We start from the raw sequence: 57,512 nt of genomic DNA, 5'->3' as shown, positions 1-57,512 counted from the left end.
GAAAAGAAAAAGGAGACGCCTAACAAGTACCCAAGAAAGGCTGGCATGCCCAACAAACGCCCGCTTTAATCCTATCAATAGCGCGCCCTTGTTTAAAGTTGAGTAAAAATGATTTACAAAATCATTCCTCGCTCTTACATTTTTAGGCTCGGGAAAAAATGATTTACAAAATCATTTTTTTCTGCTATACTATCCTAAGCAAAGGTTTTTAATGTCATCCCGTGAGGTGACGAAGACGCAGAAATATATGAAGTTCTTTAAGAATGGAATAATCTTTTTTAAAGAAGTCTTACTCTGAGAGCCTGTTGCTGTAAAATAATGGGCTCTTTTTTGATGCCCAAAAGTGAGGTTTATATGAAACAAGAATCAACTATTGATTTGTTACTAGACGTTGACCAACGTCCTTCAGCTGGTAAAGGCATTCTCCTCAGCTTCCAGCACGTTTTTGCCATGTTTGGTGCAACCATTCTCGTTCCCTTAATTTTGGGAATGCCTGTATCTGTTGCCCTCTTTGCATCAGGTGTTGGGACACTCATCTACATGATTTCGACTGGTTTTAAAGTTCCAGTCTATCTCGGATCATCCTTCGCCTTTATCACGGCCATGTCTCTAGCTATGAAAGAGATGGGTGGCGATGTATCGGCCGCTCAAACAGGGGTTATCCTGACTGGTTTGGTTTATGTCCTTGTGGCTGCAAGTGTTCGTTTTGCAGGTACAAAATGGATCGATAAACTCTTACCACCAATCATTATCGGACCTATGATTATTGTTATTGGTCTTGGACTGGCAAATTCAGCTGTTACGAACGCTGGACTTGTAGCAGATGGAAATTGGAAAAATGCACTTGTAGCTGTCGTAACTTTCTTGATTGCTGCCTTTATCAATACAAAAGGAAAAGGCTTCCTACGCATTATTCCTTTCCTCTTTGCCATCATCGGTGGTTACATCTTCGCAGTAACACTTGGCTTGGTTGACTTTACACCAGTCCTAGAAGCTAACTGGTTTGAAATCCCTGGTTTCTACTTACCATTTAGTACAGGAGGAGCCTTCAAAGAGTATAACCTCTACTTCGGTCCTGAAACAATCGCCATCTTGCCAATCGCTATCGTAACCATTTCAGAACACATCGGTGACCATACCGTCCTAAGCCAAATCTGTGGACGTCAGTTCCTGAAAGAGCCAGGTCTTCACCGTACTCTTCTTGGTGATGGTATTGCAACATCTGTATCTGCTTTCCTCGGTGGACCAGCCAATACGACTTACGGCGAAAATACAGGAGTTATCGGTATGACTCGTATCGCTTCTGTCTCCGTTATCCGTAACGCTGCCTTTATTGCCATCGCTCTTAGTTTCCTTGGTAAATTCACTGCCTTGATCTCAACAATCCCTAGTGCTGTACTTGGTGGGATGTCTATCCTTCTCTACGGAGTTATCGCCAGCAACGGTTTGAAAGTCTTGATCAAGGAGCGCGTTGATTTCAGTCAAATGCGTAACCTCATCATTGCTAGTGCTATGTTGGTTCTTGGGCTTGGTGGAGCCATCCTCAAAGTAGGACCAGTTACCCTTTCAGGTACTGCCCTATCAGCTATGACAGGTATCATCTTAAACTTGATCTTACCATACGAAAACAAAGACTAGTCATCTATATACACAAAATCCACTCAGTTGAGTGGATTTTTCTGATTCTTACCTTCCCCACGCAATCAAGAGATACAGGAGGCTAGAACCAAACATATCTACCAGAGCATGCATAAGGAAAAATGGCAAAAGATTTTTAACCTTATACTTGTATAGAAAATAATAGAATAAACCATAAACTACACCAATAACCAGTGCCCACACCAATCCTTGATAAGTGTGAAAAGAAATCCGAATGAGGGTAGAATAAAACAAAACCCGCCACTTGTGCTTTTCTTTCACTGAGGTCAACAACCCTAGAAAGAAAAACTCTTCATAGAAGCCATTTAGCAAGGCGTAGGCAATTGCCATCGGACTAAGCGCTAGGAATTTCCGTATAACTTCCATGGGATCTATGTGGGCAAAAAGAGCCGGATTTAAGTAATTGTATTCACCAGTTAGTGTCGTCACCAAGTCTCCAAACAAACCCACAATGGCAAATATAAAAGGAACCCAAAAGAGAAGGGACCAGGTCCAACGAATGGGAAGTTGTTTGAAATCATAATTCCGAATCAAAAGGTAAAGCAAGGCTAAGGTAAGAAGTATCACTTGCAGGGTGAAGTTGCTCAAATAGCCTACTCCCTCGCCGACAGTATTACTTACCGTATCCATTGTAGTTGAAAGACCTGTCGGAAACATACTTGCTAAAAAGAGCTCCGTTGACCGAATGATAAACTGGCCAAACATTAAAACTGTAATAATCAGAATGTCAAACCATCTCAAGTAGCGCAGGGGCTTAGTTGGGTGAATGCTTTGTAAAATTTTCATATCTCCTCCTTCTAGCAGTTAAAGATTGGTTTATTGTAAGAAAAGAAACTTAAAATTTTATAAAATTCCACTCCCATTCCTTAGCCGTAATCAAAATTTCGATAGGATATTCAAACCAACCACTTTTTACGAGTAACTAGTTTCTCATTCAACCTTCCGTTTATTTTCTATCAACAAATCTTTCAAAGAAATGATGGCTACCGCAAGTAAAATCATAGCCATACCGACAAAATCAATCGCATAGAATTGCTCCTTCATAATCAGAAAGGCAAAGAAAACAGCTGAGATGGGCTCAATCGAAGCCAGCAAACTAGACTTAACAGGGCCTATCAAACTAGCTCCCTTTAGAAAAGCGGTGTAGGCGAAGACTGTTCCGATGATGATAATGCCAGCAAATGCAAAAAGAAAATCCAAGCTGGTCGGTATGCTGGCTTGCAAAACTCCTGTGAAGGGAATAGCCATAACACCAGAAATAACCATGCCCACACCAATCACCAAAATACTTCCCCACTTCTTAATCAAAGCGATAGGAAGGATGATATAGAGGGCATAGGTCAAGGCAGAAAAGAGGCCCCAGAAAAGACCAACAGGGGTGACAGACAACTGGTCGAGTTTCCCGTGCGTCGCGATAAGAAAAGTCCCTCCGATTGCTAAAACAATCGAAAGAATCTCAGCCAGAGTCGGTGCCACCTTGTCCTTGATACAAGTATAAATCAAGATTCCAACAGGGCATACATACTGGAGAACCGTAGCCGTTCCAGCATTTGTTTCCTGAATGGCAGAAAGATAGGCAAACTGGTTTAAGAAAAGTCCAAACAAGGCAAATAGCAGTAGAGAGAGTAAGCTTTTTCTGTCTTTTAAAAAAGCTAGGAGTTTATCCCTTGCAGTTACATAGGATAAGAAAACCAGTGCCAATCCTGCAATAATGAGCCGCAGATTGGTCAAGACTAGAGTGGAAATTCCGTGTGCCATCAGGTATTGGCCACTGGTTCCAGACAAGCCCCAAGCAATGCCTGCAACTACTGTAAATAGCGTTCCTTTTACGTCTTTTGACATGCTTTCTCCCTACTATTCCCTACGAATCATATCCATGACTTGGTTTCGATCGATTATCCACTGGGCACGCTCATCCTTCTCATACGTTCGATTGGATAAAAAGATAGCGGCTTCCTGTTTCTTTCGATTCCACATGATGAAGGTACCTGTATAGCCCGTATGGTCGAGCCAGGTTCCCTCCAGATTCCAAGCTAGCGAACGCTCTTTATCATCTAAGGGAGAGTAATTTCGGCTCAAGTTTTCAGCAAAATCATCTTTTAAGTAATGTTCCAGAAAGATCTGCAAATCCTTAACAGTCGAAAACAAACCAGCACTTCCAGCATGTTTGCCCAAAAGACGAGCTTTAGGATCGTGAATATTTCCGGCTTCCACTCCTCTCACTGTTGGTACAGCATGCTCTACGGGGCCAAACTTGGTTTCCGTCATTCCCCATGGGTTCAAAACTTGTTCTTCTATAATCTGATCCAAGTCTTGTTCAAAGATTTTTTCCAAAAGAAAGCCCAAGAGTAAAAAGTGAACATCCGAGTATAGAAAAGCAGACTGATTTCGTCTGTTGAGGTGAAACATGGCTTCTTTTAATTCAGGAGCTGTCAAGAGATCCCGATTGGGAATGAAGGGATCTAAGTCTGTAGCATGGGTCAGAAGTTTACGGATAGTGATATCTGGGTAATCACACTCAGGCAGAAAATCTGTCACTGGTCGGTCAATATTTAATTTACCTTGTTGCCACAAGAAGGTGAAGACTGTCCCTACTCCCACAACCTTACTCACACTGGCTAGGTCATAGACTAGCCCTGACTCTGTTTTCAAGCCCCGTTCTGGATCACTCAAGCCCAGATAAGACTCTCTCCATTCACCATCCTTAAAATACGCAAAAGAGGCCCCGGGATAGACCCCTGCCTCGATTTGTTCTTCTATTTTTCTTAGAATTTTTTCCCACTTCATGCTTCTTCAAACCACAATTCGATGTTATTGGTATCTTTACCAAGAAAGAACTTTTCAGACTTGGGAACAAAATAGCCTGTCTTTTCAAATTTATGACGAAGACTGGTTAAATCAAAATTCTTTACTAAAAATTTCAGCATAGACAAGTCCCAGGTAACATTGTTTTCAACAGTCAAATCTGGACCTTCCCCTTTGGTAAAGCTAATTGCCTTAGCTACTACTTCGGAATCAAGTAAACTTTCCATTCCCTCAGGCAGACGCAACTCCATAGAAATCTCAAATTGACTCAAGTATTTTATACTTTTATTTGAAGAAAATTCAGGAACAGTTTCCAGTGGAACCAAATCTCTTATATCATTTTCCGCATGAACAAGAATCACATCCTGTTCAGGAGAAACAATCTCAAAAGCATAACCACGGCTTCCTTTAAATAGGCGAGGAAGAGACTCCATCTGTGAAAGAAGATCCTCAATTTCAGAAGGATTCTTAACTTTTACCAAGAGTCTAGCTAGTTTCTTAAGCCCTTCAACTCTCCGAGTTCGCATACTGGGAGCCTCTTCGAGAATCAACTTCTCAACACCTGATTGGTCACCAAGTGAAAGGAAAGCAGATTCTTCTAATAAGGGCTTCATCCCAAGAGTTTCAATGTAAAATTTTTCGTTTAATTTTCGGTTATTGACCTTCAAAGTCGGAATAATTTGTATCATTTGATTTGCATTCATAGCTTCCTCCAACTCTTTTATTTTAAAGGATTTTAGGATTTTTTACAAGCTATTCCACTTAAATTCTAGAATTTTTTACAAAAATTTCCGATAAAAAAACTGGGGTTCCCCAGTTTCATTTTATTATAGGTAAAGTAGTTTAAAGACTGCTACTGCTGCAATACCAGCTGCGATTGGTGCTACAACTGGAACCCATGCATACCACCATTTTGAATCACCCTTGTGTTGACCAAGAACTGATTTTGGAAGGAGTTCGTGAAGAAGACGTGGTCCGAAGTCACGAGCCGGGTTCAAACCAGGTCCAGTAGGTCCACCAAGTGAAGTTACCAAGGCCATCACTAGGAAACCAAGTGCCAAGTGAGCAACTGAAAGTCCAGCAGCTGTGTGTGGTGCTACTTGAGCTTTTACTGCCAATTCACTTAAATCAACAGTTTGACCAGCTTGAGTAGCCATTTGTTTCATGTATTGAAGAACCTCAGCACCGAAGAAGTTTTTAGTCAAACCAAGCGCTGCAAAGAAAAGAACAAATGAACCTACAAACTCATTGAGGAAACCGTTAACAGTAGCTGCAAAACGTGATTCTTTTGTACCGTGGTCGATGCTTGAAATAGTTGAGAAGGTACCCAAGATATTGTTTGGGTTTTCTGTTTTCAAGTAGTATGGACGGTGAGTCGCTACAACCAAAGCTTGACCAAAAATTGCCCCCAAAACTTGCGCAAGGATGTAAAACGGTACTTGATCCCAAGAGAAAAGTCCGCTAACAGCAAGTCCAAGAGTGAAAGCTGGGTTGATGTGGTTACCAGAAACATTACCGAACATCAAGGCTGGGATCATAACCCCCATACCATAACCAACCGCGATAACGAGCCAGCCACTTTGGTGACCTTTCGTACCTTTAAGTTCAACGTTAGCAACTGCACCATTACCAAGAATGATCAAAATAGCAGTTCCCAAAAATTCAGTGGCATATTTAATAGCCCATGTAAAATCCATTTGATAGATTCTCCTTAATTTTTTTTAGACAATCCTTATTCTATCAATTTTTAGGCCTTTTCGCAACCGATTTTCTAAAAGAATCTCTGGAAAACGCTTTATTTAACTTATCTTTAAGAAAAGGACAAAAGAAGTCTAACTCCCTTCATCCTTTTTGTTACTCTTGACGCTGACCAAAGTCTGCAATCATCTGCTCCATCTCTTGGAGACTCGGAGTTGTCAGCATATAAAGGTAGTCACCTTGTAGCTCTGCAAAGGCTGCTGGCATGATTTTCTTGACCTTGAATTGCTGGCTGTATTTGGCAAGCAAGTCCACTTCTGAATAAACATAGTTGGCATTGGCACGACGTGATGTAGCTAAACAGTATTGAGGTTCAAACTCTGATACTGGGAACTCTTCTCCTGCGACAATAGCTGCATAACCACGATAGAGATCCAAGGAGTGAGCAAAGTTATAAACATCAATGGTAAAGCCACCTGCAGGACGGTTATTGTACTCAATGGCAATGTAGTCGTCCCCGTCACGGAAAAACTCGATATGGAAAAAGCGTTCTCTCATGCCAAATTCTTTGACAATGGCCTCACCATACTTGCGCAGTTTTGGATCCATATCCTTGAGCACATAGTAGGAATTGTCCATCTTGTAAAGCATGAGATCCAGTGGTGTATGGGCGTAGTCAAAAGTCGTTGAAAAAACAATCTTGCCGTCCTTGTCCACTAGTCCGTCAAAGGTACAGATTTCGCTAGAAGTAACAAATTTCTCAAAGAAATAAACGGTTGAATGGTCCCATTCTTCCTTGAAGTGATGGATATCGTCTTCTGTCTCAAGCTTAAAGGTTGCTGCCGCTCCCACTCCATTATCAGGTTTGGCAATCATTGGTAGACCGATTTCTTTCACTGCTTTATCCACATCTGCTTCCGTCTGGATAACAGCTCCAGGTACCACAGGGACACCTGCTTTTTTGAATAGTTTCTTCATCTCAGACTTATATTTCGTCTTTTTGAGATCATCTGGTTTGGCACCAAAGACATTAAATTGCTCACGAAGGGCTGCGTCTAACTCAAGCCAATATTCATTGTGGGACTCGATGCGGTCGATTGGACCATGCTTGTAGAAAAGAAAAGCTACTGCACGTTTGACTTCGTCTATATTCTCAAGATTGTCTACACGGAAATACTCGGTCAAGCTATTGCGCAAAGGTTCATCTAGTTGTTCGTAAGGCTCCTGACCAATTCCCAAGACTGTGATGCCTTTATTAGCTAACTCGATTGTAAACTGTTGAAAGTTTTGCGGATAGTAGGGAGAAATAACAAGGTAATTCATAGGCAACTCCTTTTATAGATACAGGTGTCCAAGAAAATAGGGCATTTGTTTGCGCCACCATTCCCAGTCGTGGGCGACATCGTGTCCCCATTCAGCAAACCAGGCTGGAATTTGTTTCTGGTCAAAGGCTTCTTTGAGCTTGTAGAAAGATGGTAGACCGTCTTGTTCCCAGGCACCAAGACCCGTACAGACGACGATTTCTGCCTGACGGTAACGATCGATAAACCAGCCGTCGTTTTGATTCCAGATATAATCTACTGGCGAATTTTGGTAAATAGCATCATCATTGTAGTAATCGCCGACAAAGAAACGTGCGTCATAAACACCACTGAGAGCAATCACCTTGGTAAAGACATCTGGATGCTGGAGGAAGAAATTAAGTGCATGGTAGGCGCCCATTGAGCAACCTGTCGTCATCATGCCATCAAACCAACCTGTCTTATGCTTGATAAAAGGAATGGCCTCCTCAATTACATAACGTTCGTAGGCACGATGCATCTCTGCTTGGTCGTGACCGTTTTTCCAAGTGGCCAACCAGCTCTCACTGTCCACACTGGATAGAGTGAAGAACTGGACACGCCCTTCCTCGATAAAGGAAGCACAGGCATCAATCATGCCAAAATCATAGTATTCATTGTGACTACCACCAGAAGAAGCAAAAACCACAACAGGAATTCCAGCATGTCCATAACGGTTGAGGTACATTTCACGATTAAGATTGCCACTCCAGTGGCTGAGGTTTTCAATATGCATTGGCTTTCTCCTTTCTTAACTTACCATTTCTCTGCAAAAAATCGGAGACAGTCTGGTAAATTTTCCGACCAAGGTATTTCACTATGGATGGCACCAGACTGAACTTTCAAGACAAGATTATCCAAGTGTACTCCACCTGCAATCAAATCATGGTAATAGCGAAGCGATGAGTCGATATAGGCTTGCTTGATATTGCCAGCCATCAAGGTCTTGTCCGTATCATCCGCTTCTTCTGTTCCTACATAAATGAAAATGCGCTGATCAGGCGACAATTTCTTACGCTCGATGTAGCGGTTAAAGGCTTCTTGGTGGAGCCAGTTGGCAGATGAGAAGACACCTAGACAACCAATTCGGTCTTGGTATTCCAGTCCGATAAACTGAGTAATATTACCTCCTAGTGACGAACCAATCATAGCCGTGTGCTGGCGATCAGCTTTGGTACGGTAGGTCTCATCGATAAAAGGCTTGACCACCTCCATGACAAACTCGGCATACTCCACACCCTTACCACCAAACTGCTGGCCTGGGATAGGAGATTCTTGAAACTTCCAAGCCGCATACTCATTCATCCGTCCCATACCATCATTATCAATAGCAACAACAATCATGCGACTGATATCAGGATTCCGCTTAATGGCTGGAATAATCTTCCAAGAGTGTCCGATATAAGACTCCTTGCTGTAAAAGACATTTTGCCCATCATGAAAGTAAACTACAGGATAAAAACGGTCTGTATCCTTCTCGTAGTCCTTTGGCAGGAGCACACGCACACGACGCTCTTTTCCAGTATAAGGAACCTTGAGTTTATGTTCTTTCATTTTTAAGTAAAAGTAGGAATGATTCATTGTCAGAAAACTCTCTATATTCAAAATTTTATCTCATTATACCATAAAAATAGAAAAAAAGTCAGTAATTGTCCATTTTAAGGATAAATAACTAACTTTTCTCATTTAATATTCTAAATTCTTCTGGATTTTCTGATTAGAGGAGATTATCAATTAACTCATCGACAGCGTCTTTTTCAGCTTGAGGTGTGATCTTAGTGATCATAATCCCTGCCACTGCTCGCTCAACCAAACCTTCAACATCCATCCATTTTTCATACTTCTCAGCATTCTCTATCTTAGGATTGGTCTTAGGACGATCAGGCGCAAAAATAGTACAGCAGTCCTCAAACGGCTGGATTGAAATTTCAAAGGTATCGATTTCCTGAGCGATGTCAATGATTTCCAACTTGTCCATAGTAACCACAGGGCGGATGATGGGAGTGTTAGTCACAGCGTTAATAGCCTGCATACTTTCAAGAGTTTGGCTGGCTACTTGACCAAGACTTTCCCCATTAATGATAACTAAACCATTTCTCACCTCACGAATACGGTCGGTAATGCGCATCATAAAACGACGCGTCAAGGTCATGAGGTAGGCTTCTGGCGCCTTAGCCTTGATTTCCTCTTGAATCTCTGTGAAAGGCACCTCGATAAATTGGATATTGCCACCAAACTTGGTCAATTTACGGGTCAAATCTTGGGCCTTCTTGAGAGCTCCAGGGCTAGTGTATGGTGGGCTGGCAAAGTGAACGGCTTCAATATCCACCCCACGTTTAAGGGCTAGATAACCTGCTACAGGTGAATCAATCCCTCCTGATAACATGAGCATACCCTTACCAGAAGTTCCTACTGGCAAGCCACCTGCTCCACGAATGGTTTCATAGGAAAGATAAGCTGCTTCCTCACGAATCTCCACCTGAAGATTGATATCGGGATTTTTCATCTGGGCTTGAATAGTTGGGATTACGTCGAAAACAGCTCCACCAAGCGTTTGGTTGAGTTCACGACTGTCGAGTTCAAAGTTGTGGTCGCTACGCTTACTAGAAATCTTAAAGGTCATGCCTTCCTTGTAGATGTCCTGCATAATCTCTTGGACAGCAGATTCAAGAAGGTCCACAGACTTTTCAACCTTATATACTGGAGAAAAATTTTGAATTCCGAAGACTTGTTTGAGAGATTCTGCTACTGCTGTGTAGTCAGCTCCATTGAGGTAAACGTGGGCACGGTCGCGATCAGCGGTTACCTTAACTTGGGGATAGATGGACAAAACGTCCGAAATATTATTGCGAAGTTTATTGATGAAACGCATGCGGTTTTTGCCCTTGGTTGACAATTCTCCGTAGCGAATCATTATTTCTGAATACTGCATGAATTCTCCTATCTTACTTTCCTAGTTTGATTGTAAATTAATTTTAGCTTGGTCAAAAACTGCTCGACCTGACTCATATCATTTTCCAAGTCTAGACTTAGGCGAACAGCTGACTGGGCCTTATCTTTGTCCACTCCCATGGCAATCAAGGTTCCCGCAGGTTTTCCAGCCTTGGATGAACAAGCAGAGGTTGTGGAGATGAAAATATCATAGTCTTCAAATGCGTGAACGATGACCTCACCACGAACACCCTTGATTCCAAAAGTCAGGATATGAGGGGCAAAGTCTTCCTCGTCTGAAAAGACTAAAATGTCTGGATAATCTAAAAGAGCTTGGCGAATAACTTCCTTCATCTGCCCTGTCTTACTAGTAAAGATATCCAGCTTTTCTATAGACAAACGGAGAGCCTTGGCAGTCGCTGCAATCCCTGCCACATTTTCAGTTGTCGAGCGATAATCGCGCTCTTGACCACCACCTGTCAACAGAGGCGTAATCTTCTTGCCAGACTTGATATAGACAAAGCCAACTCCTCGAACACCATGAAATTTATGACTCGAAAAGGTCGCAAAATCCACTCGATCTGTCAGATATTTTTCAGTCGGAATTTTAGCAAGTGCCTGAACTGCATCAACGTGGAAGGAAATGGTCGGCTTGTCTGCCAAGAGTTCTGAGATAGCCTCAATAGGCTGGATAGAGCCGATTTCATTGTTCACAGCCATGACTGAAACAAGCGTCGTATCAGGTCGTATCAAATTCGCTAGAGCATCAACATCCACAAACCCTTTCTCATCAACTGGAGCAAAATCCACCTCAAAACCTTGACTTTTCAGCCAGAGGGCTGACTCCTTGACTGCTGGATGCTCAATAGCTGATACGATGATGTGCTTGCCAAACTGAGCTTTTTCAAAGGCCACACCCTTGATGACCCAGTTATCCCCTTCTGTTCCACCGGAGGTAAAGAAGATTTCATCACTCTTCTTGCCAATTAAATCTGCAATTTGCTGACGGGAAGCATCTAAAATTCGTGTTGCCTGGTCTCCCAAACGATGGAGACTAGACGGATTTCCTACAATTTTTGAAGCGACCTGCATATAGGTCTCTAGAGCTTCAGGATAAGGCTTGGTCGTTGCCGAATTATCAAAGTAGATCATGTTTTCTCACGCTTTCTAAAATCACTCCTTCTATTTTATCATGAAACGAAGCTTACGACAAGAAAGGGAAGTTTCTCTTTTTTTAAGATTTTTTTAAAGAAATGAGGTATAATAAATCATAATCAAAGGAGAGTATCATGTCTAACTATCGTAGAACTTCAAAACCAAAAACAGAACACATCAAAAAGGGATTCACTGTCTTTCAAAAAACGATTGCTACCATCGGTAGTATCCTTGGTCTGATCACCGCTAGTATCACCATTATGAACGCTATGGATAATAATAAAAACAATAAAAAAGAGCCGACGACAACTCAAACAACTGTTGTCAAAGAAATCCAAAAGGAATCGCCTCAGGAAAATACTACACCTAACAAGGACAACACTTCTACTAAAGAAAATACCCCGCAAGAAGAAACTTCTCAATCCAACAAGAAAGAGGAGAAAAAAGAAGAGCAGAAAACAACAACTCAGGACTCTTCTACAGCTCCTACAAACAAAGAAACAAGCGATAGCGGTACACAGTCAAATACGACGAATTCTGAAACTAAAACGAACCAGTAATCACAAAAATAACTTCTTTCCAAATTTGGAAAGAAGCTGTTTTTTTATTGTTGCAGTACTTTTCGCGGTTTGGTTCCTTCAGCTGGACCGATAACACCTGCCATCTCAAGTTCTTCCATCAGGCGGGTCGCACGGTTAAATCCAACTGACAAACGACGTTGAATCATGGAAGCACTGGCTTTCTGCGTCTCAATAACCAGAGCCTTGGCTTCCTCAAAGAGCGGATCGCCACCAGCTTCACCATCAGAGAAATCTCCTTCATTTTCAGGAACATCTCCCGGGTCAAAGCTTTCATCGTAGTCCGCATCCGCCTGAGCCTTGATGAAGTTTACGATGCGTTCAACATCATCATCCGAGATAAAGGATCCTTGCAGGCGGACTGGGTGATTTTCATCAATTGGTTTAAAGAGCATATCTCCTCGACCAAGCAGTTTTTCAGCTCCATTTTCGTCTAAGATGGTTCGTGAATCTGTACCTGATGAAACTGCAAAAGCCACACGAGATGGGACATTGGCCTTGATGAGACCAGAGATAACATCGACTGACGGACGTTGCGTTGCGAGAATCATATGAATCCCTGCAGCACGCGCCTTCTGTCCGAGACGAATGATGGCATCTTCCACTTCCTTGCTGGCCACCATCATGAGGTCTGCCAACTCATCTACAATGACAACAATCAAAGGCAGCGGTACTTGTTTGTACTCAGATTGGCTATTAAATCCCTCAACCTTGGCATTGTAACCAGCGATATTTCGCACACCAACCTTAGCGAAGAGTTCATAACGGTTTTCCATCTCATCCACAACCTTTTGCAGAGCCTTGCTGGCCTTGCGTGGATTGGTCACAACTGGAATCAAGAGATGAGGAATGTCATTGTAAACCGATAACTCAACCATCTTTGGATCCACCATCATAAACTTTACTTTGTCTGGTCTTGCTTTCATGAGAATGCTTGCTATAATACCGTTAACTGCGACTGACTTCCCTGAACCCGTCGAACCTGCAACAAGTAGGTGGGGCATCTTGGAAAGATCAAAGGTTCGAGCCGTTCCATTGACCGCCTTACCTAGAGGTATTTCAAGGAGATTTTCTGGTTTTGTTTGAGACTGTTCCCAGAGTTCGCGGAAGGAAACGGTCGCAATCTCAGAGTTAGGCACTTCAATTCCAACTAGGGATTTCCCAGGGATCGGAGCCTCAATCCGAACATCCTTGGCCGCCAGAGCCAGCGCTAAGTCGTCTGCCAGATTGGAAATGCGGTTAACCCGTACCCCAACGGCTGGCTTGACTTCATACTTGGTAACAGATGGACCGATTTCAGCCCGTTCCACCGTCACCTTGATACCAAAGCTGGCAAAGGTTTCTTCTAGGATTTTGATATTTTCTCGAACAATCTTCTTTTCCTTGGACTGATCTTTGGGTTTATCCGGCGCAAAGAGTTGTAAGCTTGGTAGCTTGTATTCAAGGGCTTCTTTGGCAGAAAAATCAACCTGCACCTCTTCATCCTCAAAGTCTTCTTTCTCATCTGGAACTTCAACGTCAGCCTGAGGAAGGATAATCTCCGGTTCCTTCCATTCTTTTTCAGGAATTGGTGGAAGATCATAGTGTGGAGCTTCTGGTAAGACTTCTCCAGTTTCAGGATCTACAGGAGGAAGCGGTAGTGCATCCTGTTCTTCTTGTTCTCTCTTGATTCTAGCTACTTCTTCAGCTTCTTGACGAGCCTTCTCTTCTTCTCTCTTGATGAAGCGTTCCTGTTTTCTCTGTTCCTGTTTTTCCATGAAGGATCTGAACTGGGCTCCAATAAAGGCTGCGACATCATAAATAGACCAAGGACTAACCAAGAGTGCCCCAACTAGAATCAAAAGAACTCCAATAAAGTATGATCCGATATTTGAGAAAAGAAAGGCAATGGGGATATAAAGTCCAACACCAAGCAGGCCTCCACCAGCAAAGCTCGTCACACGCATACCAGTCAGGTCCGTCATAACTTGAGCCAAGGTTCCTTTTAAAACTGACTGCTCCAAGCCATATTTCCATACCAAGTAGGCCTCAAAAATCAAGAGCAAGCCAGCGAAGATACAGAGAAATCCTGACAGAAGTCCCTCTTTCTTGCGTATCCATTTAAAAAGAAAAAGATAGATGAGGAGTGCACCAATAGCCACATAGGCCAAACTTCCAACCACCAATCGAATGAGATTGTAAAGTGTGACACCTGCTGCACCGAGTTTGAGGGCTGCAATAATCAATAACAAGGCGATCCCTAAGGAAATCAACATCCTCTGAATAGCCTGTTTTCTTTCAAGTTCTGCTTTAGACGGTCTCCGTCTTGTTTTTGTAGTATTCTTGTTTACCATTCTTTTATTATACCATATTTCACAGCCATTTCGAACAGAGAAAAAGATTGCACCAAAGGGTACAATCTTTCTATTTTGATACTTTTTTATGCTTGTGGTTTGCGTAGGTAACCATAAACCACACCACTTACGATTGCTCCAATCAAGACAAAGACTAGGTAAAGAAGGGCATTTGAAGTAAGGGCGATGACGAAGATTCCTCCGTGTGGCGCCATGAGTTTGATACCAGCAAGACCAACGAGTCCGCCTGCCACCGCAGAACCAAGGATGAAGCTTGGAATAGCACGAGCTGGGTCGGCTGCACCAAACGGAATCGCTCCCTCAGTGATAAATGACAAGCCCATGATGATGTTTGTCAAACCAGAGTTGCGCTCTTCCTTAGTGAATTTATCTTTGAAAAGAAGAGTTGCGACAAAGATTGCAAGTGGTGGAACCATTCCTCCAGCCATAACTGCTGCCATAGCTACAGAACCACCTGAAGAAACAGTCGCTGCAAGCGTACCTGTACCAAAGACATAGGCTGCTTTATTAACTGGACCACCCATATCAACAGCCATCATTCCACCAAGGACGATACCGAGAAGGACAGCTGAACCACCTCCAAGACCGCCAAGGAAGTCATTCATAGCAGTGTTAATTGCTGCCATTGGGATGTTAACAGCTAGCATGACAAATCCAGTCAAGATTGTTCCAAGAAGTGGCAAGAGAAGGATTGATTTAGCACCTTCAAGTGAACGAGGAACTTTAACGTATTTCTTGATAGCAAGAACCAAGGCTCCTGCGATAAATCCACCAACAAGGGCACCTAGGAAACCAGATGAGACACCTGCAAGAGTTGAAGTTGCTTCTCCGCCTGCAGCATAAGGGATTTTACCAAAGGCAAAACCTTCTTTGGCAATAGCACCAGCCACGAAACCTGCTACCAAACCAGGTTTTTCAGCGATAGAGTAGGCAACATATCCTGCAAAGACTGGGAGCATCAAGCCAAAGGCCGCGCCACCAATTTTCATGAACATAGAAGCTAGCTCATGGTAGGATCCGAGATTGCCAAGACTATCTTGTGGCACACCAAAAGCTCCGTCGATCAAGAAAGCAAGGGCAATCATGATACCACCACCGATAACGAATGGCAACATTTGAGATACACCACTCATCAAGTGTTTGTAGAAGGCACCACCAAGGCTTTGTTTTTCGTTACTTGTTGCTGCGGTTTTTGCTCCATTAGCAGCATGGTAAACTTCAGCATCTCCTGAAAGAGCCAAGTTGATCAATTCTTCTGTTTTACGGATACCGTCTGCAACTGGACGGTTAACCAAAGATTTTCCATCGAAACGATCCATCTCAACAGCCTTGTCTGCTGCGATGATAACAGCTTTAGCCTTGCGGATGTCCTCTGCAGTCAATTGGTTCCCAACACCGCTGGCACCGTTGGTTTCGACCTTGATCCCAACACCCATTTCAGCAGCTACTTTTTGAAGGGCTTCTTGGGCCATGTAAGTGTGGGCAATACCTGTCGTACAAGCTGTAACAGCTACGATAAAGTCGCCAGAGTCATTGGCAGGTGCTTGAACAGGTTCCTCAGCTTTTTCTGAAGCTTGGTCAAAGAGTTCGATAACTTGATCTGCCGATGTTACTTGACGAAGTTTGTCAGCAAAACCGTCTTTCATCAAGTATTGAGACAATTCTGCCAATGCTGCCAAGTGAGTATCATTGGCACCTTCTGGAGCTGCAATCATGAAGAAGAGGTCTGTTGGTTGCCCATCCAAACTCTCATAGTCAACACCCTTGTTTGACTTAGCAAAGAGAACCGTTGCTTCTTTGACAGCAGAGTTTTTGCTGTGCGGCATAGCAATTCCGTCACCCAAACCAGTGGAAGTTAGAGCTTCACGCGCTAAGATTCCTTCTTTAAAGGTTTCAAAATCCGTCACATAACCGTGATCTACCAAACTTTTAATCATCTCTTCAATGACAGCTGTTTTTTCAGTTGCCTGCAAATCCAGCAACATGACATCTTTTCTCAATAGGTCTTGAATTTTCATCGTTTTTCTACCTCAACTTTTTCATATGTTTCTTTAATAAATTCCGCTGTTGCCAAGTCATCAGAGAAGGTAGTTGCCGTTCCGCAAGCCACTCCCCATTTAAAAGCTTCTACTGCGTCTTTTGATTTGACAAATTCACCTGTAAATCCGGCAACCATAGAATCGCCAGCTCCGACTGAATTTTTCACTGTTCCCTTGATAGGTTTAGCGAAGTAAGCTCCCTCAGATGTGACAAGAAGGGCACCGTCGCCAGCCATAGAGATGATAACGTTTTGAGCACCTTTAGTCAGCAATTCTCGAGCATATTTCTCGATTTCATCTAAACTTTCGAGTTTCACTCCAAAGATAGCTCCAAGCTCGTGATTGTTTGGTTTGACCAAAAGTGGCTGGTAATCCAAACTATCAATCAAGGTCTGACCTTCAAAGTCACAAACCACTTGCGCACCAGTCTGGCGTGTCAATGCAATCAAATCCTTATAGATAACATTGCCTAGGTTCTTAGCACTTGAACCCGCAAACACAACCGTATCATCTGCTGTCAGACTAGACAAAATAGCTTTCAATTCTTCTAGCTGAACTGGTTCCACATTTGGACCCCTTCCATTGATTTCTGTTTCTTGGTCTGCTTTAATCTTGACATTGATGCGAGTATCTTCTGCTACTTGAACAAAACGTGTCTCGATTTCCTCTTCTGCCAAAGTATCTGTGATAAATTTACCAGTAAAGCCTCCGATAAATCCAGTCGCTGTATTTGGAATACCCAAGCGTTTCAAAACACGACTGACATTGATTCCTTTTCCACCAGCAAACTTATCATCACTGTCCATACGATTGACACTACCGACTTGGACTTGGTCCAAGCGAACGATATAGTCAATGGATGGATTGAGTGTGACTGTATAAATCATACTTCTATTACCTCCGTTTTCTCCTTAATAGCCTCCAAAAGCTCATGCCCTTGACTTGTGATGACAACAGCGCGTTTAAGTGGTGCTACCTTGGCAAAGCAAGTTTGACCAATCTTTGACGAATCTACCAAGACATAGGTTTGTTTAGCATTCTCTAAAATAGCACGCTTAACGGCTCCCTCCTCCATATCAGGAGTCGTATAATAACCATCGTCGACACCATTCATCCCGATAAAGGCACGATCAAAGTGCAATTGATTGATTTGGTTAAGAGCAACACCACCGATACAAGCATCTGTTGCCATCTTCACACTTCCTCCAACCATGACAGTTGGAATCTGTTTTTCAACCAACTGAACCGCATGATGAATGGAGTTGGTCACAACTGTGATATTCTTATTAACCAATTCCTTGATTAAAAAAGCAGTTGTCGTTCCAGCATCAATAAAGATAACATCTTGTTCCTTAATAAGAGAAACTGCTTTCTGAGCCAGTAGTTTCTTCTCTTGAAGGTTTTTGACAGATTTTTCTTGGATGGTTTCTTCTTCCTGCAAGGAGTGTGGCAACTCTGCTCCTCCATGCACACGGCGAAGCTTGTTTTCCGCCTCCAACTCATCCAAATCTCTTCGTACCGTTGATTCTGATGTTTCTAATAGACTAACCAATTTTTCCAGGGAAACTACATGATGTTGATTTAACTCCTCTAAAATCAGTTGCTTCCGCTCAGTTTTTAACACCAAATCACCTCCTGTTATCGTTTACACTATTCATTCTAGCACATTTTCTACCAAAGTCAAGCATTTTTTATCATTTTCTTTCAAATTCTATCATTTTTCTCATTTCCAAAATTTTTATTGCAAGATAAGAGCCTTTATGGTAGACTATTTGAGTAAGTATTGGAAGATTACTCAAGAGGCTTAAGAGGCCGTGTTGGAAACGCGGTAGGCGTGTAACAGCGTGCGTGGGTTCGAATCCCATGTCTTCCGTAGAAAAACCAAAACAATTTCTAGGATACGGCATCTGTTGTATCCTTTTTTGTATTCTTTTTTTAAAAACAGTGTTCAGAAGATTTTTACCAACTGCAAAGAAAGGACTGTTTTTGAGTCTGTCTTTTTCGCAAAAGAATGCCAAGGAATACCAAAGGCAAAAATAAAAAACGTTGATTTAACAACGTTTTTCCAAGGTTGGTGAAAGAATAATGGAGCCGGTGGGAGTCGAACCCACGTCCAAACACCTGCCAACATATTTGTCTACAACCATAGGTTATGTATTGTTTTAACAGTCCCTCGACACATAACTCAAGCCTAGCAACTGCGAGTCTATTAATCTCTTATCAAACCACTAGACAAGGCTTGATCGTATCTCGCTAATCATAAGACCTGTCATTGAACACGAGCAATCCAAATCGGGTCACGCCTGCTGGTTTTTAGGCAGCTAGAGCGTAAGAAGTGTTATTTTTTGCAGTTATATTTAACTGAGCGTTTACGTCGCCACACGGGTTGCAAAATATGCCTCATAATGCCTGTCGAATCCGTAACGACCCCAAAAGACAGTAAAACCATTATACCTTATCTAACTCAAAAATGCAAAAAGGAAATCAACTAACTAAAAAAGATAGGATTTCAGGGCTTTAGTCAAAATCTGATAACCGGCAATACTGAGGTGCAGTCCGTCAGTAGTATACTCTTTTTTGAGTTGTCCTTCTGAATCTGTCAAACTATCATAAATCGGTACAAAATCTACTTGCATATAGGCTGAGCTTAGAGCCTCATAGGCTTGATTCCATTCTCGAATCTTTTCATTGGTACGAATATATACTGTCTGCTTGTATTCTTTTCCTTCATTGACTGGCAGAATAGAAACAAGCTTTATTTGTGACAGCGGATAATCTCGGGCAATCGATTGAATCACACGCTCAAGATTATCCAAGGCTTCATTCATAAGAACATCTTTTCCGATATCATTTGTTCCAATTAAGAGAACAATTTGATCCACAGCACCACCATAAAGATGGGCATCCAGATTCTCTAATAAAAGTCCCGTCTGGTAACCTCGGATGCCACGATTGACAATCGTCTTTGCAGTCCCAAACAACTCTTGCAAAGGGTAATACTCCACTATCGAATCACCAATAAAGATGATATCTGGCTCTAGAACAGATACTTGATTCAATTCACGATACTTGGTTTGAATTTTTTCCTGCTCCTTTAAGAGCCAATTTTCTAATAACTGTACTGCCACCTTATTCCTCTTTCTCTAACCAATTTTCTAGGACCTGATAAACGCCCCCCTGACTGTTCGCTGGAGCTAGGTCAGTTGCAACTGCCTTGGCTTCATCATCTGCATTTTCCATAGCATAGGCAATCCCAGCCATCTCCAACATCTCAACATCATTTTCGCTATCACCAAAAGCCATGATTTGTTCCGATGTCAAATCCCAGCGCTTGAGTAATTCTTCCAATCCCCAAGCCTTGTGAACTCCATCCTGCAGGATATCAATACAGCCATAACCGCTAGAAACAGCTCTTACACGACCATCAAAGAGGTCATTGATTTCCTGCAAAACTGAACTAGCACGTTCCTCTCCAACGACCATGCTCATCTTTAATACTCCTCCAAAGAGGTCTGAGTGTAGCTCATCCACAAAATTGGTCCTTTGGTAAAGTTTTTCAATCATCTCAGGAGTCATAAATTTTTCTAGGTCTGTAAAAACAGTTCCTTTCTTGACAAAACCACCATTCATACCAGTTACGACGAACTGATCTCGGCACTCTCTCCCCTTAAAATGAACTAAAGCCTTGTCAACCATAGCATCATCCCAGGTCTGAGCTTGAATCAGTTTATTGTTTTCAAAAATTCGCGCCCCATTGGCAACGACTAGGACTACTCGTTCAGCCAAGTGTCCCAATAGTTCTCTCATACGATGGATTTCATTCCCCGTCGCAATGACAAAACGGATATCCCGCTGATACAGCTGATCTAAAATCTTTTCCAAGCGGGGCAGATCCAGCTGACCTCTCGGATCCAGCAAAGTCCCATCCATATCTGTCGCAATAATCTTAATCGTCATTTTACTTCCTCTGGATTCAAGCTAGTCCCACTTCAATCCTACATGTTCATTCATTTCTTTATAGGCTGTATCAATTCGTTCCTTGGTCGCCTCATCCAACTTGTCACGGTGACTGCCCCCCTCAATGAAGTCCTCTAGGATATAGGTTTGATAGAGGAAGAGCGGATAACCCTCTGGAGAGTAAGTCCCTTTGGGTGTTCGATTGACCCAAGTCGGATGTGCTTTGGCAGTTTCAATCCTTGTCTTGCCATCTTTTTTCTTAATGGTCACATCCATGAGAACACCGCGCTCCGTCCACTTGGCATTTTCCTCGTCTTGCATGGTTTCAATGCGCTGGTTTGAGAGGAAATTTCCCATGGAATAGATGATGAGTTTTTTGTCACCAGCTTTTTCAACTGTTTCAGCAGGTTCAACGACGTGAGGGTGCCCTCCAAAGATAATATCAGCTCCCCAGTCAATCATCTTGTGGTACAGTGTTTTCTGTTCTTCCGTTGGTTCTAGCTGGTACTCAATTCCCATCTGAGGCATGATGACAGTAATATCTGCTTCCTTCTCTGCACGCTCGATTTCTGCCTTCATCTTGTCTTCGTTCAAATCAGAAAGATAGCGATTATAGTCATCTTGGGAAATGGATTGTTCAATACCGTTAAAGCCATAGGAATAGGCTAAGAGAGCTACCTTGATACCATTGACTTCCTTGATAACTAGTGGAGCTTGGTCTCGGGATTCATGTGTGTAAACTCCGATGGGTGTCATTCCAACTTTTTCAATAGCTTGAGTCGTTGAAACCACTCCCTCTATCTGAGAATCCAAGATGTGATTATGAGCCAAGTCTAGAACTTGGTAGCCTGCATCCTTGATCGCATCCATGACTTCTCCGGGTGCATTAAACAATGGATAACCTGCCAAATAGTGGTCCTTATTCACCGTTCCTTCAAAGTCACCAAGCACTAAATCCGCTTGCTTGAGCCAGGGTTTTACATATTCAAAATTTTCATGGAAATCATAGGTCCCATCTTCTTTTAGAGCTGTTCGGTAGATGGGAATATGGTAGAGAAGGTCTCCATTTGCCATGATACGGGCTGTCGTTTCGTCAGACTGATTTTCCTTGGACTGACTAGACGTCGTAGTCTGACTGTTAGAACTTGTTACCTTATTGCCTTGTACTGTTCGAACCAGCAAGTTCAATCCCATGGACAAGGCAACTGCAAGCAATAACACAATGATAAACTGGGCATTGGTCCAGGATTTATAATTCCGAAAGAAATCAACACAAGTCTTCCACACCTCATAAAGAGAACCATGAGACCGTCTATCTTGCCGCTTTTCCATCTTTATCCCCCCTTGCTTTTACTGCAAGTCTTTTCTTTTATTATACCACAGACAAAAGGGGAATACCGTTTATTATATTATTTTTTAGGAACTTCTGTGACTTTCTTTCTCGCCTATTTTGTGTTATCATGTAGAGGTAATGAAAGGAGAGAAAATGTCTGCTATAGAACGTATTACAAAAGCTGCTCATTTAATTGATATGAACGATATTATCCGCGAGGGGAATCCAACTCTACGCGCAGTTGCTGAGGAGGTCACTTTCCCACTGTCTGACCAGGAAATCATCCTTGGTGAAAAAATGATGCAATTCCTCAAACATTCTCAGGATCCTGTTATGGCTGAGAAAATGGGGCTCCGCGGTGGTGTTGGACTTGCTGCTCCCCAGCTGGATATCTCAAAACGCATAATTGCCGTCTTGGTCCCAAATATTGTAGAAGAAGGTGAAACTCCACAGGAAGCCTACGATTTACAAGCCATTATGTACAATCCGAAAATCGTATCCCACTCTGTTCAGGACGCTGCTCTTGGCGAAGGAGAAGGTTGCCTATCTGTTGACCGTAACGTGCCAGGCTATGTTGTCCGTCATGCCCGTGTCACTGTTGATTACTTTGACAAGGACGGCGAAAAGCACCGTATCAAGCTCAAAGGTTACAACTCTATCGTTGTCCAACATGAAATTGATCACCTAAACGGAATCATGTTTTACGATCGTATCAACGAAAAAGATCCATTTGCCGTTAAAGAAGGACTCCTCATCCTTGAATAAATAAAATCCCGTTACAAGACGGGGTTTTGTGTTATAATAGAGGCATGAAAACAAATGATATTGTCTATGGCGTCCATGCCGTTACTGAAGCCCTCCTTGCAAACACTGGAAACAAACTCTACCTCCAAGAAGATCTCAGAGGTAAGAATGTTGAAAAAGTCAAGGAACTGGCTACTGAAAAGAAGGTGTCCATCTCTTGGACTTCAAAAAAATCCCTGTCTGAAATGACCGAAGGTGCTGTTCACCAAGGCTTTGTCCTAAGAGTATCTGAATTTGCCTATAGCGAGCTAGATCACATCCTTGCAAAAACACGCCAAGAAGAAAATCCACTTCTATTGATTCTAGATGGTCTAACCGATCCCCATAATCTAGGTTCTATCTTAAGAACTGCGGATGCAACCAATGTTTCAGGAGTCATCATTCCCAAGCACCGTGCTGTCGGAGTGACTCCTGTCGTTGCCAAAACGGCCACAGGTGCTATTGAGCATGTACCGATTGCGCGAGTGACCAACCTCAGTCAAACTCTAGACAAACTCAAGGATGAAGGCTTCTGGACCTTTGGAACGGATATGAACGGTACCCCTTGCCACAAGTGGAATACAAAAGGGAAAATCGCCCTCATCATCGGAAATGAAGGAAAAGGTATCTCTAGCTACATCAAAAAACAGGTTGATGAGATGATTACCATTCCGATGAATGGGCATGTTCAAAGTCTCAATGCCAGTGTTGCCGCAGCCATTCTCATGTACGAAGTTTTCCGAAACCGACTATAAAAAAGTTTCCAGTCATCTGATTGGAAACTTTTTTGCTTAACTATGTTCTGTGATAAATTTATAGGCTTCTTGACCAGCGATAGCCCCATCTCCAACTGCTGTTGTTACTTGGCGAAGATCTTTTTGGCGAACATCCCCAACCGCAAAGATACCGTCAACAGCAGTTTTCATGTGATTGTCTGTCACAATCCAGCCTGCCTGGTCTTGAATATTCAAATCCTTAACAAAATCGCTAACAGGATCCAAACCAACATAGATAAAGACACCTCCGAAGGCTTGCTCTGTTACTTGACCTGTTTTCACATTTTCAAATACGACAGATTCCACTCGGTTTTCACCTTTGATTTCCTTGACGACAGAGTCCCAGATAAAGTTGACTTTCTCATTAGCAAAGGCACGGTCTTGCAAAACCTTTTGGGCACGAAGTTGGTCACGGCGGTGAACAATAGTGACAGTCTTAGCAAAGCGAGTCAAGAAGAGAGCTTCTTCTACCGCTGAATCTCCACCACCGACTACGAGCAAGTCTTGGTCACGGAAGAAAGCTCCATCACAAACTGCACAGTAAGAAACACCACGACTGTTCAGTTCTTCTTCTCCGGGAACTCCTAAGAGACGGTGTTTTGACCCAGTTGCCACGATGACAGTACGGGTTTCGTAAACTTGATCATCAGTGATTACCTTCTTATAGTCACCCTGGTCTTCAATATTTTCAACGTAGCCATAAAGATGCTCCACTCCAAGGTTTTCAAGTGGTTCAAACATCTTTTCAGCCAATTCAGGTCCACTAATGTTGGCATAACCTGGATAGTTTTCAATATCAGATGTGTTATTCATTTGCCCGCCTGGCAGACCACCTTCAATCAAAGCCACTTTCAGATTGCTTCGAGCAGCATATAAGGCAGCGGTCATTCCCGCAGGTCCAGCACCGACAATAATCGTATCGTACATTTCGATTCCTTCTTTCTTGTTGTAACCGTCTTTATTCTAACTCATTCTTGCTAGTCACGCAAGGATTATGCCTTGAAAACCAAGAGCAAACTCATGACGGCAAAGGATAACACCGGAACGACCAAAACTCCAATCATAATCATATCATAGAGATGAGCTTGGCGAGCTTTGGCTGTCTTGTCCACACCAGACATGGCTCTCAATCCGATCCAAATCCCCAGAAAAATCACGACAAGGATGGTCGTTAAGATCAAACTCTCGAAATACAAAGAAAATAGATGCAGTAGCATGATCTCTCTCGTTTCTATCTTTTTTAAAGAGTAAACTCAGCTAGTCCAACTAACTGAGTTTTCCTTTTTCTATTATATCAAATATAAGTTCGTTTGTAACTAGCGAAGAATTCTTTTGTTCGTTCTTCTTTCGGATGATTGATGATTTCATCTGGTGTGCCAGACTCGATGATTTTCCCTTTATCTAGGAATAAAACCTTGTCTGCCACTTGGGCTACAAAAGACATATCGTGACTGACCAAAATCATGGTCTGACCTGACTTGGCAGCATCTGCAATAGATTTTTCTACCTCACCGACCAACTCTGGGTCGAGGGCTGAAGTGGGTTCGTCCAAGAGCAAGACATCTGGTTTCATAGCAAGCGCACGCGCAAGGGCAACCCGTTGCTTCTGTCCACCTGATAAATGGCGAGGATAATGGTTTTCACGGTCAGAAAGACCAACCTTGGCCAACTCTTCCTTAGCGATTTTTGTTGCTTCCTCGTCCGATAATTTTTTAACGACAACCAAACCTTCCTTGACATTGTCAAGAGCTGTTCGGCGTTCAAACAAATTAAACTGTTGGAAAACCATGGACAACTTGCGACGAAGGGTTAGGATCTCCTCTTGGCTAATCTGAGAAAAATCAACTTTAAAATTGTCAATCTGAATCGTTCCACTATCTGGAGTTTCAAGATAGTTTAAACTTCGAAGAAAGGTTGATTTCCCAGCTCCAGATGAACCAATCAAAGCCACTACCTCACCTTTTTGGATATTCAAGTTCAGATGATTCAAGACTGTCTGTCCTGAAAAGGATTTGCTTAAATTCGAAATCTTAATCATTAACGAAGGTCTCCTTTCACATCTGTAGATACTGTATCCGGCGCTGAAATTGCCATTTTTCTCTCGATGAAACGGCCGAGGCTTTCAATTCCGATATTGACTATCCAATAAACAAGGGCAACGGAGATGAAGCGCTCAAAATAGCGGTAATCTGCTCCACCTAAAATCTGAGCTTGGGCAAAGACTTCCACAACACCTGCACTAAAGGCTAGAGAAGTTCCCTTGGTCAAACCGATAAGGGAGTTAATCAAAGTCGGTGTCGCTACCACCGCCGCATTTGGAATAATCACGCGACGATAAACTTGCGCTCGTGTCATACCCAAACTACGCGCCGCCTCAATTTCACCTGGGTTAACAGAAAGGATGGCTGCACGAATCGTTTCACTTGCATAAGCCGCCTCATTAAAAGCAAAGGCCACAATCGCAAAAAGTGCTGCTGGAATCGCATTGATATTGAAACCAGTGCCCCATTGCTGATTAATAGCTTTCAGCGCCAAAGGGATTCCGTAGTAGGTCAACATAAGTTGGACTAGGATTGGGGTACCTTTTAAGAAGCTGACGAAAAAGGCCTGCAAGGGATATAGAATCTTAACACGATTGATTTTAACAATGGCGAAAACCAAGGCCAGCACCAAGCCAAAAATCGCACCTCCAAGCGTCAACATCAAGGTTGTAGGCAGTTGTTGGACAATCCTTGGAATTCCATCAAAAACCGAACGCAAGCTAAAGAGCTTACCATCCGGAATGAGCTGCATCAAACTTTGGTACCAATCTGATGCTAAAAATGTTGTAACAGTCATAAAAACATCCTCTCCTGATAATGATTCATTCTATCATACTTCTGCTCGCAAGCAAATTATTTGCTACGGGCTGCTCAGACTTTGTCTATCTTCTAGTTTATCACACTTTAAAACAGGAAGGCTATATATTTTACCTATCAAGGAGATAAATAAAAACTATCTCAAACCTAAGTCCTCATAGGGTTTTCTATAGCCGATTTGTTTAACAGCACCATTCTCCACCAAAATTGGACGTTTCAATAACATACCATCACTCGCTAGAAGCTTGGCTGCTTCTTGTGTTGACAAGCTTCCCACCTTATCTTTTAGGCCCAGTTCACGGTATTTGATCCCGCTGGTATTGAAAAATTGTTTCACTTCAAAACCGGAAGTTTCCAACCAGTTCAAAATCACGTCTTCACTTGGTGTTTCTTCTACGATGTGGACATCTTGGTATTCCAGTCCAAGTTTATCCAATTCATTTTTTGCTTTCTTACAAGTTGAACATTTTGGGTATTCGATAAATTCTAACATGTGTTTCACTTTCTATTTTATATCTTTAAAATCTGCCCCTTCATGTTGCAAGAGCCAGGCTTTCTTTTCGACTCCCGATGCATAGCCTGTCAAGCGATTGCCTGACCCTAGCACACGATGACAGGGTACGAGGATGGACCAAGGATTGCGCCCCACTGCTCCGCCAATCGCTTGGGCAGAAGCCACTTGCAGGTCCTGCGCTATTTGTCCGTAAGTTACTGTTTGACCATAAGGAATGGCCTGTAAGTAAGCCCAGACCCGCTTTTCAAAATCCGTCCCAATGGGAGCCAAGGGCAAGAGAGACAAGTCTTGAACTCTTGCATCGAAATAAGCATCTAAATAGGAAATAACTTGATCAAGGACAGGATGTTCTGTAACTACTTCCATGTCAGCATCTATCCCCCTCTCAAAATGAGTTTGGTCCTGCACCCAAATTCCATACAGATATTGCTCGTCAGCAACTAAGGATAAGGTTCCAATTGGCGACGGGTAGAACATTTTTGCGTACTTTTTCTGCTTCATTTTTTTAATTTCTGATAGGCCAAACGTTCCCTGTCAACTGGAACCTTACCGACCTGCTGGAATCCTAGCTTTTCAAAAATATGCTGCATGGCCTTGTTTTCTGCATGCGTATCTGAACGAAAATCTAGATAATCAAAACCTTCAATCAAGCCTTCTAGGAAAGTCTGAGCAACACCTTGTCCTTGGACATCTGCTGCCACAGCGATACGGTGAAAGACCAGATATTCTGACTCTCCCCCCTGCCAACTTCCTTCATAAATGGCTTCATAGGATTTCTCTGGGCTCTTGGTCACAGCAGCATAGGCTAGCAGTTCTCCTTCTTCCAAGGCCACATAAGCTTGGCCTGAGATGATATCAGCAATAATAATGTCAGCATTTGGATAGCCATTTTGCCACTGGTCGCTACCAGACTTGGCTAAGCACTTTTTGGCATCCTCTATCACCTGCATAATCGCATCTACTTCGTTTGGAAAAGCTAAACGAATCTCCATATCTTCTCCTCATTTCTAACTATTTTCTCTCATCATAGCATAATTTAAAGCTTTCTACAAGCAGTTGAAACTTGACTTTTGTTTTTTATTATTTTATAATCTAGTTATTGAAACTAGATAAAAAGGAGTTGGAAATGAATTCTAACTTTTCCTACCCAAAATGGGAAGACATTCCAAACATTGATCTCTATCTGGATCAGGTTTTACTTTATGTCAATCAAGTTTGTGCCCCTATCTCTCCAGATAAGGACAAGGGGCTAACAGCATCCATGGTCAATAACTATGTCAAACATGGTTACCTGACAAAGCCAGACAAGAAAAAATACCAACGCAAACAGATTGCCCGTTTGATTGCCATCACCACTCTCAAGTCTGTCTTTTCAATCCAAGAAATCGCTCACACACTCAATACTCTACAAAGCCAGGCAAGTTCAGACCAGCTCTACGACGCTTTTGTGGACTATATGAACCATGGGATTGATCCAGAAAATCCTATTATCCAAACCAGCTGTCAAACGGTTAAACTCTATCATCAAACTCTAGACTTAATCCTTATCAAAGAAGAGGAGGAAATCCAATGAATACCAGTCTAAAACTCAGTAAAAAACTCAGTTTTGGAGAGGAAATTGCCAACAGCGTGACCCATGCTGTCGGCGCCGTTATCATGCTCATCCTACTCCCCATTTCATCCACTTATAGTTATGAAGTACATGGGTTTTTATCATCTTTTGGTGTTTCTATCTTTGTTATCAGTCTCTTTCTCATGTTTCTCTCGTCGACCATTTACCACTCTATGGCCTATGGTTCGACCCACAAATACGTATTGCGAATCATTGACCATTCTATGATTTATGTGGCTATCGCAGGCTCTTATACGCCGGTCGTATTGACTTTGATGAATAACTGGTTTGGCTATCTGATCATTGCCATTCAGTGGGGAACGACCATCTTTGGCATCCTCTATAAAATCTTTGCTAAAAAGGTCAATGAGAAATTCAGCCTTGCTCTTTACCTGATTATGGGCTGGTTGGTTCTAGCTATCATTCCTGCAATCATCAGTCAAACGACACCAATTTTCTGGAGCCTCATGGTAACTGGCGGACTCTCTTATACAGTTGGAGCTGGATTTTACGCTAAGAAAAAACCTTATTTCCACATGATTTGGCATCTCTTTATCCTAGCGGCGTCTGCACTCCAATATATCGCGATTGTTTATTACATGTAAAAAAGTTGAGAATCTTTTCTCAACTTTTTTCTTTACACATATTGATAAAATACTGGTGCAAGCGAACATCATCTGTTAACTCAGGATGAAAAGAGGTCACCAGCATATTCTGTTCTTGAGCTGCAACAATTTGATTATCAATTCTTGCTAGGATTTCCACACCCTCTCCAAGACTACTGATAATCGGACCGCGAATAAAGGTCATGGGAATCTGACCAACTCCCTTACATTCTGCTTCTGTATAAAAACTTCCTAGTTGACGCCCATAGGCATTGCGCTCTACTACTATATCCATAGTTCCAAGATGACTTTCTTCCTGAGAAGTAATTTCCTTAGCTAGCAAGATTAAGCCCGCACAAGTTCCAAAGACTGGTAAGCCATTGAAAATAGCTTCTCTTAGAGGAATCAACATCTGCTGGTCACGCAAGAGCTTGCCCATGGTTGTAGACTCACCTCCAGGTAATATCAAGCCGGACAAGTCACTCTGATGTTTCTGAAAATCATCTAAATTTCTGATTTCGACACTAACAACACCTAACTTCTCTAGCACTTTTGCATGTTCTGCAAAGGCACCCTGCAAGGCTAATATTCCGATTTTCATCTATTTTCCTCGCTCTGCCATAAGAATTTGGATTTCATTCTCATTGATACCAACCATGGCTTCCCCTAGGTCTTCAGAGATTTGTGCTAGAATTTGAGGATTTTGGTAGTTGGTTACGGCTTTGACAATCGCACTTGCTCGTTTAACAGGATCTCCTGATTTGAAAATACCTGAACCGACAAAGACACCCTCTGCACCCAATTGCATCATCAGCGCAGCATCTGCTGGTGTTGCCACACCTCCGGCTGCAAAGTTGACAACTGGCAATCTTCCATGTTCATGGACGTATTGAACCAATTCAACAGGGACTTGCAAGTCCTTAGCAGCTACGTAGAGCTCATCTTCACGTAGATTTTGAATACGACGAATTTCCTGATTCATCATGCGCATATGACGAACGGCTTGAACAATGTCTCCTGTACCCGGTTCTCCTTTTGTCCGAATCATGGAGGCTCCCTCAGCGATACGACGCAAGGCTTCACCCAAGTCCTTAGCTCCACAGACAAAAGGAACTTGGAATTCTTTCTTATCCACATGGAAACGGTCGTCAGCTGGAGAAAGCACTTCACTCTCATCGATATAGTCAATCTCAATAGCCTCTAAAATCTGAGCTTCTACAAAATGCCCGATTCTGACCTTTGCCATCACTGGTATGCTAACCGCTTCTTGGATTTCCTTAATCATCTTTGGATCGCTCATACGGGAAACCCCACCAGCTGCACGAATATCAGCTGGAATTCGCTCCAAGGCCATAACAGCTGCCGCACCAGCAGCCTCTGCGATACGAGCCTGTTCAGGGTTCTGAACGTCCATGATAACCCCACCTTTGAGCATCTGTGCCAAGTTTTTATTTAGTTCATAACGATTTTCAGTCATTTCTTTTTCCTCATCATTTGTATTGGTAGCTACCATTTCATTTTAAGTCAGAACAGAGTGAAGTACAAGATAGAAAAATAATATTTGTCTGGGTACAGATTGACAAAAAAACTACCTGACCTTCAATTAAGGCCAGATAGTTCATCCATTTCTATTTTTCAGCTGTAAGTGCAGCCATTGTAATGTAGTTGTATGGCTTGTTGAAGTGTGGCAAGAAGAATAAGTCTGTCAAAGCCAACTTGTCAATTGTCACATGCTCTTGGATAGCAAGTGAGAACATATGGATTCCCATGCTGATAGCTGCGTCATGAGATACCATTTGCGCACCTAGAATTTCGCGGCTGTCTTTGTCAAAGACAATCTTGATGGCAACTTCATGGTTGTCATGTTTGATAAATTCTGGTTTTTGAAGATCGTTAAAGCCTGTTTCAGTTGCGTTGTAACCAGCAGCTTTAGCTTTTTCAAGAGTCAAACCAGTCGAAACCATGTGAAGACCGTAGATAGAGATACCGTTTGATCCTTGAACTCCGATTCCTTCCAATTCATGACCACAAGCGTTATAAGCACCAACAATACCAGTACGTACAGCGTTAGATGCAAGCGCGATGTAGCTAGTGTCTTTACGAGCGTTGTCATAAACAGTCGCACAGTCACCTACTGCATAAACACCTGGGATTGAAGTTTCTTGTTTCTTGTCTACAAGGAAGGCACCGTTGCGGAAGAGTTCAATCTTACCATCAGCAAGAGCTGTGTTAGGACGGAAACCAACTGCAAGAACAACCATATCCACATCAAATGTTTCTTTGTCTGTCACCAAGCGTTCTACTTTGCCGTCACCCTGGATAGCTTTAACTGTTTGACCAAGAGCCAAGCGGATGTTGTGGTCTTCCAAGTTTTTCGCCATCATTTGAGTGAAGTCTTTGTCATAGTAGCCGTTCAAAACAGTGTCTACGATGTCAACAAGCACCACTTCTTTTCCAAGACGCTCGAAAGCTTCGGCAAGTTCTACACCAATGTAACCACCACCAACAACGGCAATGCGCTCAAGGTGTTTGCTCTTGTCTTCAAGTTTTTCAATAACTTCCTCAGCGTTTTGGTACAATTTAACAAATTGTACATTTTCAAGAGTTGCTTTGAATTCGCGGTTGCCCTTAACGATTTCAACACCTTCGATTGGAGGCAAGATTGGAGTTGAACCAGTAGCAAAGATCAATTTATCATAAGACTCTTTGTGTTCTTTACCTTCAACTTCTGCTGTCACAACTTTGTTATCGTAGTCAATTGAAAGAACTGGTGAGTTCATGTAAACTTTAGCACCTTTTGCTTCCAATTTTTCTTTATCAGAGTAGAAGAGACCTTCTGGGCCATCAATTTGTTCCCCAATCCAAAGCGCCATTCCACAACCAAGGAATGAAATATTTGAGTTTTGGTCAAATACAACGATTTCATTTTCATGTCCAAAGTTGTCCAACATCGTATTAATACAAGCTGTACCAGCGTGGTTAGCACCAACTACAACGATTTTACTCATAGAATAATTCCACCTTTAAAATTTAATTTACCCTCCTAGTATATCATTTACTGTTAGCGTTTACAAGGTATTTGCTTGGAATTCTCTTTTTTTCAGAAAAAATTATTCTTTACTATATTGTTTGTTTCATTTCCTTCCAATTTTTAAGCATATTTCTTGACTTTTGTTAAAATTTATTTGTGAAAACGCTGACTTTATGGTATGCTAGATACATGGAAAGAAAATGTAAGGGGTTAAATTTTCTATTAATCTAACTTATCTTGAATGATTTCCTACAAGAAGAAAGGAGTTGGTAGCTTGCCTCTTCGTTCTCGTTCTGAACGGCTAATGGGAACAACTATCACTATTTCATTAGTAGATGAGCAGGCAGAAACCCTGCTTCAAGGTGCTTTTGACTTGCTCAAAGAACTCGAATACCGCTTCAACGCCAACAGTCAAGAATCCGAACTGATGGAAATCAACTACCAGGCTGGAATCGCGCCTGTTAAGGTTCATCCTGATCTATTTGAACTGATTGCTCTTGGACTAGAGCATAGCCTAGCTCCCTCTAGCCATCTCAATATCAGTATTGGTCCCTTGATTCAAACCTGGCGAATCGGTTTTGCAGATGCTCGGCTTCCAAAGCCAAACGAAATCGAAGCCGTCTTGCCACTAGTTGACCCGCATTTTATCAAGTTAGATCCGACTAGCTCTACTGTCTTTTTAGAGAAGAAAGGAATGAAGCTCGATCTAGGTTGTTTGGCTAAGGGCTATAGTGCAGATAAGGTTGCCCAGTATTTAAAAACACACGGTGTCACCTCTGCCTTGATCAATCTGGGAGGAAATATCCTCACCATCGGGAATAACCAAGCCAAAGAAGGGAAAGCCTGGCAGATTGGTATTCAAGATCCGCGAAATCCGCGTGGCAATCATCTCCTAACCATCCCTGCTTCTAATAAATCCGTTGTCACTTCAGGTATTTATGAACGCCACCTGACAGTAGATGGAAAAGACTATCACCATATCTTTGATAGTGAGACAGGCTTTCCTGTCGAAACCGATCTTGCTAGCCTAACGATTGTCTCTGATAAATCCGTTGATGGTGAGATATGGTCAACACGCCTTTTCGGAGAACGAAGCGCTTCTATCCTCTGGCAAGTCGAAAGTATAGATGGGATTGAAGTCATCCTCATCGACAAAGAGGGACGCCTTGCTTGTTCTTCAGGCCTTCAAAATTGTATTATGTAAAAAGAGAAAGGAAATCTCATGCTAAAACTTATTGCCATTGTTGGAACGAACTCTAAACGTTCTACAAACCGCCAATTGCTCCAATACATGCAAAAACACTTTGCGGATAAAGCTGAAATTGAACTCGTTGAAATCAAGGATATCCCTGTTTTCAACAAACCTGCAGATAAACTTCTTCCCGCTGAAATTCTTGAAATTGCAGCCAAAATCGAAGCATCTGATGGTGTGATTATCGGTACTCCTGAGTACGACCACTCTATCCCTGCAGTTTTGATGAGCGCTCTTGCTTGGCTATCTTACGGTATCTACCCACTTTTGAACAAACCAATCATGATTACTGGTGCTTCATACGGCACACTTGGTTCCTCTCGTGCCCAATTGCAACTTCGTCAAATCTTGAATGCTCCTGAAATCAAGGCAAATGTTCTTCCAGATGAATTCTTGCTCTCACACTCTCTTCAAGCATTTAACCCAAGTGGCGACTTGGTTGACCTTGATGTCATCAAGAAATTGGATGCCATCTTTGATGACTTCCGTATCTTTGTGAAGATTACTGAAAAATTGCGCAATGCACAAGAATTGCTTCGCAAAGACGCTGAAGAATTTGACTGGGAAAATTTGTAAGATAGGAGACCGAAAGAATGAAATTTGTTGGACTTGTTGGATCAAACTACGATCAATCATATAACCGCAAACTCTTGGAATTTATCCGTCGCAATTTCAAATTCAAATTTGAATTAGAAGTTCTTGAAATCGACGAAGTTCCAATGTTTAACCAAGACGAAAAATGGGACGAAAGTTTCCAATTGCGCTTCTTGTATAACAAAATTACACGTGCTGATGGTGTCATTATCGCCACCCCTGAGCACAACCACACTATCTCAGCTTCACTCAAATCTGTGCTTGAATGGCTTTCATACGAAGTTCATCCATTTGAAAACAAACCTGTCATGATTGTGGGAGCATCATACTACGACCAAGGAACATCACGTGCCCAAGTTCACCTTCGTAAAATCCTTGACGCTCCAGGTGTTAATGCCTACACGCTTCCAGGTAATGAATTCCTTCTTGGTAAAGCTAAGGAAGCTTTTGATAACGACGGAAATATCACCAACGAAGGCACTGTTAAATTCCTTGAAACTTGCTTAGATAACTTTGTAAAATACGTAGGAGTCGTTTCGAAATTGAAAAAACCAAAACCAATCGAACCAGAAGACTTGGATTGTGGAAAACCAATTGCTACAACCATTACAGAAGTTGATCCTGACGATCCTGAATGGGTAGAAAAAGTTGCAGCAATCACTGGAGCTGTTTCTGGTGATACCTATGTCAAATTGGACCACGGTATCCTGACAGTTAACCAAATTGATATGTTCTTGAAAGCTATGCCATTTGAATTGACATACGCTGATGACAACAACCAATTCCTCTACTACAACAACGCTCATCAAGATCCAGACACCATGTTTGCCAAACGTGTGCCACCTCAATCAGGTAGCCGTATGTCGACTGTTCATAATTCTCTTCCACCAGCACGTATGAAGAACGTGGAGTGGGTTATCGGAACACTTCGCAACGGAAACCAAGAATACGTCCGTACTATCGTTCCAGGTTCTCCTGCAGGTGTCATCAACACCCACAACTACCAAGCGATGTACTATCCTGACGGATCATACGCTGGTATCAATGAAATCGTCTTTAACTTCCAACCATGGCTTGACTGGTACCTAAAAGAAACTGGTCAACGTTTGGTAGGTGGTAGCGGACCATTTGCTCCTACAGCTGGAGGTCATGGAGACGCCGATGCTACTTCTGGTGCTTCTGATTCAGGTGACGCTGGAGGCCACGGTGGTGACGCAGACGCTACTTCTGGCGCAAGCAACTAAAAAACCAAAAAGGAGCCAAATGGCTCCTTTTTTTATTACAACAGAAAAGGGGAATGTAAATCATCTACAAACCCCTTTCATTTTATGAGTTGGGATCATCTAAACTACGCCCATGCAAACCTTTTTCACGTTGTACCTGACGTAGTTTTTCTGGTGTGACGTCATTTCCTTCCTCATCCACAATTTTAATTCCTTCAATGTGGTGACGAACAGAACGACGATAGCCTTCGATGTACTCCTCACGAAGTTTAGCTTGTTCCACTTTTTCAGCAGAAGTTAAGCCTTCTGTTTTTTTCTTTTTGGCAAGCTCGTTGATACGAGCGATTTTTTTCGGATCCATTTCTTCTCCTTTGTGATAAGGTTTAATCCGTTTAACAGATTTTATTTTTTATTTGGTATTAATTTGATTGAAACGTGCAAGTTTAGCGGCTTTCTTGGTTAATTGCGACAAGATGGCCAATCGATTTTGACGAATATCTTGATCATCGGTCATTACCATAGTATTCTCAAAGAAAGCATCAATAATTGGGCTAAGTGCAAAGAGTTGTTCTAATTGCTGACTTGCAGCCCCTGACAAAACAAGTGATTCTACGGCTTCCGCAAAGGCTTTCTCTTCTTCATTCTCAAAGAGAGCAGGATCAACAGTATCAGTTCCTTCGGCTTTTTCAGCCAAGTTAAAGGCACGTGAGAGGGATTCGACAGACGATTTGAAATCTTCTTTCTTGCTCGCTTCGACAAGAGCACTTGCTGCTTCCAGCATATCCGCCACAACAAAGTTTGAACCTGCGAGAACTGCTTCCTTGATATCTTTTGGAGTAGAACCCATCATCTTATCAACACGAGCCTTGATAAAGTCCATAACCTCTGCTTTATTTTCATAAGTTAAGCTGTCGAATTTCAAAGTATAAAGGCTATCAATCAGCTCATCCATAGCAATGTGCCAACCAAAAGCATCCAAGATACGAACTACACCTTGGGTCGCACGACGAAGGGCATAAGGGTCATTAGAACCTGAAGGAATCAAGCCTACTGAGAAGAAACTCAAAATCGTATCCAATTTGTCTGCAATAGCTAGAACCGCCCCGACCTTGCTCTCTGGAAGCTCTCCTTCGGCTGATGTAGGCATGTAGTGTTCACGAATAGCAGCTGCAACTGCTGGAGTTTCACCAGCGAGAAGGGCATATTTCTCACCCATAATACCTTGGAGCTCATCAAACTCACCAACCATACCCGTCAACAAGTCAAACTTGTAAATGGCTGCTGCACGCGCTAGGTCAACTGTTTCATCCACTGACAAACCAGCTTTTTCTGCCAAGAGAATGGCAATCTGCCCCGTACGAATCATGTGTTCACGAAGGGAACCAATCTTTTCGTGGAAGGTCACATGGTTCAATTTTTCGACAAGGTCAGAAATGACCAATTTTTGGTCTTCACGCCAGAAGAATTCTCCGTCTTCCAAACGGGCAACTAAAACTTTTTCGTTACCCTTGATGACATTTTCCAAATGCTCTGCGTTTCCATTACGAACTGAAATAAAGTTTGGTAAGAGTTTACCGTCTTGATCACGAACAACGAAGTAGCGTTGGTGTTCCTTCATCGAAGTCACCAAGACTTCTTCTGGAACCTCAAGGTATTTAGCATCAAAACTTCCCATAAAGGCAGTTGGGTATTCAACCAAGTTCAAGACTTCATTCAGCAACTCAGCATCAATTTCGATACGTACACCATGTTCAGCTTCGATTGCCTTGATTTGGTCAACAATCATTTGCTCACGTTCACGAGGGTCCGCGATTACAAATTGTTTACGAAGGTCTTCTTCATAGCTCAATGCTGACTGAATCTTAGTTTCTTGTCCCAAGAAACGATGGCCGCGACTCACACGACCGCCCTTGATATCAAGGAAATCCAGATCAAACTCCTGCTCGTCCAAGAGAACTGTCAAAGTGTGTACAGGGCGGATATATTCAAAAGTATTGTTAGCCCAGTGCATGCTGACAGGGAAAGTCAGTGACTTCAAGACGTCTACAACATCTGGAACAATGGCTTCAACTGGTTGCCCCACTTCTTCCTTGGTAACATAGACATATTCTTCACCCTTGATTTCACGGAATTCAATATCTTCAACTGTCAAGCCTTTTCCACGGACAAATCCTTGAGCTGCTTTGGTGAAGTTTCCATCACTATCCAAGGCAATTTTCTTTGCTGGACCCTTGAAATCTTCTGTCAAATCAGACTGTTTGTCTGCCAGACCAGTCACACGAACAGCCAAACGACGTGGTGTTGAGAAGGTTTGAATGGCTTCAAAAGACAGGCGGTTTTCCCTGAGGAAGGCTGCCATTTTTTCACCTAGTTGTTTTTCGCTTGGAGTTACTACGTAGGCTGGTAACTCTTCAAGACCGAGTTCTACTAATAAGTTTTTTGTCATGTTTTTTCCTTTACATTTTCTTCAATCTTTTTTGATATGCACCTTAGGTACTGGGGACGTCGCTAACTAACTTTTGTGAGTCTGTAAGGAAATCTTATACCAAATAAACTAAGATTTCCAACAGTCTCATCAAAGTGGATTTAGCTGACTGATTTTTGAACCCAAGGTTTCAAAAATCCCCACATAACAGTACGGCGTTGTATATCCCTCTAGCAAGTCTTCGACTTGCCTTTAACGATTTTAGATCACAGTATTACTTACTATTCTGCGTCTTCTGCTAAGAGTTTAGCTCGTGTTGCTTCATCCAAAAGTGGGTAGCCTAGGCGTTTGCGTTCTGCGACAAAGGTTTTCGCTACGATACGGGCCAAGTTACGGATACGAGCGATATAGCCAGCGCGCTCCGTTACGGAAACAGCACCACGCGCATCAAGTAAATTAAAAGTATGTGAACATTTGAGAACATAGTCATAGGCAGGGTGAACCAAGCCTTCTTTTAATGCACGACCAGCTTCTTTTTCAAACTTATCAAAGTTTTCAAGCAACATTTCTTGGTCCGAAATTTCAAATGAATATTTTGAATGCTCGTACTCAGGTTGTATAAAGATTTCTCCGTATTTTACACCATCAGCCCACTCAATATCATAGACAGAGTCCACTTCTTGAATGTAAGAAGCCAAACGCTCCAAACCATAAGTAACTTCCGCAGTCACAGGGCCAGTTGCCAATCCACCGACTTGTTGGAAGTAAGTGAACTGAGTGATTTCCATCCCATCAAGCCAAACTTCCCAACCGAGACCTGCAGATCCAGTCGATGGATTTTCCCAGTTATCTTCAACGAAGCGGATATCATGTTCCAATGGATTGATACCCAATTTTTCCAAAGACTCAAGGTAAAGTTCCTGGATATTTGATGGAGACGGCTTCATAACCACTTGGAATTGGTGGTGTTGGTAGAGACGGTTAGGGTTTTCCCCGTAACGACCGTCAGCAGGACGACGTGATGGCTCTACATAAGCTGCATTCCATGGCTCAGGTCCGATAGCACGAAGGAAAGTGTAAGGACTCATTGTTCCCGCACCTTTTTCATTATCATAAGCCTGCATGAGCATACAACCTTGGTCATTCCAAAATTGTTGCAAAGTAAGGATGATTTCCTGGAAAGTCAATTTTTTAGACATTATTTACTCCTTTTTTTATAAATTACTTGCGACACGAGTCTGCCTCGTCGATTATACGAGGCAAGACGAGTTAGTACTGCGTCTAGCTCAGCACCCTAGTGCTGAACGTGGGGCAGCCCGACTGTAAGGAGGTCTCTGCCACTGACGCAGTGAAATGTTAATTTCTTAGACATTGTTTACTCCTTTAGTTTATACTATCTTTTTAAATTTATTTATCAAGCAACCAAGAAAAAGCTGGATCCTGAAAAATATGACGCTTAGGAACAGTTTGTAAATTCTGATTGCATTCATCTACTGTACCCAATTTCAAAGCACAAACTTCTGGTACATCTTCTTGAATAGTGAAAATTTGACTGTGACAGTTCTGGCAGTAATAGCGTTGTTTCCCTGGAGATGAACTATAAGTAACCAAATTCTCTTCTCCATACAATACTAGATTTTTGCTGCTAACTTTGGCATTCACTGTATAGGCAGACGCAGTTGCTTTCCGACAGAATGAGCAATGACAAAAAACTAATTCCGACAATTCCTCATCTAAAGTGTAGGTCACTGCTTTGCATAAACAAGATCCTTTAAGCATTATGCTCCTTTCTACCTAGGTATTAGACGAAATTCAAAAAGAACCGAATTTCAACACCCAAGTCTTGCGACTAGGGGCGTCAGAAACGCGGTTCCACCCTAATTTATTACTTCATTGTTTTTTAAAATACAACAGAAAGCGCCAGTTCCTTACCTTGTCCTACTTGGCTCCCACTATCCCAAGCTCGCTTGAAGAACGCCATAAGACTTTCTTTCTTGTTGACTATTATATCAGAAAGAGAGAAAATTTACAATTCTTTTTCTTACTTTCTAAAAATCCATCTCATCCACACGAGGTGCGCCAGAAATCACTGAGATAGTCTTTAGGACCTCTCGCTCTTCTTTACTGAGTTCAATCCCAAAACAGTCAAGATTGCTCTGGATGCGAGAGGCTGTTACTGACTTGGGTAACGGTAAAAACTCTTCTGCCAAGCTCCAAGCCAAGGCGATTTGGGCGACTGATTTTCCATGCTTATCAGCAATTTCTTGGACTTCTTTCTTATCAAACAACTCTCCTTGACCAAAAGGTCCCCAAGCCTCTAGGAGAATTCCCTTCTCTCTATAGTAGGCAACTACTTCCTCTTGATAAACCCCTGGCGCTAAGCGCACCTGATTAACCGCTGGAATGACTCTTGCTGTCTCAAGCAAAGCATCCAGATGATGAGGGAGAAAATTACTAACGCCGATAGCACGGATTTTGCCTTCTTTGTAAAGATCCTCCATCGCTCTCCAGACTTCAGCATTACGAGTTTTCCATTCGTCATTTTTTCTTAATGGTTTTGGATTTGGCCAATGGATAAGGTACAAATCTAGATAATCCAATCCCAGTTTTTCCATTGATTCTTCAAATGCTTGGCGAGCTTCATCATAGCTGTGATTGGTATTCCAGAGTTTGGTCGTTACAAAGATTTCTTGACGTGGAATACCGCTATCTCGAATAGCACGACCAACACTTTCCTCATTTTTATAGATAGCTGCAGTATCGATATGTCGATAACCAGCCTTTAAGGCTTCTAAAACGGCTTGGTAGGCCACCTCTCCATTTTCAGCCTTCCATGTTCCAAATCCTAGTACAGGAATTGAAACTCCATTATTTAGCGTATATGATTTCATATTTTTTCCTTTCTATGTGAAGAAAATCTAAAGAAACAAAGTCCTGATTATCAGCACACTTGCTCCTTTAGATTTTAAAATCATTGATCACGATCGTAATACATTTCGTGAGCTTTCAAGCGAGAATTAAGCATTTCCGGAATAGTCACAAATGTATAACCTTGCTCTTTCAGATATTCTATAATCTTTGGAAGAGCATTAACTGTAGCGCCGTGAATATCATGCATAAGAACAATCGATCCATTACGAACCTGATGCTGAATCTCTGTTAAAATAGCAGATTCATTCTTGCTCTTCCAGTCCAAACTATCTACATTCCACATGATAAAACTCAAATCCAGACTATTACGAATATCATCTGTAATCGCTCCGTAAGGAGGTCGCATAAGTTTAGAACTCGAACCTAAAACTTTGGTCAAGGCATCTTCCGTATCCGTGATTTGTTTTTTAGCATCTTCCAGAGACAATTTGGAAAGAACGGGATGATCCCAGCTATGGTTTCCCACAACATGTCCTTCTGATTTCATTCGTTTCAGAAGATCTTCATTGCCAGCAATGTTTTTACCAAGTACAAAGAAAGTCGCCTTTACATTATACTTAGCTAATGTATCCAAAGCTTGTGTAGTTGTAGATGGATTTGGGCCATCATCAAAGGTCAAAGCTACAACTTTTTTATTTTTCTGAGCAAAGTAAGCTTGGTAAAGTTCAGCATCCTTTTCTAATAGATAAGAGGACTCCAACACATCAAAGAAACTGGATATTGGTAAAGCAATTTCCTCCAGAGTCTCCCCTGGGTCAGCAGGATAAAGGATGATTTGACTATCTTTATAATCAAAGCTCCATGACGACAAATCTTGGTCTGTAAAGTTTTTTAGGACCTGATCCATTTTTGTCTGGTCAAGTTTCTTATCTTCTATAGTTGATTTGATTTGACTCAGCAAGAGTTCCTTAGCCTTGGTCGCATCTTTGAAAAGTTGACTAAGAGTAAAAATTTTTCCATCTTCTGTCAAGAAAATTTTTCCTAAAGACGTCTTTTCTTTTTCTTCAACCTTTGCTGCAGACAAATCGTAAACTTGCTTACTAATATTACGAGCCACAACTCCCTTTAAAACAGAATCCAATTGCTCGGTATAATAAAAGACCAAATCTTCTTTATCTTCCAGCTTTTCTTTAATATCCTGGTTGATTTTTTCTCTCACAGGCTCAATGACTTCCTCTCCTTGAAGAGGATAGTAGACAATCACTTCAGCTTGACCTTTTCGGAAATGGTCTCTCTGACTGCCTACGTTGAATTGTTGATCTTTTTCATTTTTTAAGGTTTCAATTTTCTGTTCATAGGACTGTTTCTGCAAAATCTTGTAACCAATCACGCCACCTAGGCAGAGCATAGCAAGACTTAAAATACCTACTAAAACCAGTAATACATTTCTCTTTTTATCGTGGGAAACACGCTTCTCTCTATTTTTCTTCATACCTCCATCATATCAAATCAGAACTATAATTTCAATGATAAATCGATATTCTTCTATTTTTGAAATAAATAATAAAAAGCCTAGATGATCTAAGCTTTTCAGGTATTAGAAGCGAATCGCTTCACGTGTTTTTTCATAAGAAGAAACAAAGCGATTTGTGACTCCTGGTTCTGCAACTTCCAAGGCCTGAGAAATTTTCTCAAATGATGCCTTGTAGTCAAATTCTTTTTCAAAAATTTCAAGTGCTTCATTGAAAGCTTGCTGGATACGCTCATCAAATGAACGGTAACGGTTTGAATACTGCAAGAGTTGCTCCGTCAAGGTCGCGTATTGAACAATATTGTAGGTTTCTGTTTCAAGAGCCTCCATGTCATGGGTCGCAATTTCAAGAATTCGTTTAACTGATTCAATATTAACTTGTGCTTGTTCTAACTCTGCCATCAGATCTTCTGTGTTATGGCTTGCAGTGAAGAAAAGTTTCAAGAAACTTTGAGGAATACCCGGCAAGTTTCTCTTCTCCATGTAACGTTTGATAGTATGCAAACGGTTCACATAGACATTTGCTTTTTGACGAGCATTGATGTCATCTTTTTCGATTTGAGCTAGGCGTTCACTAACAGAAACTTGTTCGTCTTCAATGTCTTTTAGATTACTTTGAAGTGAACTAAGCTGCTCCTCTAAAACAGAGTAGGCTTGAGTAGGTTCTGTCTGATCTTCAGTTACCTCTGTGATCGCTGTATCAAGCCCTGACAATTCAGCTTGAAGACGGCGGACATGGTTCCCATCACTTTCTGGGAGAAGATAAGTTTTATTCAAGCGTTCAAGGTCTTGAACCAAAACCTGATTATTTTCTTTCAAGTGATTGAGGTAGGTTGGAAGCGTTGAAAGGAGACTTTCAACGACTTTTTGGGCAGCTATTTCACGCGTGAAGATATCGTAGAGCGCATTAATCTCTTCTTGGATTTGTGTATTTTCATACTCTGCATTATCCAATTCCAACTGGCGGATGTTTTCTTGATTATTTTTCAAGGATTCATGTAAAAGTTGGAAGCGTGACTCGATGTCCGTTTCAGTGAAGTGATAATTAGCATCCAAGAGTTTACGGTAGCCTTCCTCCAAATCTTCCAATTGTTCTGGAAGTTCTGTTGACAAAGTCTTCACGAGAGATGGAACACGATCAACGATATGTGTCAAAGCGAGAATATGATTTTCAGTTGAATCAAGAATTGCTGCAGCTTCAACTGGATCACCTGAAGAGTTCAAGGTTACAAATTGAGAAAACTCTGACTGGATATTTTCCAATTGTTTCTCAATTTCAGGAAGGGCTTTACCATACTGTTCCGAATTTTCTGCTACGGTATGTTGCAGATTTTCAAATAAGTCCAAAGCATGCAGAACACGTCCGCTATTCTTAGACTCTTGTTTTTCAAGCTCTGAAAGCGCATTGCGAATCGCCGCAATGTCTTCTTCAATTAAATCAATTTGACTTTCGATTTGATCGATTTGGTGAGTCGCTTTGAAAAAGCGAAAAGAATTATTATAGCCTTCAGCCTCAAACAGGTTATTTTCAATATCAGCAAATGAGTTAAGGGATAAATCAACCCATTTTTGATTCCATTCACGGAAGGTTACCTGACTTTGACCAATCAAGTGCATGTTTTTAACGGCTTCAACCTCATCATTTACAGGAAGGTTGTAGAGTTCTTCTTTTCTTTCTTCGAGGGCCGTCAATCTGCTTACATTACGCTTACGTAGGAAGATTGCCGCTACATAAGCCAGAATCAAAATGACTGCAATCGCAACCATTAGATAAATTAGTTGTCCATTAGACATATCAAACTCCTTTTATACTAGAAACAATCGTATTGATTATATCATATTTTTTAGGTCATGGGAACTATTTCCCACATTTTTTAGACGTCAAGGGTACTGTAAACGGCATTTTCTTCGATAAATTCACGGCGAGGTTCAACTCGGTCACCCATCAACATATCAAAGATTTTATCTGCTTCGGCAGCATCATCTACCGAAACACGCGCCATCAAGCGATGTTCTGGATCCATGGTTGTTTCCCACAATTGGTGGTCATCCATTTCTCCCAGACCTTTATAACGTTGGATGGTTGGTTTTGAACGCCCTTCACTATGACGTGCTAAAGCTTCTTGGAGTTTAATTTCTTGATCTGCACCTGGCTGGATGTATTCTTTAATCTCACTTCCGACTTTAACCCCATAAATCGGTGGCTGGGCAATATAAACATAACCAGCTTCTAAGATTGGTTTCATGTAGCGGTAAATCAAGGTTAACAAGAGGGTTCGAATGTGGGCTCCATCAACATCGGCATCGGTCATCAAAACGAGTTTTTGGTAACGAGCCTTAGTGACATCAAATTCTGCACCAAATCCTGTTCCCATGGCTGTGAAGAGACTCCGAATTTCTTCGTTGGCAAGGATTTTATCCATGCTAGCTTTTTCAACGTTTAAGATCTTACCACGAATTGGCAAGATAGCTTGGAATTCACGGTTACGACCAGATTTAGCTGACCCACCAGCTGAGTCTCCCTCAACGATAAAGAGTTCGGTTTCCGCAGGGTTGTTCGAAGAACAATCCGCTAGTTTTCCTGGCAGATTGGAAATTTCCAAGCCAGATTTCTTACGAGTGACTTCACGCGCACGCTTGGCAGCTACACGAGCCTTGGCAGCCAAAATCCCTTTTTCCACGATGCGCTTAGCAATCTGTGGATTTTCCATGAGAAAATCAGAAAAGGCATCGCTGAAGAGGCGATTGGTAATCTTAATCACTTCACTGTTCCCCAGTTTGGTCTTGGTTTGTCCTTCAAACTGCGGGTTTGGATGCTTAACAGAGATAACAGCAGTCAAACCTTCACGGACATCTTCCCCTGTCAGGTTATCTTCATTGTCTTTTAGTAGCTTATTTTTGCGGGCATAATCATTGATAACACGTGTCAGCGCTGTACGGAAACCTTGCTCATGCGTACCACCTTCATGGGTGTGAATGTTATTGGCGAAACTCATGACGTTTTCGTGATAACCAGTTGTGTACTGCATGGCTACTTCAACTGTAATATCATCCATCTCACCGTCTGTGTAGATTGGCGTATCAAAGATAACATCCTTGTTCTCGTTGATATATTCAACGTAGCTAGCAATCCCACCCTCATAGTGGTAATGTTTGCTTTGTTCTAGACCTTCGCGCTTATCTGTTATTGAGATTCGAAGGCCTCGGTTCAAAAAGGCTAGCTCTTGAATACGTTTGTTTAATTTGTCAAAATCAAAAGTTGTTGTTTCTGTAAAAATCTCTGGATCTGGTGTGAAGTGAACTGTTGTTCCAGTTTTATCCGTATCTCCAACCACTTCAAGATCAGCGACAACATGACCACGACGGTATTCTTGGTAATGAATCTTACCGTTTTTGTGAACATGAACATCTAGTTGCGTTGAGAGGGCATTTACTACGGAAGAACCTACTCCATGGAGACCACCTGAGACCTTGTATCCGCCACCGCCGAATTTTCCTCCAGCGTGAAGAACCGTAAAAACTGTCTCAACAGCAGGACGTCCTGTCTTTTCCTGAATGTCAACAGGAATTCCACGACCATCATCCACAACAGTGATGGAATTATCTGGCTCAATAAAGACTTGGATATGACTTGCAAATCCAGCTAAGGCTTCGTCAATTGAGTTATCAACGATTTCCCATACTAGGTGGTGAAGACCTTCTTTTGAAGTCGATCCAATATACATACCTGGACGCATACGAACGGCTTCTAGCCCCTCCAAAACTTGAATTTGACTGGCATCATAATCCTGTGCCTGTTGATTTTTGATTTCTTCTGTCATTTTTTCCCTTTTCTTACATGTCTATTGCTTGTCTCAATGTCGCAACGTTATTAAAAAGATAGGCATCTAAGCCCGCAGCTTTACCTGCTTCTACATCAATATTTCTGTCACCAATGACCAAACCGGATGTAATATGATATTTATCACGTAAATAAATCATGGACTCAGGATCTGGTTTTCGTTTAAAACCAGAACTGGCAGTCACTGCTTCTGTGAAGTAGTTCGCTATCTGGGTCTTAGCAAGAAGTTCTAGCACTTGGTCATTTCGATGAGAAACTAAGAAATGACGACCGCCCTTGTCAGAAATGTCTTTGAGTAATTCTGGAACTCCCTCAAACAAGACTGGGTGCTCTAGCTCACGCGCTTCATTTTCTTTGTAGTTTTCTAAAAAATCCTCGATGTTTGGGGCAAACTTCTCGATGGCAAAAGCTGTCGAAACCTTCAAGGCTTCGTAAACACGGTCATGCTCTTGCTCAATTCCGTATTGGGCTAAGGTTTCTACAAAAGCTGCTGTAGAAGTCTCATAATTATCCAATAGGGTACCGCCTAAATCCCATATGTAGTCGTGATATTTCATACTCTTCATTATAGCATTTTTTTATGAAAAAAGCGATGATTTCCTAGATTTTTCCAAGCAAAAACGAGAGTTTAACCCTCGTTTTACTGTTGATTTTCAAAGACATCTCGATAGAGCATACCGACTCGTAAACTTTCGGCATCTCCTCCCAATTGCTCTACCAACTCATAGGCAAAGGCAAGGGCAGTTGACGGTCCTCGGCTGGTTGTTAGATTGCCATCTACAACCACTGTTTCCTTTTGGTAAATTCCGTCACTGATGTTCTCCTGAACACCGTCATAACAGGTGAAGTGCTTGTCTTTCAGGACACCTGCTTGATGGAGGGCGATTGGAGCTGCACAGATGGCAGCAATTTTCTTTCCTGCTTGGCAAAACGCTTTAATCTGTGAAATGAGGGCTTGATTATCTCGTAGATTTGCCGATCCAGGCATGCCGCCTGGAAGAACTACCAAATCATAGTCGGACAAATCACCATCAAAGACACGATCGGCTTTTACCTGAATGCCATGGGATCCTGTCACCTGCTCTTCAAATCCTACCATATCACAGGAAATGTTTGCTCGACGCAAAACATCGACTACTGTCAAGGCTTCGATTTCTTCAAAGCCATTTGCTAAGATAACTGCAACTTTTGCCATAGTGGCCTCCTTATTTGATTTGTTTTAGGACGACTTTCTTTCGTTTGAATGGAACTTTTCCACTTTTCTCTTCTGCTAGATTGGTCTGGTAACTCATAGACAAGAGGAGACCGACTCCGATGAGGTTACTAATAATTGCGGATCCCCCTTGGGAGATGAAAGGCAGAGGAATCCCTGTCAAAGGAAGTAAGCCTGTCACTGCGCCAATATTTTCAAAAATATGGAAGAGTAACATCATGATAAAGCCAGTCGAAATATAGGTGTAGAACTGGTTGTTTGATCTGAGCGTAATTTTCAACATACGATAGATAAGAAGCAAGTACAAAGCAATGACAAAGACTGAACCAATGAAGCCAAAATCTTCAGCAATCACTGTGAAAATCATATCGCTCTCGCGTACTGGAATAAGGAGATTGGACACATTGAAACCTTGCCCAAACAAGCCACCACTTCCAATAGCAATTTGTCCCTGCGCCTGCTGGTAAGTCGTTGTTTGCGCAAAATCAAAGGGATTGAGCCAGGCCAAAATACGGTTGATCTGGTAAGTTGGCATCCCAATCTGATGCAAGAAGGCACGCCCATCCTTGCTTATAAAGATGGCCATGAAGCCTGCAACTGCAGTCACTCCTGTCACAAAAACAGGAATGATAATCTTCCATGAAACCCCTGAAAGGAGAACCATGCCTGCAAAAATAGCTACAAAAACCAAGGCAGTCCCTAAGTCACTTTGTAGGGCTAAAAGGACCAGCACTGGGATGGTAAAGGCAATCATCCAACCAATCAATAGGAAATCCAAGGGAATAGTCCGTCGCCATTCCTTGTGTTTTTGAGTGAATTGTACAATGACTCGAGCCAATATCAAGATGTAGGAAATCTTCATGAACTCAGATGGTTGAAAGAGCGTGGTTCCCCCGATTGATACCCAGTTCTTGGCACCTGTAGAAGCTACCAAACTCGGATTGTAAAAAACAAGAGGTAGAACCATCAAGGCCAAGCCTAAGCCATAAAGATAGGGAGTCACCTTCCATAAAAACTCGGTATTGAAGAACATGACGACAAGCCCAATGACAAGCCCTAGAGCAATCCAAGCGATTTGCTGACCTAGAATCGGAAGTACATTATTGGGATAGTCATGGCTAACTGCTATATAAATGGCCACTACTCCAATCACCAGTAAACAAAACACTGGTAGGAGGAGGCTATAATCGACTCGAGAGTCGAAGGAACGTTTCATATTTTTTTACCTTTTCTCTTTCTGGGATTTTTCTTTCATTCTATTGCGACGAGATTGGAGAAAATCAGCTACTGCAGGCTCTAGCTGGTCTCTAGAAAGAACCTGAACAGTTCTTTCTTTTGACAAGGCCTGAGCGATTTGTTTGCCGTAACGCTTGCTGACGACACGACTGTCTAAGATTACAGCAATCGAACCTTGGTCAGATCGTCTAACAGTACGACCAAGGGCTTGTTTTAGCCGAATGATAGCCATCGGCAACTGATAATCATAAAAAGGATTTTTCCCTTCTTGACGCAGTTCTTGGTTTAATTTTTTAGTTAAAGGCTCTTGGGGATTTTGGAAAGGCAATCTCGGAATCACTTGAATCACACAAGGATGGGTTGAAAAATCAACCCCTTCCCAGAAACTACCTGTTCCGAGCAAGATCTGGCGTTCACCTTTTTCAAAACGTTTTTTCAGTTGACTTGGTTCCCCATTTTTATACTGAGCCAGATGCGGTTGGTCGAGCAGGTCCGAAACTGCCAGCAACATCTCTTTTGAAGTAAACAAAACCAATATGGGTTCTTGAAAGGCCTGTAAGCTTCGAATGACAGAAGCCACTTCACTAGCATAGTCAAAAGGCGGAACTTCTGTTACAAGAGGAAAGTCATCGACTAGAAAGACTTCTTGTTGCTCCTGCTTTGATACATCAAGCCTAACAAGTGGAGCATCAGGAAATCCCAATAAATCTGCTAGGGAAACCCGATTGCTGATTTCAAGAGTGGCCGATACTCCTAGGAGCCTACAATCTTCTGGCAATAAATCTGCTAATATAAAACGGCCTTTTTTGCTTGAACAAATCAAAACATCCTTGCTCGATTTCTCTGCTGTAGCAAGCAAAAATTCACGGTCCGACGTGAAAAAGTTTGCAATCTCTCGATACTCTGGGAGAGCTAACTCCGAGAAATGCTGGCGCAACTCTTCGAGAGAATCCAACCACTTTCCATTCTTAAGGCCTGACTGATAGTGCTCCATCAAGTAACGACATTCAAAGCCGATACTCTCAAGCAAGCGTTTCTGAACCAAATCTTCCTCTGTCTCTAAGGACTTTTCAATTTGGATTACAAGTTCCTCAAGGCGATAAGCCTGCTGGGCTAGATTTTCGAGAGCTAGCAGCATTTTTTGAGCTTCATCCAAAATCACCAAACGGTTGTCGACAAACTCTGGATTGTCTTCCAAACGAGTGACCAGATAGGCATGATTGGTCAGAAGAACACGACTGGTCTTGGCCTTTTCCTGCCCTCGTTTCCAAAAATCCTCTGTGGCAAATAAACTTTTCTTTGAAAGCTTGCCATCGTGGACTAGTTCTGGCAGAAAATGCTGGTAGCGATAAAGTTGCCCGATTTCGTCCAAGTCGCCTGTCTCTGTCTCTGTTAGCCAGATGAGCAGTTGCATTTTAAAGCGTGTGAAGAGGCGATTGGACTCCGATCGATAGAGAGTTTGATGAAAGGCATCCAATTTCAAGTAATTTTGAGGCCCCTTGAGACTATGAATTTCCAGATGGAAGACCTCTTTTAAGCGTTGACCTTCTTCTTGCATGATTTGATTTTGAAGAATTTTGGTCGGAACACTCACTAGGATACCTGCTTGACTCTCCAAGTTCAAAGCTGGGAGGAGATAACCATAAGTCTTGCCCAGTCCCGTTTGTGCTTGAATAAAGGAAGTCTGGTGTTCTTCCAATAAGTGCTCAATCTTCTCCGCAAATTCCATCTGTTGTGGACGCTCCTCCAGCCCCAATAAAGAAATATTTTTAGCAAAGTCTTTGGATAACTTTCGTGGGACTAAGCCTTTGCTTTCCTTTCTGAGGAAAAGCCCATGAAGTTCCATTAAGTCTGGCGAAGATAAGAGAGATTGTTGCTGATAGACCTCCTCAATCACCAGATAACTTTCATAGAGAAGGTTGTCTGCAAGGTCTAACAAGCTCTCTAAAAGCCCTTTAGGTAGCTCAAAAAGTTTTTGACGCATGTAAAGCAAGAGTTCAGCTGTTGCCTGAGCATCTGACAGGGCAGTATGGGCATGTTCCAGCTCAATGCCCAACTCTTGACAAAGGATACCTAAGTTATACTTTTCAAACTGAGGATACAGAACTTGGGCAAGCTCAACTGTATCCACTCGCGGTGTGCGCAATTCATATCCTTCAAAAAAGAGAAATTCTGCAAGAAGGTTAGCATCAAACTGTACATTGTGCGCAACAAAAATACCGTCCTTAACCAATTCAAAAATTTTCCCGGCCACCTGAGAAAATTCTGGTGCCGTAGCCAAACGCTGATCGGTCAGACCTGTTAATTCTTTGATATGAGAATCCAAGGGTTCGTGGGGATTGACATCGGTCGCATACTGATCGATGATGTCACCATCCTCAATCACCACAATGCCTACTTGAATAATTTTTGCCTTGCTTCCGGTGCTGGTCGCCTCTAAATCAACGACCACATACCGATCATTTCTCGCATTCATCATTAAAAATTATATCAAAAAAAGCATGATTTGACACCCCTCAACTTTGATAACAATCTCACTTTCCTTTTGAGTTTGAGTAAAAATCAAGACCTTAAAAGTGAGAATTTCACGCAAGTTCAGCAGTTGGTCGCTGGTTTTGAGGTATTTGAAAACCTTATCAACAAAGCTACATCAACATAAAAAGACAACCAGGGTATTAGCTGCCTTTTTGAGATATTTTTTTCATTGTTTTCGGAAGTACCTTGCTAATTTCTGTTGGCAAGACAAGATAGTTTTCTTGAGCTAGTTCTCGCGCAATAGCTGAATGAAGATGAGTCGCTACCACCACTCTCTCATAGAGACTGACTTGGTGAAACTGACCTGCAAAACCTGCAATCATCCCAGCAAGTGTATCTCCCATCCCACCAGTTGCTTGATAGGGGCCTCCGACTTCTAATTGATAATATTCAGGCTGACCGGCTTGCCAGATACGAGTTGCCGGACCTTTCTCGACTAGAATCGTTCCTTTAGGAAAAGCTGAAAGAGCTCTAGCAGTCGTCTCTGTATTTTGATGTCCAAGAGCTATACCAGACAATCTTTCCCATTCCTTTTGGTGGGGAGTTAGGATGAGCTGACTGGAAGGAAATGGTAACTGGCCGTTTGCTAAGATGCCCAAAGCACCGCCATCTACAATCAAAATCTGGTCTTCTCTGAGGCTGTCAAAGACCTGTTTTACGAGTTCTTCTCCGAATGCTTCCTCTCGCAAACCCGGACCTAGCAAGACAGCTTCTGCCTTCTCTATCTGTTCCTTTAGTAATCCTTTATCCTTTAGAGAAAAAGCCATGGCTTCAGGTAAATGGCTATGCAGAGCTGGGATATTCTCCTTATCTGTACCAACGGTCACTAAACCTGCACCACTTTTGACAGCTGCAATGGCTGACATGATGATAGCTCCCCCATAAGGATAGGTCCCTCCCAGCAAGAGCAGGCGACCGTAATCTCCCTTATGACTGTGACAACAACGTTCAACAATGACTTTTTCTAATAAAGCTTGATCAATCACTTTCATCGTTTTTTCCTCAACTATCCTTTATCTGATTGTTTTAAAACAACTTGATAGACTTTCTTAGTCCACTCTTCTAAGTCTTCTCCAGCATAGTCAAGATAATACACCCTATCTTGTATTTGGGTTGGAATAATGCAAATATACAACTCACTTAATAAATTCAGCATGTTCTTAATTTTTACAACATGGTAACCATCAAAAATATAACCAGGAACTTTAATCAAATCTGTATAGATAAAATGAAAACTTACTCCAGGAATAAACTTGTCTTGTAATTCTTCCTCTGAAGGAGCTCGACCTAATAAGCGCTCCATCGCCAATCGATAACCAGAACTTGTATTTGACCATCCTAACATGACATAGTCAAAATAATCTTTCGGATCAGATGCAGCATTTCGACTATCCAAAACCAACTCCTCAGCATCTCGCCTAAAGGCTTTCACAGCAGATAAGAGCTGACCTGTTTTAAAAATAGAAATCGCTGCATCTATAGTCGTAGTATGGCTACAGTAGTCTGAAGTCACTAGCCTCTTATGTAGATCATAAATCGAAGCTACTCTTTTATCTGTAGGGGTAAATGGTGGAAGAAAGGGATGCTGACAGATGTAATCTAAAATCTCTTTTTTCAAACAAGAATCGACACACTCGATACTTGTTTGACGTTTATGAAGTTTTTCGTAAGCTATAAATTTAGCAATTTTTTCTAATTCCCACTCTTGAATATTTGGATAATCAATTAGTGCTAAGTAGTATATTCCATCCCATTGTAAACTATATTCTCCATTATAAATTTTTAAAATCATCTAATCACCTCACTCCATTATACTACAAAAGGAGGTTCAGACCTCCTTCTACACTATTTCCCCTTAAATTCTGCAAAGGTCTGTATGATTTTAGCAGCAACAGCTGGAGAAGGAGCTCCTTTTAGCTCTAACGTTTCATCTGCATATGGAGTAAGGCCTGTGAAATCGCCTATCTGGACTGAATAGAGAGACGTTTTAAACAGTTCAATATCGTTTTGGTCATTTCCAAAGGCGATGAAATTTTCCCCACATAACGTTTCAACTGTTGTAGCCTTATGAGTATCCAAGGGATTAACATAAAGGCACTTTTCATGTGCATGATAGGACAGATGAGCCTGCCCCAGTCTTTCTAACTGACGAAGCAGGTCATCAAGCAAATCCTCATGGTCACCCATATAAACGACTACCTTAATCGGAGTACCCAAGTCCTCGAGTTTCTGATGACGAGCGACCTTTAGGGGATCCACACTAGAGATAAATGGAATCTTCTCCACAATCTGACCACTATAGTCAAAGCAATCATCTGCAAAGAAAGGGAGATTATAGGTCTGGCAATAATCCACTAGCGCCTGATAAACTCTAGCATCGAGATTCCTTTCATAGATAGCCTGTCCCAGATGGTAGGCTACGCCTCCATTCAAACCTATAACCAAGCGCTGACTGAGTTCAGGACCTAATAAACCCAAGCAGTCCCGATAAGAGCGTGCTGAGGCAAACACAAGCTCGTGACCATAATCTTCAGCCTTTAAAAGAACCTGCTTAATCTCCTCATCTATGGTCATATAGTCAAAAGACAGTGTTCCATCAAGGTCAAATACGAATTTCATCTTCCTAGTCCTTGTTTAGTGTTCGAAGCGCTGCCTGATAGGTTTGCTCCATCAGCATAGTAATGGTCATAGGTCCAACTCCACCCGGTACAGGTGTGATGTGACTAGCAAGTGGTGCAACAGCATCATAGTCAACATCTCCACAAAGCTTGCCATTTTCATCACGGTTCATCCCTACATCAATGACAACCGCACCTGGTTTCACAAAGTCTGGAGTCACAAACTTAGCACGACCGATAGCAACGACAAGAATATCTGCCTTAGCAGCCACCTTAGCAAGATGATGGGTGCGTGAGTGGGTCAAGGTCACTGTTGCATTCTTAGCCAAAAGTAGCTGAGCCATGGGCTTCCCAACAATATTTGAGCGACCGATAACAACCGCATTTTTACCTTCCAACTCAATTCCATACTCATGAAACATTTCCATGATTCCTGCAGGTGTCGAAGGAATCATAACTGGATGACCAGACCAGAGGCGCCCCATGTTTAGCGGATGGAAACCATCCACATCTTTTTCGGGGTCAATGGCTAATAAAACTGCCTCTTCATCGATATGTTTGGGTAAAGGTAACTGGACCAATATCCCATGCCAAGCTGAATCTTGATTGTATTTAGCAATCAAGTCCAACAATTCCGCTTGGGTAATGGTCTCTGGAACTCGCACAACTTCACTACGGAAGCCAGCAGCGAGAGCTGACCGTTCCTTGTTGCGAACGTAGACTTGGCTGGCTGGATTGTCCCCCACCAAAATCACCACCAATCCTGGAACTAGACCTGTTTCTTCTTTTAGTTTAGCCGTCTTTTCAGCCAACTGTCCTTGTAACTTAGCTGCAAGAGCCTTCCCATCAATAATCTGTGCCATATTTCTTCTCTTTTCTATCAAATATCTTCTATTATATCAAAAAATGACTTGGCATTCTAACACTTCTTGACTAATAGACCTTATAGTTTGAAACTATAAGAAAAAGCTCTTATCGAGCTTTTAGTGCCTATTTATCTTAGGCAAGTCTATCATGCTTTCTTTTTGACCTTGGGAGCAGGTAAAACTTCGTACATATCCTTGATTAGTCTCGCTAGAAATAACTTGTCTTCAAGATCTTCTATTAAAATCATCTCCTTAGCTCCTTCATAAGGAGGTTCAAGCCTAGTCTGTCCCAGTTGATCCAAAACCACCTTCACAGGCTTCAGTAACAAACGATTATCATAGATTTCCCCAATAATCTTCCCACGATAATAAAGGATATACTCTCCCATCATTGGACGATAACTTATCTCCCCTAGTTCCGATAGCTGTTCAAGAATAAAATCTAAATATTCTTTACTGGAAGCCATGATGCCTACTCCATTTCTTCTAAAAATGAGGTCTTACAAAACCTTACTCAAAAATTCCTTGGTCCGTTGTTCTTGGGTCTGGTCAAAAATTTCCTCTGGCCTTCCATCTTCGACAACAACTCCATCCGCCATAAAGATAACACGGTCTGCTACCTCACGCGCAAAGCCCATTTCATGAGTCACAATCACCATGGTCATCCCCGACTTAGCAAGGTCTTGCATAACAACTAGAACTTCCCCAACCATCTCAGGGTCTAGGGCTGAAGTCGGTTCATCAAAGAGCAAAACATCTGGTTCCATAGCCAAACCACGTGCAATGGCAATCCGTTGTTGCTGCCCACCTGACAAACTCTGTGGATAGGCCTTTGCCTTATCTGGTAGACCAACTTTTTCTAGCAGTTCTTGGGCTCTTTTCTCCGCTACTTCCTTGCTTTCTCCTTTGGTTTTTATTGGTGACAAGGTGATATTTTCCATCACCGTCATATTGGGAAAGAGGTTGAATTGTTGGAATACCATGCCCATCTTTTCACGCATAGCAAAAAGGTCATTTTTCTTATCTGTGATATCAACTCCTTCAAAGATAACCTTGCCTTTACTTGCTTCTTCAAGGAGATTCATCGAACGAAGGAGAGTTGATTTCCCGCTCCCTGACGGACCGATAATGACCACAACTTCTCCTCTTTTGATCTCAAGGTCAATCCCTTTCAAGACTTCATTCTTCCCAAAAGACTTATGCAAGCCTTCGATTTTTATCAAGGTTTCTGTCATTATTTTTTGTCTCCTTGTCCAATGTAATTTTCAAATGCCTTCAAAGCCACTGTCAAAACAGAAGTCATAATCAAGTAATAAAAGGCTGCAAATAAGAGAGGCGTTAGAGGTAGATAGGTCGTTGTTGCTACCGTTGTAGCTCCATTCCAAAGTTCCATGACTCCGATTGTTGACAAAAGCGAACTATCCTTGATAATGGTGATAAATTCATTTCCCAATGCTGGTAAAATATTCTTGATTGCCTGTGGCAAAATAACATAACGCATAGCATTTTTAGGACGAATACCCAAGGAATAAGCTGCCTCCAACTGCCCTTTAGGAACTGCATTAATTCCTGCACGAACGGTTTCAGACACATAGGCACCACTATTCATCGAAATAATCAGAATACCTGGAATTAAACGAGAAAGGTCCACACCTAAAATCCCTACTTGAATAGTGGGCGCATCGATATGCATGAGGGCAAAAGCAATCATAATTTGCACCATCATCGGTGTTCCTCGGAAAATCCATACATAAACATTTGCAAACCAGACAAGAGGTTTAAAACGTGAACGTTGGGCAAAGGCCAATAAGACACCTAGAATGGTACCGAAAAAGACCACCAGAATTGAAATCACTACCGTGATAAGAGCACCATAATTAAAATAAGGTAAATACTTTGGTAAAAAGGAAAAATTCATATTCAATCAACTTTCTATGCATTAGGTTGTATGATTATAACATGAATTGAATTAAAATGCAATCCTTTTCTCTAATTTTAACAATTAACTTGATAGAATAGAGAAATAGAGAGAAATCATAGTTTTTTTCTAGTCAACTACCTCTTGTTTATGGTAAAATAGTAACGATAAGAAATGGAGGAGAATCATAATGGAATCACATTTGGTTAGAATCATCAACCGCCTAGAAGCTATGACAAAAGATGGCGGAAATCTAAAACGTAATTTTGAACGTGAAGGAGTTGTTGTTGCTGAAGTTGCATACAGCTATGACGAAGAAAATGGATCACTCTTCACCCTTCGCGACGTAGAGGCTCGTGAAACCTATACCTTTGATAGCATTGACTTGATTGCAATGGAGATCTACGAACTCCTTTACTAATATAAAAACAACGGGTAGTAAGGCCCGATGAATGAGAATCCTTTTTGTCACCACAAATGGGATTTTTTCTTACCTTTAATGTCGCTTGATTCTCCATGAATCCCTCTTTTAAAAACGACCACTTCTCAATCTTTTTACTTGCTTTACACCTTAATCATGCTATAATGAGAGTATAAAACTTTGACTATTTTTGACCATTTATCAGGTCAAGGATAAGAATGAAATGAGGTAGATGTATGCTCTGTCAAAACTGTAAAATAAACGACTCAACAATTCATCTTTATACCAATATCAATGGACAGCAAAAGCAAATTGATCTCTGTCAAAATTGCTATAAAATTATCAAAACGGACCCAAACAATACCCTCTTTAAAGGAATGACTGACCTAAACAATCGTGACTTTGATCCTTTCGGAGACTTTTTCAATGATTTGAACAATTTCAGACCTTCTTCTAATAACATCCCTCCGACTCAATCAGGTGATGGTCACGGTGGAAATGGGGGCTACGGACCTCAAAATCGTGGTCCACTTCAAACACCCTCTAGCCAAGAAAGAGGGCTCCTAGAGGAATATGGTATCAACATTACTGAGATTGCCCGTCGTGGGGATATTGACCCTGTTATCGGTCGAGACGAAGAGATTATTCGCGTTATCGAAATCCTCAACCGTCGAACCAAGAACAACCCTGTCCTTATCGGAGAACCAGGTGTTGGTAAAACAGCCGTTGTCGAAGGTTTAGCTCAGAAGATTGTCGATGGCGATGTTCCCCATAAACTCCAAGGCAAGCAAGTTATCCGTTTGGATGTGGTCAGTCTAGTTCAAGGAACAGGTATCCGAGGCCAATTTGAAGAACGTATGCAAAAGCTCATGGAAGAAATCCGCAAACGCGAGGACATCATCCTCTTTATCGATGAAATCCATGAAATTGTTGGTGCAGG

General features: G+C 41.9%; 58 protein-coding genes, 1 tRNA gene and 1 other RNA gene (2 of these 60 cut by a window edge). 13 read left to right on the top strand and 47 right to left on the bottom strand.

Annotation, left to right across the window (positions count from 1 at the left end):
* Together rsmG and HT680_RS05295 are read left to right on the top strand one after the other, a co-directional pair.
* Positions 1 to 69 carry the final stretch of a 16S rRNA (guanine(527)-N(7))-methyltransferase RsmG gene (gene rsmG, locus HT680_RS05300; protein WP_173258815.1) on the top strand. 645 nt of this gene lie to the left of the window's left edge, so the window shows 69 of its 714 coding nt (coding positions 646–714); the start codon falls outside the window, past its left edge; it ends in the stop codon at positions 67 to 69.
* Positions 70 to 354: 285 nt separating this feature from the next.
* Positions 355 to 1,638, top strand: a complete 1,284-nt coding sequence (locus HT680_RS05295) for a solute carrier family 23 protein (protein WP_165941791.1) — start codon at positions 355 to 357, stop codon at positions 1,636 to 1,638.
* Positions 1,639 to 1,686: 48 nt separating this feature from the next.
* Here the strand turns inward: HT680_RS05295 and HT680_RS05290 are convergent, their stop codons facing one another.
* The 10 genes from HT680_RS05290 to HT680_RS05245 form a co-directional block, all read right to left on the bottom strand.
* Complete coding sequence (locus tag HT680_RS05290) at positions 1,687 to 2,445, bottom strand: CPBP family intramembrane glutamic endopeptidase (RefSeq protein ID WP_173258812.1); 759 nt, start codon at positions 2,443 to 2,445, stop codon at positions 1,687 to 1,689.
* A 144-nt stretch (positions 2,446 to 2,589) separates the two neighbouring features.
* Positions 2,590 to 3,501 carry a DMT family transporter gene (locus HT680_RS05285; protein ID WP_173258810.1) on the bottom strand — a complete coding sequence of 304 codons (912 nt, stop codon included), beginning with the start codon at positions 3,499 to 3,501 and terminating at the stop codon, positions 2,590 to 2,592.
* 12 nt (positions 3,502 to 3,513) lie between these two features.
* Positions 3,514 to 4,446, bottom strand: a complete 933-nt coding sequence (locus HT680_RS05280; RefSeq protein ID WP_173258808.1) for a serine hydrolase domain-containing protein — start codon at positions 4,444 to 4,446, stop codon at positions 3,514 to 3,516.
* A complete protein-coding gene (locus HT680_RS05275) occupies positions 4,443 to 5,168 on the bottom strand; it encodes a CppA N-terminal domain-containing protein (protein ID WP_173258806.1) in 726 nt (241 codons plus the stop codon). Before HT680_RS05275 ends, HT680_RS05280 begins: the two co-directional genes overlap by 4 nt.
* Positions 5,169 to 5,291: 123 nt before the next feature.
* Complete coding sequence (gene gla, locus HT680_RS05270; RefSeq protein WP_084973918.1) at positions 5,292 to 6,161, bottom strand: aquaglyceroporin Gla; 870 nt, start codon at positions 6,159 to 6,161, stop codon at positions 5,292 to 5,294.
* 157 nt (positions 6,162 to 6,318) lie between these two features.
* Complete coding sequence (locus tag HT680_RS05265) at positions 6,319 to 7,485, bottom strand: ATP-grasp domain-containing protein (protein ID WP_173258804.1); 1,167 nt, start codon at positions 7,483 to 7,485, stop codon at positions 6,319 to 6,321.
* A 12-nt stretch (positions 7,486 to 7,497) separates the two neighbouring features.
* Entirely contained in the window at positions 7,498 to 8,238 is a 741-nt protein-coding gene (locus tag HT680_RS05260; protein ID WP_000546816.1) for an esterase family protein, read from the bottom strand.
* A 20-nt stretch (positions 8,239 to 8,258) separates the two neighbouring features.
* Positions 8,259 to 9,083 carry an alpha/beta hydrolase gene (locus tag HT680_RS05255; protein ID WP_084971677.1) on the bottom strand — a complete coding sequence of 275 codons (825 nt, stop codon included), beginning with the start codon at positions 9,081 to 9,083 and terminating at the stop codon, positions 8,259 to 8,261.
* Positions 9,084 to 9,219: 136 nt separating this feature from the next.
* Positions 9,220 to 10,434, bottom strand: a complete 1,215-nt coding sequence (gene thiI / locus HT680_RS05250; protein WP_173258802.1) for a tRNA uracil 4-sulfurtransferase ThiI — start codon at positions 10,432 to 10,434, stop codon at positions 9,220 to 9,222.
* A gap of 8 nt (positions 10,435 to 10,442) precedes the next feature.
* The gene (locus tag HT680_RS05245; protein ID WP_173258800.1) at positions 10,443 to 11,585 is read right to left on the bottom strand and encodes a cysteine desulfurase family protein; all 1,143 of its coding nucleotides are present in this window, start codon (positions 11,583 to 11,585) and stop codon (positions 10,443 to 10,445) included.
* A gap of 137 nt (positions 11,586 to 11,722) precedes the next feature.
* Here HT680_RS05245 and HT680_RS05240 point away from each other — a divergent pair, with 137 nt between their 5' ends.
* A complete protein-coding gene (locus HT680_RS05240; protein WP_173258798.1) occupies positions 11,723 to 12,148 on the top strand; it encodes a DUF6556 family protein in 426 nt (141 codons plus the stop codon).
* Positions 12,149 to 12,192: 44 nt separating this feature from the next.
* On the opposite strand, the gene HT680_RS05235 is transcribed toward HT680_RS05240, so the two are convergent.
* The 4 genes from HT680_RS05235 to HT680_RS05220 form a co-directional block, all read right to left on the bottom strand.
* Entirely contained in the window at positions 12,193 to 14,499 is a 2,307-nt protein-coding gene (locus tag HT680_RS05235; RefSeq protein ID WP_173258796.1) for a DNA translocase FtsK, read from the bottom strand.
* 86 nt (positions 14,500 to 14,585) lie between these two features.
* The gene (locus HT680_RS05230) at positions 14,586 to 16,538 is read right to left on the bottom strand and encodes a fructose-specific PTS transporter subunit EIIC (RefSeq protein WP_173258794.1); all 1,953 of its coding nucleotides are present in this window, start codon (positions 16,536 to 16,538) and stop codon (positions 14,586 to 14,588) included.
* Positions 16,535 to 17,446: a 1-phosphofructokinase gene (gene pfkB, locus HT680_RS05225; protein ID WP_173258791.1), complete on the bottom strand. Its 912-nt coding sequence runs from the start codon at positions 17,444 to 17,446 to the stop codon at positions 16,535 to 16,537. Before pfkB ends, HT680_RS05230 begins: the two co-directional genes overlap by 4 nt.
* Positions 17,443 to 18,183: a DeoR family transcriptional regulator gene (locus tag HT680_RS05220; RefSeq protein ID WP_173258789.1), complete on the bottom strand. Its 741-nt coding sequence runs from the start codon at positions 18,181 to 18,183 to the stop codon at positions 17,443 to 17,445. The genes pfkB and HT680_RS05220 overlap by 4 nt, the downstream gene beginning before the upstream one ends.
* A 161-nt stretch (positions 18,184 to 18,344) precedes the next feature.
* Between HT680_RS05220 and HT680_RS05215 the strand changes: the two genes are divergently transcribed.
* Positions 18,345 to 18,432 (top strand) — tRNA-Ser (locus tag HT680_RS05215).
* Positions 18,433 to 18,642: 210 nt separating this feature from the next.
* On the opposite strand, the gene ssrA is transcribed toward HT680_RS05215, so the two are convergent.
* The 4 genes from ssrA to HT680_RS05195 form a co-directional block, all read right to left on the bottom strand.
* Positions 18,643 to 18,990, bottom strand: a transfer-messenger RNA (tmRNA) gene (gene ssrA, locus HT680_RS05210).
* 61 nt (positions 18,991 to 19,051) lie between these two features.
* A complete protein-coding gene (locus HT680_RS05205; RefSeq protein ID WP_173258787.1) occupies positions 19,052 to 19,687 on the bottom strand; it encodes a GDSL-type esterase/lipase family protein in 636 nt (211 codons plus the stop codon).
* Position 19,688: 1 nt separating this feature from the next.
* Positions 19,689 to 20,516 carry an HAD family hydrolase gene (locus HT680_RS05200; protein ID WP_173258785.1) on the bottom strand — a complete coding sequence of 276 codons (828 nt, stop codon included), beginning with the start codon at positions 20,514 to 20,516 and terminating at the stop codon, positions 19,689 to 19,691.
* Positions 20,517 to 20,537: 21 nt separating this feature from the next.
* Positions 20,538 to 21,848 carry a CapA family protein gene (locus HT680_RS05195; protein WP_173258783.1) on the bottom strand — a complete coding sequence of 437 codons (1,311 nt, stop codon included), beginning with the start codon at positions 21,846 to 21,848 and terminating at the stop codon, positions 20,538 to 20,540.
* 154 nt (positions 21,849 to 22,002) lie between these two features.
* Here HT680_RS05195 and def point away from each other — a divergent pair, with 154 nt between their 5' ends.
* Both def and rlmB read left to right on the top strand, forming a co-directional pair.
* Positions 22,003 to 22,614, top strand: coding sequence for a peptide deformylase (def, locus tag HT680_RS05190; protein WP_084946269.1), 612 nt, complete (start codon positions 22,003 to 22,005; stop codon positions 22,612 to 22,614).
* A 44-nt stretch (positions 22,615 to 22,658) separates the two neighbouring features.
* A complete protein-coding gene (gene rlmB / locus HT680_RS05185) occupies positions 22,659 to 23,387 on the top strand; it encodes a 23S rRNA (guanosine(2251)-2'-O)-methyltransferase RlmB (protein ID WP_173258780.1) in 729 nt (242 codons plus the stop codon).
* Between the two features lie 36 nt (positions 23,388 to 23,423).
* Here rlmB and trxB read toward each other — a convergent pair whose 3' ends face one another.
* The 7 genes from trxB to HT680_RS05150 form a co-directional block, all read right to left on the bottom strand.
* Complete coding sequence (trxB, locus tag HT680_RS05180; protein WP_084939044.1) at positions 23,424 to 24,335, bottom strand: thioredoxin-disulfide reductase; 912 nt, start codon at positions 24,333 to 24,335, stop codon at positions 23,424 to 23,426.
* A gap of 65 nt (positions 24,336 to 24,400) precedes the next feature.
* Complete coding sequence (locus tag HT680_RS05175) at positions 24,401 to 24,625, bottom strand: DUF4059 family protein (protein ID WP_000924294.1); 225 nt, start codon at positions 24,623 to 24,625, stop codon at positions 24,401 to 24,403.
* Positions 24,626 to 24,702: 77 nt separating this feature from the next.
* Positions 24,703 to 25,446, bottom strand: a complete 744-nt coding sequence (locus HT680_RS05170; RefSeq protein WP_173258777.1) for an amino acid ABC transporter ATP-binding protein — start codon at positions 25,444 to 25,446, stop codon at positions 24,703 to 24,705.
* Positions 25,446 to 26,246 (bottom strand): amino acid ABC transporter permease, encoded by an 801-nt coding sequence (locus HT680_RS05165; protein ID WP_173258775.1) that lies wholly within the window; start codon positions 26,244 to 26,246, stop codon positions 25,446 to 25,448. Before HT680_RS05165 ends, HT680_RS05170 begins: the two co-directional genes overlap by 1 nt.
* A 156-nt stretch (positions 26,247 to 26,402) precedes the next feature.
* On the bottom strand, positions 26,403 to 26,759 hold the full coding sequence (locus HT680_RS05160; protein ID WP_173258773.1) for an arsenate reductase family protein: 357 nt from the start codon (positions 26,757 to 26,759) through the stop codon (positions 26,403 to 26,405).
* A gap of 12 nt (positions 26,760 to 26,771) precedes the next feature.
* Positions 26,772 to 27,281, bottom strand: a complete 510-nt coding sequence (locus HT680_RS05155; RefSeq protein ID WP_173258771.1) for a methylated-DNA--[protein]-cysteine S-methyltransferase — start codon at positions 27,279 to 27,281, stop codon at positions 26,772 to 26,774.
* Positions 27,278 to 27,772: a GNAT family N-acetyltransferase gene (locus HT680_RS05150; RefSeq protein WP_173258769.1), complete on the bottom strand. Its 495-nt coding sequence runs from the start codon at positions 27,770 to 27,772 to the stop codon at positions 27,278 to 27,280. Before HT680_RS05150 ends, HT680_RS05155 begins: the two co-directional genes overlap by 4 nt.
* 134 nt (positions 27,773 to 27,906) lie before the next feature.
* Here HT680_RS05150 and HT680_RS05145 point away from each other — a divergent pair, with 134 nt between their 5' ends.
* Together HT680_RS05145 and HT680_RS05140 are read left to right on the top strand one after the other, a co-directional pair.
* Entirely contained in the window at positions 27,907 to 28,353 is a 447-nt protein-coding gene (locus HT680_RS05145) for a DUF1836 domain-containing protein (protein WP_038805003.1), read from the top strand.
* Positions 28,350 to 28,997 carry a hemolysin III family protein gene (locus HT680_RS05140; protein ID WP_173258767.1) on the top strand — a complete coding sequence of 216 codons (648 nt, stop codon included), beginning with the start codon at positions 28,350 to 28,352 and terminating at the stop codon, positions 28,995 to 28,997. The genes HT680_RS05145 and HT680_RS05140 overlap by 4 nt, the downstream gene beginning before the upstream one ends.
* A 19-nt stretch (positions 28,998 to 29,016) precedes the next feature.
* Here HT680_RS05140 and pdxT read toward each other — a convergent pair whose 3' ends face one another.
* From pdxT to HT680_RS05125, 3 genes are all read right to left on the bottom strand, one after another.
* Positions 29,017 to 29,598, bottom strand: coding sequence for a pyridoxal 5'-phosphate synthase glutaminase subunit PdxT (pdxT, locus tag HT680_RS05135; RefSeq protein ID WP_173258765.1), 582 nt, complete (start codon positions 29,596 to 29,598; stop codon positions 29,017 to 29,019).
* Complete coding sequence (gene pdxS, locus HT680_RS05130) at positions 29,599 to 30,474, bottom strand: pyridoxal 5'-phosphate synthase lyase subunit PdxS (RefSeq protein ID WP_125425220.1); 876 nt, start codon at positions 30,472 to 30,474, stop codon at positions 29,599 to 29,601.
* A gap of 151 nt (positions 30,475 to 30,625) precedes the next feature.
* Positions 30,626 to 32,005, bottom strand: coding sequence for an FAD-dependent oxidoreductase (locus tag HT680_RS05125; RefSeq protein ID WP_000036761.1), 1,380 nt, complete (start codon positions 32,003 to 32,005; stop codon positions 30,626 to 30,628).
* Positions 32,006 to 32,302: 297 nt separating this feature from the next.
* Between HT680_RS05125 and HT680_RS05120 the strand changes: the two genes are divergently transcribed.
* From HT680_RS05120 to HT680_RS05110, 3 genes are read left to right on the top strand one after another with little or no spacing between them, the layout of a single operon-like run.
* Positions 32,303 to 33,232, top strand: coding sequence for an FAD:protein FMN transferase (locus tag HT680_RS05120; RefSeq protein ID WP_173258763.1), 930 nt, complete (start codon positions 32,303 to 32,305; stop codon positions 33,230 to 33,232).
* Between the two features lie 18 nt (positions 33,233 to 33,250).
* Complete coding sequence (locus tag HT680_RS05115; RefSeq protein WP_000915929.1) at positions 33,251 to 33,856, top strand: NADPH-dependent FMN reductase; 606 nt, start codon at positions 33,251 to 33,253, stop codon at positions 33,854 to 33,856.
* A gap of 17 nt (positions 33,857 to 33,873) precedes the next feature.
* Complete coding sequence (locus tag HT680_RS05110) at positions 33,874 to 35,118, top strand: NAD(P)H-dependent oxidoreductase (RefSeq protein WP_173258761.1); 1,245 nt, start codon at positions 33,874 to 33,876, stop codon at positions 35,116 to 35,118.
* Positions 35,119 to 35,200: 82 nt separating this feature from the next.
* On the opposite strand, the gene HT680_RS05105 is transcribed toward HT680_RS05110, so the two are convergent.
* From HT680_RS05105 to HT680_RS05015, 19 genes are all read right to left on the bottom strand, one after another.
* Positions 35,201 to 35,458: a DUF896 family protein gene (locus tag HT680_RS05105; protein WP_000371291.1), complete on the bottom strand. Its 258-nt coding sequence runs from the start codon at positions 35,456 to 35,458 to the stop codon at positions 35,201 to 35,203.
* Positions 35,459 to 35,506: 48 nt separating this feature from the next.
* Positions 35,507 to 37,543, bottom strand: coding sequence for a glycine--tRNA ligase subunit beta (gene glyS, locus HT680_RS05100; protein WP_173258759.1), 2,037 nt, complete (start codon positions 37,541 to 37,543; stop codon positions 35,507 to 35,509).
* 260 nt (positions 37,544 to 37,803) lie between these two features.
* Complete coding sequence (gene glyQ, locus HT680_RS05095; RefSeq protein WP_000038739.1) at positions 37,804 to 38,721, bottom strand: glycine--tRNA ligase subunit alpha; 918 nt, start codon at positions 38,719 to 38,721, stop codon at positions 37,804 to 37,806.
* Between the two features lie 208 nt (positions 38,722 to 38,929).
* Complete coding sequence (locus tag HT680_RS05090) at positions 38,930 to 39,301, bottom strand: GFA family protein (RefSeq protein WP_000912018.1); 372 nt, start codon at positions 39,299 to 39,301, stop codon at positions 38,930 to 38,932.
* Between the two features lie 269 nt (positions 39,302 to 39,570).
* The gene (locus HT680_RS05085) at positions 39,571 to 40,413 is read right to left on the bottom strand and encodes an aldo/keto reductase (protein ID WP_173258756.1); all 843 of its coding nucleotides are present in this window, start codon (positions 40,411 to 40,413) and stop codon (positions 39,571 to 39,573) included.
* Between the two features lie 80 nt (positions 40,414 to 40,493).
* Positions 40,494 to 41,885 carry a peptidoglycan-N-acetylglucosamine deacetylase PgdA gene (gene pgdA / locus HT680_RS05080; protein ID WP_173258753.1) on the bottom strand — a complete coding sequence of 464 codons (1,392 nt, stop codon included), beginning with the start codon at positions 41,883 to 41,885 and terminating at the stop codon, positions 40,494 to 40,496.
* 105 nt (positions 41,886 to 41,990) lie between these two features.
* Entirely contained in the window at positions 41,991 to 43,718 is a 1,728-nt protein-coding gene (ezrA, locus tag HT680_RS05075) for a septation ring formation regulator EzrA (protein WP_173258751.1), read from the bottom strand.
* An 80-nt stretch (positions 43,719 to 43,798) separates the two neighbouring features.
* Entirely contained in the window at positions 43,799 to 45,745 is a 1,947-nt protein-coding gene (gyrB, locus tag HT680_RS05070; RefSeq protein ID WP_173258749.1) for a DNA topoisomerase (ATP-hydrolyzing) subunit B, read from the bottom strand.
* A 13-nt stretch (positions 45,746 to 45,758) separates the two neighbouring features.
* A complete protein-coding gene (locus HT680_RS05065) occupies positions 45,759 to 46,322 on the bottom strand; it encodes an HAD-IA family hydrolase (protein WP_173258747.1) in 564 nt (187 codons plus the stop codon).
* A gap of 83 nt (positions 46,323 to 46,405) precedes the next feature.
* Positions 46,406 to 46,960 (bottom strand): DJ-1 family glyoxalase III, encoded by a 555-nt coding sequence (locus tag HT680_RS05060; RefSeq protein WP_173258745.1) that lies wholly within the window; start codon positions 46,958 to 46,960, stop codon positions 46,406 to 46,408.
* A gap of 10 nt (positions 46,961 to 46,970) precedes the next feature.
* Positions 46,971 to 48,194 (bottom strand): FtsW/RodA/SpoVE family cell cycle protein, encoded by a 1,224-nt coding sequence (locus tag HT680_RS05055; protein WP_173258743.1) that lies wholly within the window; start codon positions 48,192 to 48,194, stop codon positions 46,971 to 46,973.
* Between the two features lie 6 nt (positions 48,195 to 48,200).
* Positions 48,201 to 50,693: a bifunctional DnaQ family exonuclease/ATP-dependent helicase gene (locus tag HT680_RS05050; RefSeq protein WP_173258741.1), complete on the bottom strand. Its 2,493-nt coding sequence runs from the start codon at positions 50,691 to 50,693 to the stop codon at positions 48,201 to 48,203.
* A 196-nt stretch (positions 50,694 to 50,889) separates the two neighbouring features.
* Positions 50,890 to 51,741, bottom strand: coding sequence for an NAD(P)H-hydrate dehydratase (locus HT680_RS05045; protein ID WP_173258739.1), 852 nt, complete (start codon positions 51,739 to 51,741; stop codon positions 50,890 to 50,892).
* Between the two features lie 14 nt (positions 51,742 to 51,755).
* Positions 51,756 to 52,541, bottom strand: coding sequence for a phosphate ABC transporter ATPase (locus HT680_RS05040; protein ID WP_173258737.1), 786 nt, complete (start codon positions 52,539 to 52,541; stop codon positions 51,756 to 51,758).
* A gap of 53 nt (positions 52,542 to 52,594) precedes the next feature.
* Positions 52,595 to 53,368 carry an HAD hydrolase family protein gene (locus HT680_RS05035; protein WP_173258735.1) on the bottom strand — a complete coding sequence of 258 codons (774 nt, stop codon included), beginning with the start codon at positions 53,366 to 53,368 and terminating at the stop codon, positions 52,595 to 52,597.
* A gap of 4 nt (positions 53,369 to 53,372) precedes the next feature.
* Entirely contained in the window at positions 53,373 to 54,230 is an 858-nt protein-coding gene (locus HT680_RS05030; protein WP_173258733.1) for a bifunctional methylenetetrahydrofolate dehydrogenase/methenyltetrahydrofolate cyclohydrolase, read from the bottom strand.
* A 149-nt stretch (positions 54,231 to 54,379) separates the two neighbouring features.
* Positions 54,380 to 54,700: a TfoX/Sxy family protein gene (locus HT680_RS05025; RefSeq protein ID WP_173258731.1), complete on the bottom strand. Its 321-nt coding sequence runs from the start codon at positions 54,698 to 54,700 to the stop codon at positions 54,380 to 54,382.
* A 33-nt stretch (positions 54,701 to 54,733) separates the two neighbouring features.
* Positions 54,734 to 55,468, bottom strand: coding sequence for an amino acid ABC transporter ATP-binding protein (locus tag HT680_RS05020; protein WP_173258729.1), 735 nt, complete (start codon positions 55,466 to 55,468; stop codon positions 54,734 to 54,736).
* A complete protein-coding gene (locus HT680_RS05015) occupies positions 55,468 to 56,151 on the bottom strand; it encodes an amino acid ABC transporter permease (protein ID WP_001011625.1) in 684 nt (227 codons plus the stop codon). The genes HT680_RS05020 and HT680_RS05015 overlap by 1 nt, the downstream gene beginning before the upstream one ends.
* A 190-nt stretch (positions 56,152 to 56,341) precedes the next feature.
* On the opposite strand from HT680_RS05015, the gene HT680_RS05010 reads away from it, so the two are divergent.
* Positions 56,342 to 56,572, top strand: a complete 231-nt coding sequence (locus tag HT680_RS05010; RefSeq protein WP_000443579.1) for a DUF1797 family protein — start codon at positions 56,342 to 56,344, stop codon at positions 56,570 to 56,572.
* 236 nt (positions 56,573 to 56,808) lie between these two features.
* A protein-coding gene (locus tag HT680_RS05005; RefSeq protein ID WP_173258727.1) for an ATP-dependent Clp protease ATP-binding subunit crosses the window boundary here: on the top strand, positions 56,809 to 57,512 show its 5' portion. Its footprint extends 1,555 nt past the window's final position; only the first 704 of its 2,259 coding nucleotides appear in the window; it begins with the start codon at positions 56,809 to 56,811; its stop codon lies beyond the right edge, outside the window.

Origin of the sequence: Streptococcus sp. 5905 (genome assembly GCF_013276505.1) — a bacterium.
Classification (GTDB): domain Bacteria; phylum Bacillota; class Bacilli; order Lactobacillales; family Streptococcaceae; genus Streptococcus.
Note: the sequence above shows the minus strand (reverse complement) of the source record. Positions and strands in the feature narration are given on the sequence as shown.

Bases quoted from the DNA above. Each gene is read 5' to 3' on its own strand.
- HT680_RS05295 (WP_165941791.1), top strand. From the start codon at position 355: ATGAAACAAGAATCAACTATTGATTTGTTACTAGACGTTGACCAACGT.
- HT680_RS05290 (WP_173258812.1), bottom strand. From the start codon at position 2,445: ATGAAAATTTTACAAAGCATTCACCCAACTAAGCCCCTGCGCTACTTG.
- HT680_RS05285 (WP_173258810.1), bottom strand. From the start codon at position 3,501: ATGTCAAAAGACGTAAAAGGAACGCTATTTACAGTAGTTGCAGGCATT.
- HT680_RS05280 (WP_173258808.1), bottom strand. From the start codon at position 4,446: ATGAAGTGGGAAAAAATTCTAAGAAAAATAGAAGAACAAATCGAGGCA.
- HT680_RS05275 (WP_173258806.1), bottom strand. From the start codon at position 5,168: ATGAATGCAAATCAAATGATACAAATTATTCCGACTTTGAAGGTCAAT.
- gla (WP_084973918.1), bottom strand. From the start codon at position 6,161: ATGGATTTTACATGGGCTATTAAATATGCCACTGAATTTTTGGGAACT.
- HT680_RS05265 (WP_173258804.1), bottom strand. From the start codon at position 7,485: ATGAATTACCTTGTTATTTCTCCCTACTATCCGCAAAACTTTCAACAG.
- HT680_RS05260 (WP_000546816.1), bottom strand. From the start codon at position 8,238: ATGCATATTGAAAACCTCAGCCACTGGAGTGGCAATCTTAATCGTGAA.
- HT680_RS05255 (WP_084971677.1), bottom strand. From the start codon at position 9,083: ATGAATCATTCCTACTTTTACTTAAAAATGAAAGAACATAAACTCAAG.
- thiI (WP_173258802.1), bottom strand. From the start codon at position 10,434: ATGCAGTATTCAGAAATAATGATTCGCTACGGAGAATTGTCAACCAAG.
- HT680_RS05245 (WP_173258800.1), bottom strand. From the start codon at position 11,585: ATGATCTACTTTGATAATTCGGCAACGACCAAGCCTTATCCTGAAGCT.
- HT680_RS05240 (WP_173258798.1), top strand. From the start codon at position 11,723: ATGTCTAACTATCGTAGAACTTCAAAACCAAAAACAGAACACATCAAA.
- HT680_RS05235 (WP_173258796.1), bottom strand. From the start codon at position 14,499: ATGGTAAACAAGAATACTACAAAAACAAGACGGAGACCGTCTAAAGCA.
- HT680_RS05230 (WP_173258794.1), bottom strand. From the start codon at position 16,538: ATGAAAATTCAAGACCTATTGAGAAAAGATGTCATGTTGCTGGATTTG.
- pfkB (WP_173258791.1), bottom strand. From the start codon at position 17,446: ATGATTTATACAGTCACACTCAATCCATCCATTGACTATATCGTTCGC.
- HT680_RS05200 (WP_173258785.1), bottom strand. From the start codon at position 20,516: ATGACGATTAAGATTATTGCGACAGATATGGATGGGACTTTGCTGGAT.
- HT680_RS05195 (WP_173258783.1), bottom strand. From the start codon at position 21,848: ATGGAAAAGCGGCAAGATAGACGGTCTCATGGTTCTCTTTATGAGGTG.
- def (WP_084946269.1), top strand. From the start codon at position 22,003: ATGTCTGCTATAGAACGTATTACAAAAGCTGCTCATTTAATTGATATG.
- rlmB (WP_173258780.1), top strand. From the start codon at position 22,659: ATGAAAACAAATGATATTGTCTATGGCGTCCATGCCGTTACTGAAGCC.
- trxB (WP_084939044.1), bottom strand. From the start codon at position 24,335: ATGTACGATACGATTATTGTCGGTGCTGGACCTGCGGGAATGACCGCT.
- HT680_RS05175 (WP_000924294.1), bottom strand. From the start codon at position 24,625: ATGCTACTGCATCTATTTTCTTTGTATTTCGAGAGTTTGATCTTAACG.
- HT680_RS05170 (WP_173258777.1), bottom strand. From the start codon at position 25,446: ATGATTAAGATTTCGAATTTAAGCAAATCCTTTTCAGGACAGACAGTC.
- HT680_RS05165 (WP_173258775.1), bottom strand. From the start codon at position 26,246: ATGACTGTTACAACATTTTTAGCATCAGATTGGTACCAAAGTTTGATG.
- HT680_RS05160 (WP_173258773.1), bottom strand. From the start codon at position 26,759: ATGTTAGAATTTATCGAATACCCAAAATGTTCAACTTGTAAGAAAGCA.
- HT680_RS05155 (WP_173258771.1), bottom strand. From the start codon at position 27,281: ATGAAGCAGAAAAAGTACGCAAAAATGTTCTACCCGTCGCCAATTGGA.
- HT680_RS05150 (WP_173258769.1), bottom strand. From the start codon at position 27,772: ATGGAGATTCGTTTAGCTTTTCCAAACGAAGTAGATGCGATTATGCAG.
- HT680_RS05145 (WP_038805003.1), top strand. From the start codon at position 27,907: ATGAATTCTAACTTTTCCTACCCAAAATGGGAAGACATTCCAAACATT.
- HT680_RS05140 (WP_173258767.1), top strand. From the start codon at position 28,350: ATGAATACCAGTCTAAAACTCAGTAAAAAACTCAGTTTTGGAGAGGAA.
- pdxT (WP_173258765.1), bottom strand. From the start codon at position 29,598: ATGAAAATCGGAATATTAGCCTTGCAGGGTGCCTTTGCAGAACATGCA.
- pdxS (WP_125425220.1), bottom strand. From the start codon at position 30,474: ATGACTGAAAATCGTTATGAACTAAATAAAAACTTGGCACAGATGCTC.
- HT680_RS05125 (WP_000036761.1), bottom strand. From the start codon at position 32,005: ATGAGTAAAATCGTTGTAGTTGGTGCTAACCACGCTGGTACAGCTTGT.
- HT680_RS05115 (WP_000915929.1), top strand. From the start codon at position 33,251: ATGCTAAAACTTATTGCCATTGTTGGAACGAACTCTAAACGTTCTACA.
- HT680_RS05110 (WP_173258761.1), top strand. From the start codon at position 33,874: ATGAAATTTGTTGGACTTGTTGGATCAAACTACGATCAATCATATAAC.
- HT680_RS05105 (WP_000371291.1), bottom strand. From the start codon at position 35,458: ATGGATCCGAAAAAAATCGCTCGTATCAACGAGCTTGCCAAAAAGAAA.
- glyS (WP_173258759.1), bottom strand. From the start codon at position 37,543: ATGACAAAAAACTTATTAGTAGAACTCGGTCTTGAAGAGTTACCAGCC.
- glyQ (WP_000038739.1), bottom strand. From the start codon at position 38,721: ATGTCTAAAAAATTGACTTTCCAGGAAATCATCCTTACTTTGCAACAA.
- HT680_RS05090 (WP_000912018.1), bottom strand. From the start codon at position 39,301: ATGCTTAAAGGATCTTGTTTATGCAAAGCAGTGACCTACACTTTAGAT.
- HT680_RS05085 (WP_173258756.1), bottom strand. From the start codon at position 40,413: ATGAAATCATATACGCTAAATAATGGAGTTTCAATTCCTGTACTAGGA.
- pgdA (WP_173258753.1), bottom strand. From the start codon at position 41,885: ATGAAGAAAAATAGAGAGAAGCGTGTTTCCCACGATAAAAAGAGAAAT.
- ezrA (WP_173258751.1), bottom strand. From the start codon at position 43,718: ATGTCTAATGGACAACTAATTTATCTAATGGTTGCGATTGCAGTCATT.
- gyrB (WP_173258749.1), bottom strand. From the start codon at position 45,745: ATGACAGAAGAAATCAAAAATCAACAGGCACAGGATTATGATGCCAGT.
- HT680_RS05065 (WP_173258747.1), bottom strand. From the start codon at position 46,322: ATGAAATATCACGACTACATATGGGATTTAGGCGGTACCCTATTGGAT.
- HT680_RS05060 (WP_173258745.1), bottom strand. From the start codon at position 46,960: ATGGCAAAAGTTGCAGTTATCTTAGCAAATGGCTTTGAAGAAATCGAA.
- HT680_RS05055 (WP_173258743.1), bottom strand. From the start codon at position 48,194: ATGAAACGTTCCTTCGACTCTCGAGTCGATTATAGCCTCCTCCTACCA.
- HT680_RS05050 (WP_173258741.1), bottom strand. From the start codon at position 50,693: ATGATGAATGCGAGAAATGATCGGTATGTGGTCGTTGATTTAGAGGCG.
- HT680_RS05045 (WP_173258739.1), bottom strand. From the start codon at position 51,741: ATGAAAGTGATTGATCAAGCTTTATTAGAAAAAGTCATTGTTGAACGT.
- HT680_RS05040 (WP_173258737.1), bottom strand. From the start codon at position 52,541: ATGATTTTAAAAATTTATAATGGAGAATATAGTTTACAATGGGATGGA.
- HT680_RS05035 (WP_173258735.1), bottom strand. From the start codon at position 53,368: ATGAAATTCGTATTTGACCTTGATGGAACACTGTCTTTTGACTATATG.
- HT680_RS05030 (WP_173258733.1), bottom strand. From the start codon at position 54,230: ATGGCACAGATTATTGATGGGAAGGCTCTTGCAGCTAAGTTACAAGGA.
- HT680_RS05025 (WP_173258731.1), bottom strand. From the start codon at position 54,700: ATGGCTTCCAGTAAAGAATATTTAGATTTTATTCTTGAACAGCTATCG.
- HT680_RS05020 (WP_173258729.1), bottom strand. From the start codon at position 55,468: ATGACAGAAACCTTGATAAAAATCGAAGGCTTGCATAAGTCTTTTGGG.
- HT680_RS05015 (WP_001011625.1), bottom strand. From the start codon at position 56,151: ATGAATTTTTCCTTTTTACCAAAGTATTTACCTTATTTTAATTATGGT.
- HT680_RS05010 (WP_000443579.1), top strand. From the start codon at position 56,342: ATGGAATCACATTTGGTTAGAATCATCAACCGCCTAGAAGCTATGACA.